The organism is Shewanella rhizosphaerae (assembly GCF_019457655.1).
Lineage (GTDB): Bacteria > Pseudomonadota > Gammaproteobacteria > Enterobacterales > Shewanellaceae > Shewanella > Shewanella loihica.
Map to the genome: position 1 here is coordinate 1,031,239 of NZ_CP080420.1, position 57,671 is coordinate 1,088,909.

The following is a 57,671-nucleotide window of genomic DNA, read 5'->3' on the forward strand; positions in this document are numbered from 1 at the left end:
ATGGGCTGGTACTTAAGCCTCTGGGGCCTATTTACTGCTTTTATGTTTGTCGGTTCTTTGCGTTACCCACGCGCCAAGCAGGTGGTGTTCGGCTCCTTGACGATACTCTTCTTCCTGCTGGCGGCTCGCGACTTCACAGGTAGCGAGTTGATCGGCGTGATCGCCGGGTTCGAAGGGATCTTCTGTGGCGCTAGCGCCATCTACTTTGCCATGGCTCAGGTGCTTAACCAGGAGTATGGCCGGGTGATCCTGCCCATTGGCGAGGTTAAGGCCTAGCCATATTCGATGGCGGTCTTGACCGCCTGAAGGATCTCGGTGCGATTGGAGGGCTTAAGAATATAGCCCTTCAGTCCCACCTGGGCCCAACGCTTGATCAGCTCTCGATTGTTGTTGCTGGTCAGCGCCACCACGGGAATATCCTTGCCGTCGTTATCTGCCTTGAGTTGCTTGGTGGTGTTGATGCCATCCAGGTGAGGCATGTAGAGATCCATCAGGATCAGGGCGTAATCGTTACCCTTGATCATCTTGAGGGCCGTAAGACCGTCGCAGGCCTGCTCGGTATCATACTCATCCTGCTCCAGCACCTTGACTATCATCTCACGGTAGATCTGATTATCCTCGACCACCAAGATCTTCTTCTTGGGTGGCTTGGCTTCCTGTTCATCCAGCAGCGAGCTGACCAGGGCCTGGGTGGGGATCTTGGCTTGCTGTTTGGCGATCACCTGCTGCTTAATGTCTTTGATCTCGCTATGGCGACTGGTGAGCTGCGCCAGAATGAGATCCAGCCCATCTTTGATCTCCAGCTCCAGCTGAGTCAGTAGGGGCTCGATATGCTGTTTGGCCAGCGACTTGACCAGCGCCTTGTCGTGACTCATGCCCTCACTGCCATGGGGGAGCTGCTCGGTCGACTGTTCGACTGACGCCTTGCAGGAGTCGACCGAATCCAGAAGCTGGCGCTTACACTGGCTGCTGAGTTCGATGAGCGAGGCGAGATTGGTATCGATACGTTCCAGCTGGTCGTCATCCAGACCTGCATAGTGATCATCCCCCTGGCTCTGTCTCAGTCCGTTGTGGACGATCATCTTGAGGCGAAACTTCTCATACAGGGGCAGGTAGACGAAGTAGTTGTCGAACACCCCCTTGATGCAGCTGCGAAAGGCGAGGGCGGACTCCTTGTTCTTGCACAGCACTATGGCGTAATGCCTGTAGGCGATCTGCTGGTTTTTCAGGAGTTTGGTATAGAGTTCTATGCTGAGCTTCACCGAGCTCATGGCAAAGAGGATCACCGAGGGCTTATGCTCTTTTATCTGCTCGCCCACTAGCCGGGTCACGGGCACAGTGCGGTATTCGTCGACCTGCTCGGCAATGATGTTGGCGGCGCCCGAGATATCCTCCTCCTTCTCATAGAGCATGATCACTTCGGGGTGGCGACAGGCAACGCTGGGTTTTCGAGTCATGAGTTGATCACCTCTATCAGGGACTGCAGGGCATTTTTGAGCTGGATGATGAGCTGCTTGCATTGGGGCATATCTTCCCCCAGGGCGGCATATTCCAGTTGTTGCAACTTGTCGGCAACCTCTTCGGCGCCGATCGCCTTGGCAGAGGTCTTGAGAAAATGCGCCCCCTGCTTGAGGCCGGCAAATTCACGGTTGTTGTAGTGGGTGGCCAACTCGCGCAGGCTGGTGCGGGCCTGGGCGACGAAGTCCTGCTTAAACTGGGCGATGAGCCCGGGATCATTGCCTATGAGATCACGCATGATCTTGGGGTTGAGGATCTGGGGACTATTCTTCATGGCGATACCATTTCTGGATGACCTTCTTCAGGTCTCTAAGCTGCACAGGTTTACTGACAAAGTCGTTCATGCCCGAGCGGTAGCAGTCATCTAGCTCGGTGGCCATGGCGGCTCCTGTGATGGCCACTATGGGCACAGATTTACGTTGGGTGCTGTTCTCTATCTGGCGGATCTGTTTGGACATGTCATAGCCGTCTAGGTTGGGCATGTGGCAGTCGGTAAGGATCAGCTTATAGTCTGCCGACTGCCAGAGGTGCACCCCGGCCAGACCATCTTCGGCGAGGTTGCAGCGATAGCCGAGCATGTCCAGCTGTTTAAGAATCAGCTTTTGATTTAACGGGTTATCTTCGACCACCAGTATGTCGGCGTCTCCCTTAAGCCCTGGCATTGGCTCCTGCGTCAGCGGGTCGCAGAGATCCAGCTCCATCTCATCGAGGTCGATGGCAAGGCCTGTGTCTAGGCGTTTGTGCACCGCCTTGAGCAGCAAGGCCTTGGATAACAGGTAGCTGTCCAGGCTGTCTATCTGGGGAATCGTCTGTGTCAGCGCCTTGCGTTGATGTTGGGGCAGAGCCACAAGCCAGTTGCTGTGGCCCTTTGGACTCGCCGCCTGGTTGGCGAGAAAGCGCAGCTCGTCAGCCTCGCCAGTGGCGAGAATGATCACCAGAGGCAGAGCCTGGGTATCGATACCCAGTTGCTCGGCCTGGTAGCATTTGACCCTGCCCCCCTTGTCGGTCAAACACTGTTTTATCCAGTCAAGTGTGGCCTGGGACTGGCCCAGGTTCACCACCCCTATGGTGTGTTCGCTAAGTTCTTGAGTTTGTTCGTGGTGATGGGCGCGCCAGAAGGGAAGCTCGACACAGAACTGGGCCCCCTGGCCGAGTTCGCTTTTAAGGCTGATGCTGCCGCCCATCAGGTTGGTGAGCTTGCCACAGATAGCCAGGCCCAGGCCCGTGCCGCCATAGTTGCGCGTGGTCGAGCGCTGGGCCTGCACGAAGGGGGTAAACAGACGTTTCTGGGTCGCCTTGTCTATGCCTATGCCATTGTCTGTCACGGTAAAGCGTACCCGGGTCACTATGTCATTCTGCTCACCTACCGTGATGCTCAGCGACACACAGCCGGTCTGCTCCTGTGTGCTGTGGGTGAACTTCATCGCGTTGCTGAGCAGGTTGCTGAGGATCTGCCGCACCTTGACGATATCTCCCTCGACCCAGTCGGGCAGCTCCAAGGCCTCCTGCACGGCAAAGCGTAACCCCTGACGGCTGGCCACCGGCGAGAAGCTCTTGATCAGATCGGCGATCACCCCAGCGAGGTGGAAGTCTTGCTGCTCCAGCTGCATCTTGCCCGACTCTATTTTGTTGATGTCTAGGATGTCGTTGAGGATATAGATGAGATTATTGGCCGAGGTCGACGCCGTCTCGATAAGATCTCTCTCCTCGCCCGACTTGTCGGCCAGGGAGAGCAGCTCCAGTGCGCCGATCACCGCGTTCATTGGGGTGCGCAGTTCGTGGCTGATCATAGAGAGAAATTCGCTCTTGGCTTGACTGGCGATTTCGGCCCGCTCCTTGGCGAGCTGCAATTCTGTGGTGCGCTGCTTTACCCGGCTCTCGAGTGAGCGGTAGCTTTCCTGCAGCGCCAGGCGCGCCTGGTAGATGGGAGTTTGATCGATGCAGATGCCATCGATGCGGCTGTTTTGCTGGTTCTGCCCCTGGCTCACCTTGCCCTTGGCCAGTATGTAGATAATCTCCTGATTAGGCAGAATGGCGCGATACTCCTGATGAAACGGATTGCCATTGGCCAGCGAGTCTTCCACCGCGGCCATCACGGCGGGGAAGTCTTCCGGGTGGATCCGCTCGGCCCACTTCTCCAATACGCCAATATCTTCGATGTTGAGGCAAAACATTTCGTTGGCCCTCTGATCCCACTGCCAGATCCACTGCCCCTGTTCATCTATCTGTGCCCGCCAGTTGCCTATGTTACCGGCCTCGAGCGCCAGCTTCTTCGACTCGTTGGCCTCGTTGAGGGCGTCGAGCATCGCCTTGGACTCTGTCTGATCTTTAATAAGGCCGAGCAGCTTGAAGTGGCCATTTTCCAGGTAGATATGCTCGGCGAACAGTTCGTACACCCTGGCGACATCGTTCGAATCGATACGAAAACGAAACGCTAGCTTATGTTTCCCCGAGGGCGAGGGGGCGAGGAAGGGGTCGAACTTATGGCGATCTTTCACCTTGACCATCTGCTGTAGACTCTGCCAGCTCAGGGGGCTGTGATGGTTAAGTTGCAGCAACTCCTTCACCCGGTTGGAGAAACGTGTCTCGCCGGTGGCGGAGTCGTAATGCCAGATGCCGATATCGGCGGAGCAGAGAAAGGCCTCGAAACGCTTGAGGTATGCCTGATTGATGTTGGGATCGTCACGCTGTGGGACAAACAGCAGTAGGAAGCGATTCTTGCTAAGCGCTTGGGGAAACAGCTGATACCAAGGCGTCTTGGATTGGCGATGAAGACGCACATTGAGCGATTGCCTATCTGTTTGGGCAAGCGCCAAGGCATGAGTGATGACATCAATTAACGAATCGTTTGAGTCGGCCTGATTTAGCGTGAGTAACTGCTGGAGTGGGCGCTTGATGATGGCTTTATGGTTGAGCTCAAATAGCTCATACAAGGCGTCGTTGGCCTCAATGATCACTCCTTGCTTGTCACAGATAAGCTGCGCAAACGGCGAGTCGTCTATGCTATTCCCTGCTGGCGCCATGGCATCCACATCCTTGTTATCCCTTGAGAATAAGTCTAGACCTATGGAGGCGATTTAGGGGAGGGGATTTGTGAATCTTTTTTGCGGGAGAGGGTTTAAAAGCGTGTCCCTCAAGCAACAGGGCGCGAGGGACACGATAGGATTAGGTGCTTAGCCTTGTGGCATTGGGCTTAGCACGATCTCGACACGGCGGTTTTGCGCGCGGCCTTGTTGTGTCGAGTTGTCGGCGATAGGACGAGACTCGCCCATGCCCACAGAGCTGATGCGTTGGCTCTTGATTTCACGAGACATCAGGTAGTTGGCGACTTCTGCCGCACGAACTTGAGATAGGCGCAGGTTGTATGACTCGCTGCCAGAGCTATCGGTGAAGCCCATGACATTCAGCATGGTTTCATCGTACTCTTTGGCGACTAGGGCAACGCTGTCCAGCACGTTCTTGGCACGGCTGCTCAGCACTGATTGATCGACGCCGAAGGTCACTTCGTTTGGCATGTTGAGGATGATGTTGTCGCCGTTACGGGTCACGCTCACGCCAGTCGATTGTAGCTGCTTACGTAGCTCGGCTTCTTGCACGTCCATGTAATAGCCGATACCACCACCGACGGCTGCGCCTGAGGCGGCACCGATAAGTGCGCCCTTACCCCGGTCGCTCTTGCTTGACGAGGCCACACCGATAGCAGCACCGGCGATGGCACCTATGATGGCGCCGTTAGTCGCCTTGGCGTTTTGGCTTTCGTTGGTATAAGGATTAGTTGTCTGACAAGCCGAAATAAATAGTGTCGAACCGGCCAAGATTGCCGCGACGAGTTTCTGGTTACTGATCATCGTTACTCCATTATCAGGTTTGCCTTAGGGCGGAGATCGTCCTTAGGGCTTGTTGTTATGTGCGCTATTGTCGCATTTTGTTTGCATAATAACAAAGCGAGGCACTTTTGCCTGAATCTATACAAAGTTTAATAAAACTGCGGCAAATTTAGCCCTGTTTGGCGTCCTTGCCGCGTATAAACTGGCAGCAGGCTTCATCGAGAAAACGTTTGGAAAGGTAGTGTTTCTGGCCGCCTGTCAGCAGCAGGAAGCCTACGCTGGTCTCCTGTATGTCGTCGATACTGTCCCAGCTTAGCTGCTGTTTAACATAGAGGGATTCGATGCTGATCCCTTGTTCGTTCAGGGTGAGGTTGGCCTCGTTGCCGGCGGCCTTACTCATCATCTGGCGGGTCAGGTACCAGGGGCGCTTAAACTTGATACTTAATCCCTCCAATACACCGAGGGCGATGATAAACCAGGAGGCGTAGGCGTTGACGCCGGTCAACAGCAGGGCCAGGCCGATCAGCAGAAAGCAGAGCGCTTTAGTGTATTCGGCGCGGGGAGCGGGCTGAGTCACAGAGGCATCGAAGCATTCAGCATAATAGGCTCTGTCCAAGGTAAAGTGGGTGCTGTAGCTAAACGAAGCGTTTGATGGAGAGTGAGATGAAGCTGTCATACAAGTAGAGATAGCTGAATTTGGGACACAGTGTAATCCCTTGTGAGTGAAGTGCAATCTTGCCGTGAGCTTGTCTTAGATCTTTAGCCAGAATTAGACTAAGTTTAGCTTTCTGAACGTCGGCAATCGGCCTTGAAAATGGGAGCCTCAAGATGTCATTTGTGCCTAAGGGATATGTGAAGTGCAAGAAGACACCTGTGTTTAGCGAGCAGGATATGCCCGCCATCTACCGTGAGCGGCATTTTACCCGGCCCGGGGTGTATGAGCAGATCCATGTGATACAGGGGGAGCTGATGTTTTTCGGCTACCTAGATAAGTTGGGCGAGGTCAATCGCGAGGTACGCCTAGGGGCCAATGAGACGGCGATTTCTCATCCCGGCTACTGGCACAGCATCAAGCCGCTTACACCAGATACCCGTTTCGAAATTCACTTCTTCATCAAACCTGAGGGGCCGGTAGAGCAGGCCTAGCCAAATCATTTTTTGTCTTAAACTATCGAAAAACCTTAGTGACGAACTAGCTAAAGTGACGTGCAAGCTAGAGTGGTAAGCTAGCTAAAGTGTTGATTTGGCTTAATATTTCGCTAACACCAATAAGAAGTGAATAAGTGAAGTGAATAAAAGTTAACCTGACTTTCCTTCGGCCAGGCTTTAGAGTCCAATAAAGCCTTTAGCTAAGGAAAGCTGATGATGACCTCCCCAGACTCTACCCGCAAGTCTCAGGCGTCTATGGAAAACTTGGCAAAGACTAAGCCAGGTAAGCTAGTGCATACAAGTGCCGAGACATCCAAGACAGCGAAGACAGCCAAAACGCCTGCTAGCTCCTCCTTGTTGCAAGAGCTGGCCGAGATGGACACGGGTTTCGCCCTGCTGCAATCCATGGCACGCTCCAAGACGCTCACCATTATGGTGATCATCTTTCTGCTCGCAGGCGCGGGTTTTGCGTTGTTTCTTAGCAAGATGGCGGGGTAATACTCATGTTAGTGGCAAGTCTCACCGAACTCTTTATCTGGTTTATCTGGGAGATCTTACTCTCGTTTGTTCTCTATACCACGGGCGCCGTGGTGATTGGGCTGGTGACCTTTGGCCGGGTGCAGAAGCCCTTGTATTGGCCTGCCTTGTTTCATCAAGAGAAACGTCTGGCGAAAAATGATTTTTACGCCGTCTATATGGCAGGCTTTTTCTTCTATCTCTTGCTGTTTACCCTGCTGGTCTACCTGGGATAGGCCCGGATATCAAAGACAGATAGATCTATCCCCTCGTATTTTTGCTAATGCTTGGCTGCCGCTATCAAGTGTCGTAGCGGTTACGCTGCTCTGGCAGGTCACTGAGATACTGCACAAACTCCACCTCATAGCCGTTAGGGTCGATAAAGTAGACGTTGCGGCGGAAGGGATCTTCTTGTCCGGCTTTGTCCACCTCGAAGCCCGCCTTACCGAGTCTGGCGATCACGCCATCGAGATCTTGGGTCACGAAAGCAAAGTGAGCCAGGCCGACCTGGTGTCCGCTTAAGTCGCGGTTTTCGCCTTCGCCATCATCGTTGAAGGCCAGGTATTGATAGTCATCGCCGAAGTGAACCCAGTTGCGTGGCTTGCCATACCAGGTTCCCTGACCGCCGCCACGCACCGACCAATGGGGGAAGGCGGCACGGTAGAAATTAAGGGCCGTTTCTATGTCGGTGACGACGAGATTTATGTGTTCTAAATGGATCATGATGCAATTCCTTCTCTGCTGGCTTGGTGTTATTCCGTTAATACGCTCAATCTAGTGCCTATCTGGGGCTAGCGCATGACTTGGGGCTGGCGCATGACTTGGAGTGAGCACTTAGGCGGCACTACATGCCGTATACATATTCCTGCTGTTTGGGGTAAGGCTGATCCCTATGGCGCTGGCGTATGGCGCCGAGGGCATCTGCATACTGGCCGAGCATATGCAGGCTGTAGCCGATGCGCGCTCTTAACCCTTGCTCTCTGGCATCTATCTCACCCTCTCCCAGTACCTGCTCCACGTTACGAATGATCAGATGATCGGGAATGGGCACCAGCTTGTTGTTCTTCAAGGCATTCATCTTTAATTCGGCGATAGGGTAGGCGCCGCTAATGCCGCTGGTAACCGCGACCAAGAGGGCTGGCTTGTGGGCCGTATCCTGGTTGTCACACAGCAGCAGGAAGTTTTTCAACATGGGTGAGGCCATCCCGCCCCATTCTGGGGTGATTAGAACCAGAGCATCGGCTTGCTTTACCAGCGGGCTTATCTTGTGCCAGTCGCTCGCCTGAAGCGCAGCGCCATTTCTGTCGCCATCCCAGAAGGGCAGGTCGTAGCGGCACAGCTCAATATGTTGTATCTCACTGAATTGGCTGGCATGTTCGCTAAGGTAACCGGCGACTCTGGCGCTCTGAGAACCTGGACGTTGACTGGCACTGACGATAAGAAGCTTCATTATGTAAACCTTTTTATTTATTTAATGTTTTATACACTAATTGCTTTATTTAATTTTGTAAAGACTAAAGTAAATATAAAAGTTTACTTAATCTCTGGATCGGTAATAATGGTCCCATAGAAGTCCAGAGGAGACGGCGGGTGAGTATGAAGACCAGCGACAAGATCATCGACCATATCAAGATCCACGGCCCCAGTACCGCCAAGGTATTGGCCGAGCTGTTTGCGTTGACCACCATGGGGGTCAGGCAACATCTGCAGGCCTTGGAAGAGGAGGGGATCTTGAGTTTCGAAGACAGAAAGGCGAGTCGCGGTCGTCCCACCCGTTACTGGGGGCTTACCGAGAAGAGCTACAAGCTGTTCCCAGACCGACACGACGATCTCACCAGTCAACTGATCGACTCGGTGCGCGTAGTCTTTGGTGACCAGGGGCTGGATCAGTTGATCGATCACCGAGAGCAGGCGAGTCGGCGTCTGTATCAGGAGGCGCTGTCGCAAGCGACGGGTCTGGCGGATAAGTTAGCCGCGCTGGCCAGGCTCAGGACCCAGGAGGGCTATGTCGCCTCTGTCGAGGAGCAAGATGGCGTCTTTTGGCTGCTGGAAAATCACTGCCCCATCTGCGCCGCCGCGAGTCGCTGCGCCAACTTCTGCCGCTCAGAGCTGCAGCTGTTTCAAGAACTGTTTAGCGAGCTGGCGAGCGTCAGCCGCGAGGAGCATATCATTGCCGGCGCCAGACGCTGCGCCTACAAGCTGGTGCCGCTCGCCTCTCACGCACCGACACAACAAGATGTCCGCTAAACGCGCCAGGCTGGATCGTTTTATCAGTCAGCATTGTCAGATCCCCCGCAAGCAGGTGCGCCTCATCCTGGCAAAGGGCCGGGTGAGTGTCGACGGTCAGGTGGTACGGGATGCAGACTGTCAGATAGATCAATTCTCTCAAGTGATGCTCGATGGCCAGGCGTTGAGGCATGAGCAGCCCATATATCTCATGCTGCATAAGCCGGTTGGTGTGGTGAGTGCGACCAAGGACGATGAGCACAGGACGGTGATGGATCTCTTGCCCGACTATAAGGACAAGGGGCTACATATCGTCGGACGGCTGGATCTCAACACCTCGGGTTTGCTGCTACTTACCAACGACAGTCGCTGGTCGAAGCGTATCATGTCGCCGGAGCATAAGGTGGCCAAGCAGTATCTGGTCACCCTCAAGGCTCCTCTCACTCAGGCCTATGTGAAGGCCTTTGCCGAGGGCTTTTACTTTGCTTTTGAGAATATTACCACTCAGCCGGCCTTGCTTGAGATCCTCGAACCCCATCTGGCCAGGGTCACCCTGCATGAGGGACGCTACCATCAAATTAAGCGCATGTTTGGCCGCTTACGCAATCAGGTGATGGCGCTGCACAGGCTCTCCGTGGGTAACCTAATCCTGGATGAAACCTTGGCTGTAGGGGAGTATCGTCCGCTGACGCCACTGGAGCTGGCTAGCATATTCGGCTAAAAGCCAGCCATGCTCAGTACAAGATTTTGGGTTTGCCGCTTCACCTAGCACTAATTTCTGAGTTCAACAAGCCAAGTGCAAATGTGTGACTAATGGCTATATCGTTTGATGCAAATCATGTGTTATAAATATTAGATTACTAATATAAACAATAGTATCGATGAGCAATCAAACACTTAAGAAAATCAGCGAACTCGATGTGTTTTGTTTGATGGTGTTTAAAGTCATTTTTCAAACCGGACATGCCAACATAGCGGCTAAGCAACTTAATGTGTCAGCCCCTAAAATTAGCCGCTGTTTGAATATGTTACGTGCCACCTTCGACGACGAACTCTTCTACCGTCGTCAGCTCGGGCTCAAGCCGACGCCTATGGCGGAGTTTCTCTACGAGCCCGTGTGTCAGTTCTGTGAAGCCGTCCTGAAAATAGAACAGTCTATCAGCGAAAAGAGCAGCGAGCTGGCCAGTGAACGCCTGAGAATTGCTGTTACCCCGAGTATCATGGCCAGCCTCTCCCTGGCTTTTTCCCGCAGCAATGCCAGAGACGCCTTTAGTCAGTTACAGTTTGTGATCTGGGGCGACGATTCTGCCGATCATATCCATAACGGTGAACTGGATATGGGAGTGACGTTCGACGCCTGCAATGAGCATCCGTTATCGGTCGAGGCCTTGGGGTGTTTAAGCGGTGTCTGTCTGGCCGCCAATGAGGAGCATGCCATCTGGTCCCAGAGCGAGCCTTTGACCCTGGAAACCGTCTGTCGTCACCACTTTCTCTGCCTGGATGGCAAGGGCTTTAACGATAAGATTGACCCTTTGGAGGTGTTCGCTCGTCAAAACGGTGCCGACATCGACAGCATAGAAAGAGTCAGTTCGCGAGACGAGTGGTACAGCCATCTGCTGACCATGAACTCTGTGGCTTTCCTGCCTTGCTCTGAGGCCGAGATCTGCGGCGCCCTGCCGGGGATCCGCGTGGTGCGCCTGTCTGACGAGGAGGTGGGGCGCCTTCACGGTGAAAGCATGTCGCCTCAATACCTGTTGTTGGAGAATCCGGCCGAGTATCGACGCTACTCGCTGGAACAGAGAGAATTAATTATCCAGCTTATCAAACAGCTACTCGTTAAATGTTAATTTCAAAATTTGAAATTTACGCTTTCAAATTTTGAAATTTCTGTTAATGAATCTTTAAATTGCAGTCACAACTTAGACTCAATTATCTAACAATTTATCGTCACTCCCTTATATTTGAGGTACTGCAATAGCAGAAATACCTATAAAGGGATATGGCGATGAAAAAAAATAAAATTACCTTATTAGCCATGGCACTTATGTGTGCCATTGGTGTGAGCGCGTGTAGTGATGGTAAAGATGGTAAAGATGGAGCGCCAGGTGAGCCTGGCGTTCCTGGTACTCCAGGTACACCTGGTGCACCAGCGGGATCTACCGTTGATACAGTAGCCACTGCCGCAGACTTCAAACTAACTCTACAACCTGCCGACATCGTAGTAGTAGGAGCTGATGACTTCTCTATTAAGTTCACCGCGACGGGTAAAAATAGTAAAGGAGATGATGTTCCGTTTACTGGCCTAGAGAAAGTTGCCCTATATGTGACTAACCAAGTGGCTAACACCACTAGTAGTGGCGCTCCTATGCTCTGGTCGAACAATGCCCTGGCTAACGAATTCGGTTCTAGCATGTACTGTACGCCTACTGGTAAGGCCGCAGCGCGTGGCGGCGCCGAAGTCGATGCATGTACCTTGGTAGAAGATGCTGAAAATCCTGGTACTTACACAGGTACTTGGGAACATGATGGTAACGCGCCTGTCGTGGTAGCCGATGGCGATCCTAACAGCATGTTCCGTGTCATGATCCGTACCTATGATGTGACCGACGCAACTGGCGTATCGATTTCCGACAAACTACTCTCTACTCCGCTCGATTTCATTCCTGCGACTGGTGAGATGGCCGTATCGGCTAAAGATTCGGTATCAAGTGCTGCCTGTATTCAATGTCACAGCGAGTTGATGGGCTATGATGATGGCGACAAGCGTATTGCTAACATCGGTGCTCACCATAACTATCAGAAAGTTGAAAACTGTATCGCGTGTCATAACCCTGCTTATGCCGCCGATCAGAACGATCCAGAAAAAGGCTTTAACCCTAACTTCAACGCAATGATCCACACCATCCACGCCGGTGGTCATCTTGCCGAGTGGGGCGTGTTAAAAGGTGATGCAGAAGAGTTTGCTGGCGTTCACTTCCCAGCTGAGCTAAACGAATGTACTACCTGTCATGACAATGGCAACCAGTGGAAAGAAAACGTTTACCGTGAAGCTTGTGTAGGTTGTCACGTAACCGTTAACTTCGAAACCGGTGAAGGTCACTCTGACTTCCAGCTACCACAGGCTGATGATTCTCAATGTATGAACTGTCACATTGGTAATCTGAGCCCAGAAGTGGTGCATAAGGTAGGTAACAGAGCGGTTGAGCAGGAACAAGTCGTCCTTGATTTCCAAGGTGTGACAGTGACTGACAACGGCGACGGTACCAGCGCATTGACAGTAACCACTAAGGTGACAGTCAATGGTGCAGCACCAGCCGATGGCTCTATGCTGGATCCTTACATGCCACGTCTATCTACCGGTCTGCTGATTGGTAATGTTGAACAAGGTGGTGCGCCAATCCGCGGATTAGGTATGCCAGTTAACGGTGTGGCTATCACAGGTGGCATTCTGACCACGACTAAGAACTTTGATTCAGCGCGTCTGACTGGTTCTATCTACGTGACTGCAGAAGTGATGATCTGTGGCGCGGGTGGTAAGGCTGCAATGTGTGCAGATGGCGATTACACAGAAGTATCTGCCAGCGCACCTGTTAAGTACTACAACCTGGACGACCCAGCCGTTGCACCTATGCAAGCCCGCATGAGCGATGCAGATCGCGTCACTGTGAGCGAAGCTAAGTGTAATAGCTGTCACGGCAACCTGACTCATATCAAGGCGCCACGCCATGGTGTGAGCGAGTTTACTCAGTGTATGGATTGTCACAACAACAGATACCCAGGTTCTTACCATGGTGCTGTTGAATATGACACAGGTGAAGTCGATGCAGACGGCAACCCAATCATGGCGCCAGTTGAAGGCCTAACCTTCGCTAACCGTGACCTGATGACTGTTGCTCACCGTTTCCATACTGGTACTTTCGGTGGTGGTATCTACCTAGATAAGAACCTGGAAACAGTTGGTTACCCAGCCCTTGCGACAGACTGTCAAGCTTGTCACAAAGATGGTGCAACCTTCTTCGCGGCCGACGGTGGTTTAACTTCTGGTAAGCGTTCAATTCAAGTGACTGCGACAGAGTACATCTCTCCAGTGGCTGAAACTTGCCGTACATGTCACATCAGTGCCTCTGCACTCGCTCACTTCGAGAGCAATGGTGCGACTGTACATGGTAAGCCAGATACAACTGCTGACCTGCCAGTTGAGTCTTGTGCAACCTGTCACGCCGAAGGTAAGACATACGGTGTTGATAAAGTTCACGCCGGTGGTGCTCACTAGACGCCAACAATAATAATTCTCGCTAATTGGGCATACCCCTGCTAAATGCCCAATGAGATAGCAGTAATCTTGGGGAACCTGATTTAGGTTCCCCTTTTTTATGCCCGGCTTTTGCTGTCATGTTTTGTATCCGTTTTGTATTGGTTTTGTGTTGGCTTTCTCAGTCGCCCGCTTGCTGGATTGTCTAATGTCAGCATCTTGGTCTATTCAGCATCTTGGACTAACTTAAATAGAGTCCATCAGCAGATCTCGGGGGCCGTAATTTGGCGGTCAAAGATACCTCTTCCAGCCTGTTTCTCATTGCGATAAAAGAGTCTTTTATTGCCCTCTTGCCCTTTATCTTCGTCAACTCGCTGCTGGCACTGATTGTCGCCTTGGTGGATGTGTGGCAGCCCAGCTGGCAGGGCAGTGCCGCCTACGCCTGGCTGAGTCAGTTTGGCCGTCTCCTGTTTAGCTTCTTTCCCTTGATGGCGCTGCTCTCCTTGTCATTTCATTTTGCCAAGTATCTCCATGTCTCGGCTGTGGTGGTGGCGTCACTCTCCATCGGCAGTCAGATCGCCCTGCATATCCACGGCAGCGAGGCTATCGACCTCAGCAATGGCTTCGACTTTCTGTTTGGCGATGCCAGGGCGATTATTACGCCGATTCTGGTTGCCTACTTGCTGCAACGCCTCATGGCGATTAAGGCGCTGAACTTGCTGCAAAGTACCAGCCTGAGCAGCTACCTTAAGCTGCACCTTAACCTGTTTATTCCCTTGATCCTCTGTTTCGTGCTGGTGACCACCGGCATCTACTGGGTGGGGGAGCTGTTGGGCATGGTATTGAGCCCGCTGGTGGATTCCCTTGCCGCCAGCAGCACCCTGTTTCAGTTGTTTGTTAGAGTGCTAGCCACCCATGTGCTTTGGTGCTTCGGTGTCCATGGGGATATCGCCTATATGTTGGTGCTTGGGGTCGACAATGGATTGCAACAGGTCGCGCCGAATCTGACGCTGTCCCAGTTTACCGATCTCTTCGTGTTGCTCGGCGGTAGCGGCGCCACTCACTCACTGCTGATCGCCCTGTTTATCGCCTCCAAGGATAAGAACGCCGTCAATGTGGCCAAGTTGGCGTTGCCCTTCGCCCTGTTTAACATCAACGAGATCCTCATCTACGGCCTGCCAATCATCTTTAACCCCAGGTTGATGCTACCCTTCGTGTTGGTGCCCCTGTTTAATACCCTGATAGGCTCCCTGTTGATCGTCAGCGGCTGGGTGAGCTTTGCCGGTAACGACTTTGCCTGGATCACCCCCATCTTTCTCAATGGCTATGTGGCGGGCGGCACCCTAGCGCTGCCCCTGGTACAGCTCTTGTTGGTGTGCGCCGGGGTCTTTATCTATCTGCCTTTCGTGCGCCGCTATAGCCTGCTGGTGGGCAATAAGGGATTCGAGCGGGACCTTATCAAGCGGGTGCAGCTGCAGCAGGATATCGAGAAGATCAGCGAGCGAAACTATGCCCGTCAACAGTCCGAGGATCTCGCTGCCAACCTAAACCTGGAGAAGACCATTAAGGCGGTGCTCAACGGTGAGTTGCTGCTCTATTACCAACCTAAGATCAGCCTGAGTGACAGGCGAGTGGTCGGCTATGAGGCGCTGCTGAGGCTGAGAAACGAGCGTGGTCAGGTAGAGGGCCCCTATTTTATTCCCGCCTTCGATCAGGCCGGCTACTCTAACCTGATCGACAGCTTCGTCATCCGGCGCCTACGGGATGACCTGCAGGCCTGGGCCAAGCAGGGCTTCTACCCCAGAGTCAGCATCAACCTCAATCCCAACAGTGTCCTGAGTCAGGATGTGCAGTCTATGCTGATCGAGCTGCTTGGCGACATGGCGGACAGAGTCGATATCGAGGTGCTCGAGTCTATGTTTGTGGCGGACCTCAATGCCGTCGAGGCCAGCATGGCCCACCTGCGCCAATATGGATTCTCCTTCGTGCTCGATGATTTCGGCACGGGGTTTTCCAGCATCAGCCTGCTGAGCAAGATCACCATAGATGGAGTCAAGCTAGACAGGTCGATATTGGAAAATACCGGGAATCACAAGGGGCAGGTGCTCTATCGCCATACCTGCATGTTGTGTCGCAGCCTGGGTTTTAATCTGGTGGCCGAGGGGGTGGAGACCAAGGCCGAGGAGGCCTTCGTCGCCTCAGCCGGGGTCTCGACGGTACAGGGTTGGCTGTATGCCAAGGCGATGCCGGCCGCCGAGGCCAAGCGCTACGCCCTGCTGCAGGAGAGTTTCAGCGAGCAGACAGTTGATTCAAGGGGAGAGTCGAAGGCTGAGTTAAAGACAGAGGTAAAGACAGATGTAAAGGCAGGGTTAAAGCCTGAGCCAAAGATTGAATAAAAGATTGAGCCAAAGGCTGAATAAAAGATTGAACAAAAGACTGAGCCTGACGCCGAGCAGCCAATAAAAAGGGAGCCTTAGGCTCCCTCTCTTTATTAGGCGCGGGCGCGCTGCAACGTCAGCAACCACTTGCCGTAGATGAAGATCCCCACGGCCGAGATGGTGCCGATAGCGGCGATGATATACCAGGCCATGCCTATGTTGTGGCTGTTGTAGAGCAGGGTCGTCAAGGACTGCGCCGACTCACCCGTGTAGCTCACCAGAGTAGTAAAGGCTTCACCCTGAGGAATGGCGGCGATATCGCTGGCGCTCATGCCACGATCGAGCAGCAGCTCGCGAGAGAAGATCTCTTTCGAGGCGTACATCTCATACAGCTTAGGACCGAAGTAGCCTTCCAATCCCCAGCCTATCCCTTGTGGCAGCATCACGAAGCCCAGGTACATGGCCTTCTTACCCTTAGGGGCGATGTTACCCATAAACTCGTTCTTCTTGGGGCTGATCATCATCTCGCCGAAGGAGAACATGGCAATCGCCAGCACTATCATCCAGGCGGCGTTGGTGGCGCCGATAAGCACGAAGGCGATGATACTCAGCAGACAGCCCGCCAGCATGGCGGTGGTGATGCGGTATTTGGCGGTGAGCGCGGCAACTAGGAAGCAGCTGGTCATGATCATGCCGGCGTTGAGGTTTAGCATCCCCTCTGGCATCACCTTAGTGCCCGAGTTATCCAGGCCGAGCCAGAACTGCAAGATACCGTTTGAGGTGCCCTCACTGCCAAACAGGCTGGTGACGATCACGCTGGTATCGACCCACTCGGCGATATGAATCGGCAAGACGTCGAACAGAGAATTAAACAGGAACCAGAAACCGGCAAACACCAGCATGTAGTAGATCACCACAGGCTTCTTCAGCTCGTGTAGGGCATCTTTCCATAGGGCTTCTTGGGTGATCTCACCGCTCTTGATCTTACGGATGCGCTCGATGCGCTCCTCCTTTCCCGGCTCTTTATAGGCGAGCAGGAAGAGGAAGTTGAGCGAGATGATGGCGGCGCAGGCGTAGAAGACATTGTCCCAGGAGAGCTGGCGCATATGCACGGCCACCAGAGGACCGAGGAAGCCGCCTATGTTGACCACCTGATAGAAGATCCCCCAGGCCATAGAGGTGTTTTGTCGGCCGGTAGAGAGCACCAAGGTGCCCTGAATGCCAGGCTTGAAGATACCCGTGCCGCCTGCCAGCAGTATGGCGCCGAAGAGGAAGCCCCAGAAGTTAGGGAAGAAGGCCATCACCAGGTAGCCAGAGATCTTGATCAGTGTCGAGGCGAAGATGGTTTCCTTGTAACCGACACGATCAGAGATGCCGCCGGTAAACACAGGAATAAAGGTCTGCATCAGGGCCCACACCGAGATGATGACACCATAGTCGTGCAGGCTGATCCCCAGGCCGCCCTGAGAGACGGGCGCCTTGGCGTAGAGGCCGGCACTGGCTTTCACACCGTAGTAGGCGATACGTTCGACCAGCTCCATGCCGCCGACGATCCAGAAAATATAACTTAGGCTAGCAATGGAGGCCCACATTCCCAGCTGCTTAACTTCACGCAGATCATTATCAGCGTAAGCATCATTGGCGTCGCTCATACCCTTCCTTAATTTATCTTTTTTGTTGTGCTGCTTGGCTGCAACATCTCGTGTTGGTTTGTGACAAGCACTCGCTATTGGGGTGATAGCTCGTCATTTGACAGCACACTTTACCTAAAAATGACCTTAAAGACCAAAATCATTCACAGCGGGTCACACTGGTGTGAGCAGCAGGTAAAAAAAAGGCGAGCACTCCGGCTCGCCAAAAAGGGTGTGACAACTATGGATTTAGTTCTGGGTTAGGCTTTAGTGGTGTTGTTTTTATCGTTAGCTTCTGTGGTTATATTTCGTTTAACAAGGCTAGAGTGGCCAGGCCTGCTCGCCATCGACGGCAACCGCTTGCAGATCCAGACCATAACAGTAATCTCCAGGGGCGTAGACATAGATGCTCTTTGGCACCGCTGGGTAGGCGAAGCTGGCGACCTGGGCCTTGGCGGCATCCGAGGTGGCCAGTCCCCACATCTGATAGAAGTCGCGATAGTCGAGCCCGGTAGAGAAGCTCATGGCGATCATCAGAAAGTCGTTGTTGCTTAGCGCCTTGGCCGATGCAAGGTCGAAACTGCCAAAGCCCAGTTGGTCGCGCTTGGCCAGCCAGCTGGCCTCGTCGGCCTGGGCGCGCTCGAATTCGCGCAGCAATATGTGCAGCCTGGCCAGAAGATGCCAGCCGTTTTGCAGCGCGCCTTGTTTCTGGGCGGCAATCATGGTCTGTAGCATGGTGGCCATGCCGCTCGACCAGCTGGTGAGGTTAGCCGCCTGCACATAGGCGAAGGGATCGGCCTGGCGCTGACTGGCCTGCAGTACATCGAACTCATCCTGAATCGACAGCCCCTGGCACTCGGGCAGCTTGCCGGTTTCCAGATAGGCGCGGGACTTAGTGTAATAGGAGTAAGGGTTGGTGGAGGCGTGGCCCTCGTGACCGTCGAATCTCAGGCGTCCCCGCTCCAGGCCGTGGCCCAGTTCGTGGATGTCGCCATGGCCGGTTGGGCTGAATGACCAGGAGGCATCGTAGGGGTTGCCCGAGCAGCCGGACCCACAGGTGGGTTGGTCGGCGTTCATATGTTTGACCATGTCGAGTTGATCCAGCTGCCAGCCCTTGCTGGCGGCAAAGTTGGTTATCTCATCGACACTGTCGATCCCCGGCCCCTTAAAGCCTGCCAGCAGGTGCGGATAGTTGTGGACAAAGGTGCTGATGGCCTCGCTCATCTTCTGCGGCGTGTCCCATCTGGGCTCATGGCTCATGGTCTCTTGCATTTTATTGAGCCGCGAGTGGACCTCGAAGTGCTCGGTTGCTAGCTCGGCCCAGTCGTAGTCGCCCTTGGCGAGTCCCTGAATGAAGGCCTGATCGTCCTTGTCGCTGCGCCAGAAGGGGTGCAGCCCCACATGGCTAAAGGTAAATTCAACCGGCAGGTCGTTGGCGTTAAATCTTATCTGCACCGGGCCGCCATAGGGAGAGGTGAGGGTGATAGTTTCCCCCGGTTTTATCGCTATGGCTGGCGATTGCAGATACTTGGGGCGGTTATAGCCCTTGCTGGCATATTCCTGGGTAGAGCCTGAGCGTTGGGTATTGATAAACACCTTGGTCTCTACCTGGCTGTTGTCTGTGCGTGTCACGCTAAAGGTCTGTCCCGGCAGGGCGTAGACGCCTGCGGCGCGAAACGGCGCCTTGCTGCTTAGTGCGACTGTCTTATCCACCGGCGTCACATGGGAGAAGTCGGTGCGGCTGAAGTTACCCAGATCCGCAGGTACAGGATTGATGCGGCGGCTGTTGTATACGCTGCTGTCGGCAAAGAGCGCCTTAAGGTAGCTCATCGGCGCCGTGGTGCTGACATCCATGGGGTAGTCAATCTCGCTGCGATAACGATCGCCAAGCAAGATCAGGTACTTGTATAGCTGATACTCTGGGCTGTCGAAGATTGCCGTCTTCTCCGTGTCCAGGCGGTTGATGCTGCTGCGAATATGCGCCAGGGCGCTGCGGTACTCCTCGCTAAATTGGCTGTCGCAGGTGTCCGCGCAGTTGGCCAGATTAAAGCTTGGATTTTCGCTCTGCAGCAGTTCGAGCCAGAGGGCTTCTTGGTTCAGCGCCGGGTTAGCCGCCTGCATGGCGAGATAGTCGCTCCAATCCGCCTTGTCTGGGCTGAAGTAGTTGCCCGGGCCGCCAGGGCCCTGCATGGCAAAGCCCATGGCCCCCAGCACGGTTTGAGTCAGCGGCACGCTGTTCCAGGCGTGCATGTGCAGATAGAGCAGTGGGATCTTGGCCTGCTGTAGCGCCTCGAGTCTGGTCGACACCTCGGTTTCATCGAACGCCTCGATGGAGCCTGTGATCACCAGCTCGGCCTCGCCCAGGCAGCTTGCCAGCTCGCTGGCAACATCACAGCGGCTCACCTGCCAGTTGGGGTAGTGGCTGGTGAGCCAATTTGTCACCCGGCTCTTGCTCCAGTCGCTGATGAGGAACAGACGCACCTGCTTGGTCGCCGCCAGGTTTGCTTGGGCTTCACCCGTCAGCCAGGAAAGCAGACGCATCATGCTAGGCTCGAAGCCCAGGTTGTTGCCGCCCTGCATGCTAGAGATGATGTCTGTGCCGAAGGCGGCGTTGCGCTGACCACTTAGGTCGCTCGCCGCGGCAAACAGGCGTCCCTGATTGCCCCGTACCAGCTCGAAACTCTGCTTGAGGGGGAAGCCCTTGCTGGCTAGCGGCATCTGGATCATCTGCGAGTGTTGACCCGAATCGTAGCTGACTCTGTCCGCCTGATAGATGGTGTTTAAGAAGCTTTTCTGGGCGCCGCGATAGTCTTGAATGAGCTTGAGGCCGCGGGCGATCACCTTAGGCTCCAGCCCCTCGATGAGACTGGCATCGCCGCTCTGGCTGGCGGCGCTTATCTTGTCCTTGAGCTTGAGGGTGAGGCTGTCCTCACTGCTTAGGCCGGCAGCGTCCGTGACCTTGAGCGAGAGGACAATATCTTCATCCTGCAGCAGGTCACTGGCATCCAGGGTGAGGGTGTCGCTGCTTAGGCCGCTGAGTTTGACGCTCGGCCCACTGGTCTGCTGCCACTGGTAGCTGGCCGTGCCTGGATTAAACAGGGTAACGCTTGCCGTGAGGGAGAGGGTTTCATGATTCCAGGTTTGTTGATCCGGGCCGAGCTCGACACTCGGGGCCTGGGCCAAGGGGGGCGTGACTGCGCCGCCGTTACCCGCATCCGTGTTGCTATCCTCTGAACCGCCGCAGGCCGTCAGCCCCAGGGCTATTGCGACGGGGAGTATCCATGGTTTCATTGTTACACCTCATTTTCAATTTGCGACATTCTGATAGCAAACGTCGCCGAAATCAAATGGTAATGAAAAATTATTCAATAAAAACAATGGTTAAGTCGATATTTTGACGTCTGCGTTTTTTTGACGCCAAGACGATAAAAGCGCAAGCGAGGCGAACGTTATATCAAGCGAGCAGCTAAAGCTATACCCGTTTTCCGCCATCGTTTTCTGTTTATACCCTGCTGCATAAGTGAGGCATAAGTCGGGCGTTAGCGAGCAGATTGGCCAAAAAGATGGGGCAAATGTGATCTACCACTAATTAGGTAAAGGTATCTGCTGGCACTCTGCGACAATAAGGGTTATTAGTTTAAGTATTATTAAGTTAACTATCTTTGCCTGATTCATCCGGCGTAAGCCTGGGGCGCAATTTGGGGTGGCCTGAAATTAGGCCTGTGATTTTAGGGGCTGTGATTTTAGGTGCCATGGCTTTAGCAGTCGTGATGCCGCCTGGCCTAGGTGCAATGAATTGGCAATAAAAGGAAGCGATTATGTCTGAACACAAACGCCAGGAGGCACATGAGATGACGGCAGCGTCCACCCAGGGAGCAGGCTTGATGGAGCGGATCAAGTCGGTAAGATTTCAATTAAAACTCAATATCTTCTTAATCATCTTCGCCTTCATCTTCCTCGGCTATAAGGGGATCACCGGCATGTTGGACGCGGGTGATGCCATAGGGGACCTCTACGGTCAGGGAATGCAGCACAGCATCCGGGCGGGCAAGGTGCTCAACGAGCTGGAGAAGGCCCGCAGCGGATTGCTGCTCGGCTTTCAACATGATCCTGCCAACGCCTTTGCCGACATGCACAACCACCCCCTGAGCTTCCATATCGATGCCAGCCGCGCCTCGATTAAGACCCTGCACGACATCATAGATAATCAGATTTTGGCGTCGGATCTTGCCGATGATGAGCGCGCCGAGGTCAATCGCCTGGTGTCGCTATTGGACAAGGTGACTCAGGAGGGCTTTAACCCCGCCATCCAGGCCTTGAGTCAGGGGGAATACAAACACTCCAATCAGTTGCTGCTCGAGAAGATCAACCCCCTGTTTAAGGATATCACCGACCAGGCTCAGGCCTTCCTGGATATGCAGATCGCCGAGGCTAAGACTAGCTATCAGGCCTCACAGGAGACCGTTTCCCTCTACATCTGGCTGGTGGCCATCTTCTCTGGCGTCGCCATGCTTGCCATCAGCGTCAGCTCGGTATTTATCATTCGCCGAGTGAGCCTGTCTGTGGTGCAGCTGGAAGAGACGGCGGTGGATATTGCCGCCGGCGATCTCACTAAGCGTATTCGCCTCGGCGGCCACGATGAATTTGCCCATATCGCCGAGCATGTGAATCGCATCGCAAGCGATTTCCAGCAGGCGGTGACCAACACCCACGCCTCCACTTCACGCCTGGCCAGTGCGGCGGAAGAGAATGCCGTGGTATCGACTCAGACCCAGCGCAACGTGCTGGATCAACAGCAGCAGACCCAGCTGATCGCCACCGCCATCCATGAGTTTACCGCGACGGTACGTGAGGTTGCCCAGAGCGCCGCCTCGGCCGCTACCGCCTCCCAGGATGCCAACGGCGCCGCCCACGGTGCCCAGGGCGTGGTGGATGAGAGTATCGCCGTGATTGAGGCGCTGGCCCAGAAGCTGAGCCGAGCCAGCGAGGCGATGACACTACTAGCCCAGCATTCGGATGAGATAGGCACTGTGGTGGACGTCATTCAGGCGATCTCCGAGCAGACCAACCTGCTGGCGCTCAACGCGGCCATCGAGGCGGCGCGGGCGGGGGAACAGGGCAGGGGCTTTGCCGTGGTGGCCGACGAGGTGCGCTCTCTGGCGAAACGTACCCAGGACTCCACCGAGGAGATTCAGAAGATGATCCAGCGCCTGCAACAGGGGGCGCGGGACTCGATGCAGATGATGCAGAGCGGCACAGAGCAGGTGAAACTCAGCGTGGATAAATCCTTGATGGTGCGTGATGCCCTGCAGCAGATCTTAAACAGCATCGAAGAGATCAACGCCCTCAACGCCCAGATAGCCGCTGCCTCGGAGGAGCAAAGTTCGGTCACCGAGGAGATCAACATCAATATCACCAACATCAGCGAGATCTCGGATCAGACCGCCGAGGGTGCGAGACAGAGTAGCGATGCCACCGAGGACCTGGCCAGGCTGGCAGAATCCATGGAGGCGGATATCGCCCACTATAAGGTGTAGCTGAGGTAACTATTTGACTGAGGTAGGAGTTTGAGGCGTTAATCGCCCGGAAGAAAATCGCGGGTAAGAAAAAAGGCAGTCAATTGACTGCCTTTTTAGTGTCTTAAGCCGGGTTTGGCTTAAGCTGGTGTGACTAATTTTCGAGCTTAGCCTTCGAGCTTAGCCAGTTCGGCTTTCTGCTCGCCTAGCTTGTCCATATCGCGTTGGAACTCGGCCAGCTTGGCGCGCTCCTTCTCGATAACCGCTTCCGGCGCCTTGGCCACGAAGCCCTGGTTATTGAGCTTGCCTTCGATACGCTTGGCTTCACCAACCAGTTTCTCAAGCTGCTTGTCGATACGGGCCATCTCGGCGGCCACATCGATAAGGCCAGCCATAGGGATCAACAGCTCCATCTCGCCAACCAACTGAGTGGTCGACATAGGCGCGGTTTCACCGTCGGCCAGAATCGTCATCGATTCCAGCTTGGCCAGGGTGGCGAAGAAGGTCTGGTTAGCTTCGACGCGTGCCTTGTCTTGTGCGCTGACGCTGCGCAGCAGGGCATTGAGCGGCTTGCTTGGGGCGATATTCAGCTCGGCGCGGATGTTACGCACGGCAACGATCACCTGCTTAACCCACTCGAGATCCGCCATGGCGGCTTCATCTACCTTGCTTGCCTGATATACAGGGAACTCGGCCAGCATCAGGGTGTCACCCTCGACGCCTGCCAGCGGCTTAACGCGCTGCCAGATGGTCTCTGTCAGGTATGGCATCATAGGATGCAGCAGACGTTGCATGGCTTCCAGTACCGTCACTAGGGTGTGACGGGTACCGCGCTGCTCGGCCTCGGTGCCGTTTTGCAGTACCGGCTTGGTCAGCTCCAGATACCAGTCACAGAACTGGTTCCAGGTGAACTCGTATAGCGTGTTGGCCGCTAGGTCGAAACGGTAGTTTTCCATGTGCTCGTCAAACGCCTTAACCGTCTGGTTAAACAGGCCGACGATCCAGCGATCCGCCAGCGACAGCTGCATCTCGCCGTCAGCTTTTCCGTTTGGAGATTGCGGGCCACAATCTTGCTCTTCGGTGTTCATCAACACATAGCGCGACGCGTTCCAGATCTTGTTACAGAAGCTGCGGTAACCGTCTAGACGCTTCATGTCCCAGTTGATGTCACGGCCGGTAGAGGCCATGGCTGCCAGGGTGAAACGCAGGGCGTCGGTGCCGTGGGCCTCGATGCCATCGGCAAACTCTTTGCGGGTGCTCTTCTCGATCTTAGCGGCCAGCTGTGGCTGCATCATGTTGCCGGTGCGCTTCTCAACTAAGGCTTCGAGATCGATACCGTCGATCATATCCAGCGGATCCAGTACGTTACCCTTAGACTTGGACATCTTGTTGCCCTGCTCGTCACGGATAAGACCTGTCACATAGACAGTCTTGAACGGCACCTGCGGCTTGCCGTCTTCATCCTTGATGAAGTGCATGGTCATCATGATCATGCGCGCCACCCAGAAGAAGATGATGTCGAAACCTGTCACCAACACATCGGTTGGGTGGAAGGTCTTGAGCGCCTCGGTATCGTCTGGCCAGCCTAGGGTTGAGAAGGTCCACAGCGCAGAGCTGAACCAGGTATCCAGTACGTCTGGGTCTTGGCGCAGCACGACAGAATCATCCAGGTTGTGCTTGGCGCGTACTTCGGCTTCGTCGCGGCCCACATATACCTTACCGGCTTCGTCGTACCATGCCGGGATACGGTGACCCCACCACAGCTGACGCGAGATACACCAGTCTTGAATGTCACGCATCCAAGAGAAGTACATGTTCTCATACTGCTGCGGCACAAACTTGATGTCGCCGTTCTCAACCGCTTCGATGGCGGTCTTGGCCATAGGGGCCACGGCAACATACCACTGGTCAGTCAGTAGCGGCTCGATCACCACGCCAGAGCGGTCGCCATAAGGCACCTTGAGGGCGTGTGGGTCAATCTTGCCAAGCAGGCCGAGTGACTCGAACTCGTCGACGATAGCGGTACGGGCCTTGAAACGGTCCATGCCGGCAAAGCGCTCTGGCAGGTTACCATCTAGCTCGTCGTTGGCGGTGCCGTCTGAGTTAACCACCTCTGCCTGGCTGCGGATCGCCGCATCTATGGTCAGAATGTTGAACATAGGCAGGTTATGACGCTTACCCACCTCATAGTCGTTGAAGTCGTGGGCCGGGGTGATCTTCACACAGCCGGTACCGAACTCCATGTCCACATAGTCGTCGGCGACGATAGGGATACGACGGTTAACGATAGGCAGCAGGATGAACTTGCCGATCAGCGACTGGTAGCGCTCGTCGTCTGGGTGCACCGCAACCGCGCTGTCGCCCAGCATGGTTTCTGGACGCGTGGTAGCCACTTCTAGGTAGTCTTTACCGTCGGCGGTCAGTGCGCCGTCGGCGAGCGGGTAGCGGAAGTGCCACATGCTGCCCTGCTTCTCTTTGTTTTCGACTTCGAGGTCTGAGATAGCTGTGTGTAGCTTAGGATCCCAGTTGACCAGGCGCTTACCACGGTAGATGAGGTCGTCGTTGTACAGGCGCACAAACACCTCTTGTACCGCGGCCGACATGCCTTCATCCATGGTGAAACGCTCGCGATCCCAATCGACCGAGGCGCCCAGGCGGCGCAGCTGCTTGGTGATGGTGCCACCAGACTGGTTTTTCCAGTCCCAGATACGGTCGATAAAGGTCTCACGGCCCAGGTCGTGACGGCTCTTGCCCTCTTCGGCCTCTACCTTGCGCTCCACCAACATCTGGGTGGCGATACCCGCGTGGTCGGTACCTACCTGCCACAGGGTGTTCTTGCCCTTCATGCGTTGGTAACGGATCAGGGTATCCATGATGGTGTCTTGGAAGGCATGACCCATGTGCAGGCTACCGGTCACGTTTGGCGGCGGGATCATGATGCAGTAATTGCCGTTCGACTCATCGCCGTGGGGCTTAAAGTATCCTTTCTCTTCCCAGTTCTGGTACAGAGCCTGTTCGATTGACTGTGGGTTGTATGTCTTTTCCATAGGAGCGTGTGCTTCTCAAACTAATTAATTTGGTTGTTGGGTCGTCAGGGGGATCCCTAACTCGCGATACTGGCGATAACGATCGCGCGCGGTCGCTTTCATGGCAGCATCGTTGGCAACGAAGTCGATAATCTGGCCAAAGTTTACCGCAAATTGCGGCGCTTGGTCTGCAAGATTAATCAGAAGGTGACGATTTTTATTTGGGCCCAGTTTATCGAAGCCTATCTCCACCGGCGCGCCACCCGTCGGCCCTTCGCCCTTGAGGTTATGGGGCACAAATGCGCTGGGTTCAAATTGCCATAAAATTTCGTCAACTTCATAGGCCTGCTGCTGGTCATTGCAGTGGATATACACCAGCTGTTGACCACGATACGCCTGCTTGGCGAGTCGGCAGGCGAAAAGATAGACACTCTCTTGCTCCGCCTTGGCAACATTGGTTGCGGCAGAACTGGCTTGTGGCATCAAGTAAAACAAGGCGTTAGGCATTATTTGGCTCTATGTCGCTCGTGTCTGGCTAGGCGTTGACGAAAGAGAGGATTTTACACTAAAAGTGAGTTGTTAAACCAGAGGGGGAGGGGATTTGTCGAATAACAAATTGGGGAATATTTTTGTTGCTTGCAGCGTTTGGCTGCATTGGCATTTATTGGGTTTGTTTGAAGGTCTAACCTTCATGGCAACCTATCACCTGCGGTGGGCTCATGTGTAGGCAACTCTTTTGGCGCGGTTAGAGAATGAGTTACTTCATTTTGTTGGTTAAGCATCTACCCGATTCAGGTACTTGGATGGGCGGTTTTGAACCATAGCCTTATGGTTTATCAATCGCCTGTCCGGCGGGGAATGTGCATGCACTCTTTTGGCACGCTGTGGATATGTCCCTATACGCTCCACGGCGGCATCCATGCCGCCGAGGGCCAAAAGCGCGCATACACCTGGTTATCTGTCTCTTCGATTTGCCCGCGTTTGGTAAGCAATAGGTATTTGAGTTGGAATAGAGTCAAGCTTGCTGAAGACCAATGCTACATAGTTTTGAATTGCTTGGCGGCTGGTGCAGTGCATGGATGCACCAAATTTTTGGACATTTTCGTGTTAGAACTTTAGCTCTATACGTTAGTTAATGTTAATATTCATATATGCTAACGCCGCGCTCTGCGGCAAATTTGGAGCGCAGCGTAAAATTTGTCCGGCAGCAGCGCTTTGTTATGCATTAGTCACCTTTACGGGCTACCCATTGCGTATGCTCCCGAGAAAATGCAGTTTCACTATTTAAAACATATTCTGACAATTGTTTTTCATCGTGAACGGCATCTGACTCACCTTTAATTAAAACGATCTCATGTGCAGTGAGCGCATATGCAGAATTTAACTCATTGTGTTTTTTAGCTTGAAGCCAAGTAAGAGCTGCGCCTGCAGCTGTCGCTATAACTTCCACAGGAAGAGCTAATGTTGGATCTTTTATGCGATACAGCAGCATAGCAATTGCCGCAGCATGTAAAAATACAGATACCCAAAACCACTGTTTCGCCCGTCGCTTATTAAAGTTTGCCTTATGCCAATACCATTCAATTTGATTTTGGACTCGTTGATCAACGTAAACAGATAAACGTTCTTCTACCGAACAAGAACGAACTTGTTTCATTGTTTTTGATATTGGATCTTCTGCAGCACTAGTTGATTGAAGATATTGTGAAAGGCTTTTGTTCTGATCAAGTATCGCTTTAAGATCATTAATAAATTGCTTTGAAATAATTTCAACATTCTCACAATCTTCATATGGCTCAGCTCTCATCATCCAGCGCCAACTTCTGGTTTTGACTGACTCAGAAACTGCCCTACCGTTATACCAAGTATCATCAGGGCGTTGTACTCGGATAAAAATAAGAATTCCCAAAGTAACCAAGAATAAGCCAGCAGAGAGAAGTGCCCCAACTATGTCGCTTGGCCTTGCATATGATACAAACGCAGCACAGACTAATAGTATTAAGTACCACCGGAGCCCTCTAAAATAGCTTTCTTGAGCATTCAGCGAAGCTTGATTTGCAGATTGATACAAACCCGGAAGATCCTCAGAAGTAATTTCTAATTTACTCACTACTTGTAGAGCTCCCATATTCCATTAACAACTGATTTTTTGTTCCATCCAACCAACTTTGATGCTGAGTCGACAACAATACCTGATGCGCGTTGCTGTCCCCATGGGTTAACCGCCAATATTGGCTTACTGTAACCCGATGAACCATCAATTTCTTTTTGAATCCACTTGCTGTAGTTGGCATACATTCCAGTTGGGATCACTATCACGTGACTCATGGCAATTTGTTTTAAAATTGCTTCTTTGAGTTGCTTATCGTTATCAGCGTCATGGATAGGGTTATCTTTGGGTACGGAATAATTCCTAAAAACGAGAGATGCTTGTCCGACACTCCAATTCTCATTAAATATCCAATCCGCAAGAGTTTGATAATGTCCTGAATGCTTCCAAGCATGGCTTATAAAAACGTGAATTTGTTTTGTGCTCATTCGCATCTCCTTTGTTTAATCTTTGATTGCATAACAACTTATTAGTGAGAGCTTGCAAGGCACGCTACCTTGTAAGGTAGGAGACCAAGCATGTAAATAAACGGGGTCAGAGTTTACTTTTATGGGAGGTGATCGGCGCATGGTGGTTGGCTTCTTCATTCCCTGAAAGGCGTAGTCGATGTTTGATTCGAATTGGCCTAGCTCTGTCCTTGATTGGTTACACATCAAGCTATTGGTCAGGTAGTAATCAACATCTTCGGTCACATTTTTGTTCGTTTTTTTCTTAAAAATAATAACTTGTCTCAATGCCACCCAATGAAGCTAAATCGAAGGGACGTTAGATACTGAGTGTAAGCACACTTTTGGCTCTCGGCGGCATGGACGCCGCCGTGAAGCCTCCAGGGACGGAACCTCGGCGTGCCAAAAGAGTGCTTGCACATCCCCCGCCGGGCAGGCGTTAGGTTACAGTGAAGGTGCGACCTTCAAATCCCCAGCAAATACAAATTTGGCCAAATGTTTCTCACCAATGGGCACCCCATGACGCTAAATCGAAGAGACGTTGGATACCGGGTGTAGATACGCCGGTGAGCTTCCGAAACAGGGATGTTTCGGCAGAGCCTAAAGGGATTTATTCACGGCGTCTCACAGGTGTATCTGCACAACCCCCGCCGGGCAGGCGATAGATTGCCATGAAGGTACGACCTTCAATTTCATCTAGCAAACGGCCACAACGCTATGTACTAACCTTCAGTTTTTCTGACATTAACCACAATGTCCTCCATCCCCGCCGGGCAGGCTAAATCCTTATTTAATGACTCTTTTTGCTACTTGCTTCCCTACTTGGTTACGCCAAGGTGGTCATAGGTCACCTTGCCGTTCATGATGGTGAACAGGACCTTCGTTTTGTCGATTTCGTGCGGATCGATATCGAACAGATTTTGATCCAGCACGACCATGTCGGCCATCTTGCCAACCTCCAGAGATCCTATCTTGTCGTTCATGCCTCTGCCCGTAGCCGCGCCCAGAGTCTGCGCGTAGATCGCCATCTCTAAGGGAACTCGTGCATCATCACCGCCAAGGGGCGGAATATCGTCGCGTCCCGGCAACTGACGGGTGACCGCTGTGCGGATGGAAAGAAGAGGGCGATATTCGGAAAGATATCCGGATGCAGGCCAGTCTGAACCTAAGGATATGTTTCCACCTGCTTCTCTTATTTGCTTCATCGGAAACATGGTCTGAACACGATCTGCGCCAAAACGTTCAGTGGTAATACTCTGAAGCAGCGGATCTAAACTCATCCAAAAACCTGTGGTGTCGTAGGTCATACTAAGCGGGCCGAAGCGTGGAATGTCGTCTGGATGCACTAACACGGCATGTGAGACTGTGTGGTGGCGTTCTCTTGCCGGGTTGGCCTTAATTGCACCTTCGACCGCGTCGAGCAGCTTGCGTACGGCAAGATCGCCAAAGCAATGGCAGGTGATATTGAGCCCCTTGGCATCGGCCTCCTGTACCACCTTGTTGAGGATGTCGTAGGGGATAATAGGTTCGGCCTTGACGTCCGGCTTGTCGGCGTAAGGGGCTGTTAGGAGCGCGCTCCATTTCTCATCGCCGCCGTCGAGGTTGATCTTGAGCGTATCGACTTTAACCAGCTCTGAATTGTACTTCTGTTTTAGCTCGAGCAGTGGGGGGATAGGATCGCTCTTGGGATCGTTCCAGTAAAAGGAGCCTTGTAAGCGAATAGGAAGCGCCCCTTCTTTCTCGCGCTGCTGTAACCAGTCGAAGGCTTCCTCGTTGCTTACGCCTTGCACGCCATAGTCAAAAACCGTGGTGATGCCTGCGGCCGAGAACCTTGGCAGCCACTCATTAACACCTTCCAGGACTGTGTCTGCGTCGAATGTTCTGAGCTTGGAGAGTACCTGCAACTGCGCGGGGACTTCGATGATGAAGCCCGTTGGATCACCATTCGAATCCCTATCGAAGGAGGAATAGCCGGGAACCGTGTCGGGCGTATCCTTGTCTACGCCAGCAATCTCGAGTGCCTTGGAATTCACAAAGGCACTGTGGCCGTCGACTGTCCAAAGATAGATAGGACGCTTGGAATCTATCTTGTCGAACATAGCCTTGGTTGGCAAACCATCTGCGAACGTGCTTAGGCGCACCCCATATCCCTCAATAACCTTGAGATCCGGATTGGCCTTCACATGCTGGCGGAGTTTTTCAAACACCTCATCCTTGTTGTCGGTTTGCAGGTCGACCCCCTGGGCGACAATTCCACCGGCAACCACGTGAAAATGCCCTTCGACGAAGCCGGGGACCACCATCTTACCCTCCAGGTCCACGACTTCGGTTGTGATACCGATATGATTCTTGAGGCCTGCCGCATCGCCGACATAGGTGATCTTGTTGTCCTCGACCACAATCGCCGAGGCCCAGGGTTGGTCTGGGTTCACCGTGTAGATCTTGCCATTAATCAACGCCCAGTCCGAATGCGGGTAGTTTCGGTTCGATATACCCGAATCGTATGCCAATCCGTTTTCTGGTGCGGGGGGCGTCTGAGCGACTGCGCCGCCGACGTATACCAGCACAGAAGTCATTAATAGAATAAGCGAGCGGATAGGATTCATAGTGCAATTCTCCAGCGTGTCGTTATGCCAAGCGCCCGGGAATGAATAGGGAAGGCGCGATGCGGTCTATATATAATAGGTTATTTTCATTTTAGCGTTGGAAATCATCACTTAACTGTGGCTACTCAATCTCTGTTTCGTGCAAAACCTGCTTGCTAGGAGGCGGCAGAGTAGGACAAGCCCCTCTGCGTAAAAGATGGTTGGATCTGCATTAGTGTGTTATTGGATTGCGACTTACTGACTGGTAACTAACCCATTAGTGATATAAGTCGGTTAGTGTTTCATGTCCATATTCACACTAATGCCGTCAAATCGAAGAGACGTTAGATACCGAGTGTCGATACCCAGTGTAGATAGGCTGGTTAGCCTGTGAATCAGGGCCGCTCTTTGACATTTGACCCATAGGGATAGGAGAAATGTAGGCGTGATGTAGGGAAGATCACAGACTCCAGCGATCACGATATCGATATCGATACCTCCCTATAGTGCACCGGCAGGCAGGCGATAGTGTACGGCCGAGGTTTAAGTTGGGTCCTCGGCCGTGAAAGTAAGAAGTTTCAATGATGTTCCTTAGCGCTATTTCTGGTGTTTCAGTGCATCGAACACTGTCTTACCATCCATCATGGTAAACAACACCTTAGCATCGTGAATCGAGTGTGGCTCAATGTCGAACAAGTTTTTATCAAGCACTATGAGGTCTGCATATTTGCCGACCTCCAGAGAACCAATTTTGTCGTTCAGGCCCATGCCATAGGCAGACCCCAGTGTCTGGGCATAAATCGCCAATTCAAGTGGCAGTCTTGCCTCTTCTCCACCTAGTGGCGGCACATCATCGCGACCCGGTAACTGGCGGGTGACCGCTGTGCGTATAGCATATAGGGGGCGATATTCGGAAATATAGCCCGCAGCAGGCCAGTCTGCGCCGAGTGAAATATTGCCACCCGTTTCGGCGATTTTTCGCATCGGAAACATGGCTTGTACTCGTTTTGAGCCAACGCGATCTGTAGTGATTGACTGTAACAGGGGATCAAAGCTCATCCAGGCGCCTGTAGAGTCATATGTCACGCCCAGTTTGCCAAAGCGTGGAATATCTGCCTCATCGACGAGAACGGCATGGCTGGCCACATGGTGGCGCTCCCGATTTGGGTTTACCTTGATTGCCCCCTCAATCGCATCGAGCAATTTGCGCACGGCGAGGTCGCCAAAACAGTGGCAAGTAACATTAATGCCCAATTTATCGGCCCTAATGACCACTTGGTTTAACACTTCGTATGGGATAATCGGCTCTACTACTATTTCAGGTTTGTCTTCCCAAGGTTTAGTGAAGAGGGCGTTCCATTTTTCGTCACCACCATCCATGTTAATCTTGAGTGCCTTGACGCTAACATGATCCGTATTGAACTGTTTGCTTAGCTTCTGCACGATTGGAATAGGATCGATCTTAGGATCGTTCCAGAAATAGGAACCCTGCACGCGTATTGGCAGCTTACCTTCGCCAGCGAGGTCGCTTAGCAGCTGGAAGCCTTCTTCGGTTGTTAAACCCAGTACTCCGTAATCGAATACGCTAGTAATTCCAGCCGCAGAAAAGCGTGGGAGCCACTCTTCAACGCCACTTCGACTGTAATCGATGTTGAAATCGACCAGTGCTGAAAGCACTTTCAACTGTGCCGGAAATTCAAACGCCCAACCGGAAGGATTGCCGTCATCATCTCGGACAAAATAAGAATAACCGGGGGCAGGCTCTGGCGTCGTTTTGTCGACCTTTGCCAATTCTAATGCCTTAGAATTTACCCAGGCCGCATGGACATCGATTGCCCAGAAATACATTGGCCGGTCAGATTCGATCTCATCAAGCATGGCAGCCGTGGGGAGCTCTTTACCAAAGGTACTGTAGCGCACGCCATAGCCTACAATAACGTCAAGATCTGGATTGTCTTTAACATACTTACGGATACGGTCAAAAATCTCCTGTTTGTCGTCGGACTGTAGATCTAGCCCCCTGGCCATCATTGCCCCGGCAACCGTGTGAAAGTGGCCTTCGACAAAACCGGGAAGTACCATCTTACCCTTAAGGTCTAGCACTTCTGTGGTCGTTCCGAGCCGATCTTTGAGCCCTTCTGCGTTACCAACATAAGTAATTTTGTTACCTTGAACGGCTATCGCGTCGGCCCATGGCTGTGCCTTGTTAACCGTGTAAACCTTAGCATTAATAAGTGCGTAATCTGCTTGGCCATTAAGCTTTGTGGCATTTTCTGCCAGTGCTAACCCTGGCAATAGTAAGATGAGTGTGATGAGAAGTCGTGGCGTTAAAATCATGCGTGTCGTGCTCCCTTGTGCAGTAACCTTAGAGAGGGGAAATCTTCTGCGTCTAAACCTTGATATGGTGTGCCCCCTATTAAGTGGAATAAGAGGGCACTGGCGAAGTATAGGAAGCGATTGAAACTATGACAAAGTTTCACAAGCCAGTGGCAGTTGACGATAACAAATGACGTCTACCCATTAGATAGCTAACTCCAGGCAGGCGTTAATTTACAGTGAAGCAGCGACCTTCAAATCTCCTGCAAATACAGATGTGGCGAAATGCTCCTTATCAATCGACAACAATGAAGCCAAATCGAAGAGGTGTTGGATACCGAGTGTAAGCACACTTTTGGCTCTCGGCGGCAGGGCCAAAAATTTTATCTATATTTTTGACATTCCCTACAACCATGGAGATCAGTACCGCCGTGCCAGCAGTGTGTTTGGTTTCTTTTATCGATAACTAATGAAGCAAAATCGAAGAGACGTTAGATACCGAGTGTAGATACGCCGGTGAGCTTCGAAAGCTGGGCCGAAAATGTTCCCGACATTCTTCGGCATTCCCTCCATCCATGGGGTCAGATGATTTCGCAGAGCCTAAAGGGACTTATTCAAGGCGCGTCACAGGAGTATCTGCACATCCCCCGGCGGGCAGGCGATAAGTCACAAATGAAGGTGCGACCTTCAAATCTCCCGCCAATATCAATGCAGCCAAATGCTGCTTCCCAATCGACAACAATGAAGCCAAATCGAAGAGACGTTGGATACCGAGTGTAGATACGCCGGTGAGCTTCGAAAGCGGGGCCGAAAATGTTCCCTACATTTTTCGGCATTCCCTCCATCCATGGAGGTCAGATGCCATCGACGAGCCTACAGGGAAGACTCTCGATATAAAGAGTTGGCGTGTAGCAGATGTATCTGCACATAAGCGAGCCGCAGGCTATAAATTGCAGCGAAGGTGCGACCTTCAAACTCACTTAATTAACGGCTGCGAAGCTATGCGCCCGCATTCAATTATTCGGACACTAATTACAGCGTGTCTCCATATTCCCCCGCCGGGCAGGCGTTAGGTAACAATGAAGGTACGACCTTCAAATCCACTTAGCCAACGACCGCGACGTTAACTGCCAACACTCAGTTTTTCGCACATTAATTACAATGTGCCTCCCTTCCCGAATAGGCAATTCACCAGAAGCTAACCTCCCGCCGACGCCAACTGCTACTTGGCCAAAGCAGCGCCGCTAGGTGCAAATCCCCTGCCGTGTGTTGCAGCAAAAAAATCCCCCAAGGTGAGGGGGATTTGAGTGCCATTCAATCTAGGCAAAGGGAGCGCCTCTAACCTGATGAGCGTCTTGCCATCGAGCTAAAGGCCAAGGTTAACCATTAATGGAATTTTCTGCGGATAGCCAATGGGAGGAGCAGCAAGACCAGGTATCCCAAGCTACCGCCACCTGAACTCTCTTCTTTGATATCGACAGAGAGGTTTGCGCTAGTGCTCAGTCCCATGGTGTCGGTAGCCGTGACCACTACGCTTGATTTACCCGTGACCTTGCTGCTACCGCTAAGTTGGCCTTGTGCACTCAGACTGATACCCGATGGTAGGCCAACGGCTGAGAAGCTAAGGGCATGACCATCTGCATCGGTAAATGCGCTGGCTAAATCGCGAGTGACTGCTTCGCCAGCTTTGAGTGACACCGCACCAAGGCCAGAAGCTGCTGGGGCTGAATTCACCTGGACGGTAGCAGACACAGAGGCTTTGGCACCTAAGGTGTCTGTAACTGTGGCGAGTACCTGATGTTCACCTGCTTGGGTGAGTTGCCCGTAAGCCATGCCGAGGGCATTCACCTCAAGCGCCGAGCCTTCATCCTTTGTAAAGCTGAAGTCTTGGCCCTCTGAATCGCTTACCGCATCGGCGAGGTTAAAGGTGATGTTCTCTCCTGGATTGATCCAATAGGTGTCTATGGCTTCAACGACTGGTGCCCTGTTAGCCAAGAAAGGCAAGCTTATGCTGAGTGTCATGTCATTACTGTCGGTCACCAGGATATCGAGTTCACCCGAGTCATGGCTTGTCGTGTCATAGGTGAGCACGCCCGACTCAGTTAGCTCGGCATCAGAAGGCAGGTTGGCAGAACTAAAGATGAGTTGATCATCATTGTCGGCGTCAAATACAAACTCGCTGATATTACGTTCGACTTTCTCACCTTCATTCGCTAGTAGGGGCAAGAGCGCAGAGGTCAAAACGGGGCTGGTCGCGAGATCGGCACGCATTAGTATGTTGGTGGAGTAATTAATGTTCGCGTTAAAGATCAGGTTTTGTTTTACCGAGTCGCCATAGGCTATCTTGCTGGTATTTAAGCCTGACACACCTAAATCCTCAGCCATGATGCTCTCTAGCTTTTTCCAGGCGCCGCTCTGTCTGTCGATAGCATAGCTGTTCAGACTATTATAATTGGCGTTTACGACGTAATCTTCAGATATGAAGGTTAAGTCATTGGAATAAAGCCCTGAAACAAAAGAGGTCGACATAAATGACAGGCTGAGATCGTCATTGATCTTATAACTCGATACTGCGGAGTCGTTTATAAAATAGATGTTCTTGCCATTTGTGATGCTTACTGCGTCATTGGGGACCGAACCCGAAAGATCTATGCCATCTCCAAGATCGACGTCCTTGTTAGCAACATCGACATCGACGAAATAGAATTTAGCGTTTTCTCTGTCCCAGACATAGGGTTTTCCGTCGACGAAGCCTAAGCTCCTATAGTAGTAATAAGTGTTAAAGAGGGCTGAGTCTAAGGTGTCGATAAAAGTTGGATTATTGTCCGCATCCAGGCTAAAGAATGCATAGCCGCCATCTTGTGACAGAAATGCCGCGACTCCGCTGCTCGGGTCAAACTGGGCAGAATTGTTGTTACTTTGGTAGTAAAATGGATTTCCCGATACGGTCAGTGGTTTCACCTCTGTCGAAATGACCCCTTTATCATCGACCTTAAGGGCCATAAAGCGGTCATTTTGCGAACTCGGTGTAAAGTTAAAATATCTCCCCGCGAGGAGTATGTTATTCCCTTTAACGACGACCCTATCTATGAACGGCGATGCATTAATATCGAAACCCAATTGTTCCCATGTCGTAGAATAGAGTGGGGTTTGAGCGCTTGCGTCGGCGAGCATTGAATAGATGCCTTGTCTATCAATAGCAACAATGATATCGAGTGACTCGATAAAGGCGATTTGGGTTCTTGAATTACCAAATATTGGCATATTTTGTTGACCATCGGCGAGGGTATCTTTTTTGACAAAGTCATAAGCCGTGGAGCTGTTGGCAAAGAGTTCGGCCTTTTCATTCATCATTCTCCAGCCGAGTCCATCTGCGATTGCCAGTTGATTCAAATAGACACTGGTGGTGACTGTGTCTTCCAGTGAAAAAGAAGGTGAAGTACCGTCATTAAAGCGATAAATTTTGGCAAGATTATTACTTTGCTGAACAAATAACTTGCCGTCAATTAACCTGACTGACTTACTGCTTACATAGGTATTGAAAGTATTGTAGGTAGAATCACTGTAGCTGGTCGTTAACGTGTTATTGGTTTCATCTAAGTGGTAGACGTTAATATTACCACTCTCAATGATAAATATATTCTTGGTATTAGGATCGAATTGGATGTAATCAATATTTTGGTAGGTGCCGCTCAGTGGGAGTCGGGCAATTTCGGTTGCCGATCCATTTATTGAGTCGATTTTGAGTGCAATTAATGCCGAGGTCGAGTCATAGGGACTGCCTTGGCCAAAAATGAGCAAAGTCTGGTTGGCTTCATCATATTCAACTCCTTCCACTCTTGAGGGGAGTTTATCGCTTTTGACCAGTATTAAAGGGCTAAGCTCGCCAGTAACTTTATCTCTCTTCGCAATAGATAGATTTCTTTGATAACTACTCCACATAAAGAGATAGTTTCCATCGTCAGAGATCTGGCTCTGGGTGCCATAATCGATAGACTGAGTCCCTATGCTGGTATAGGTAAACTTGGTTTCCCACTCTTTATTTTCAGAATCTAAGGTCATCACCTCGATCTGATAGATATTGTCTTTGCTTTTCTTTAAATACATGAACTTAGCATCAGGACTCAAAGAGATATTGTCGCGGTTGCTATAGTAGTCCTCTTCACCGATGCTTTGCTTACCCATATAGCTTATGGTGTTGTCATCCTTTGCAAAAAAAGTATGCAAGTAATGATCGTCTATGCCTACTGCTAGCTTATTCGATGCATAGAATTGATAAATGTCATGAATATGACCTTCATTAACTATGCCTGTATTTTCAACGGCCAATGCATGCTGCATATTTTCGGTGATAGCCGCCGTTTGAGCTTCGCTATAGACAACGCCGTAAGATTGAAATGAAGACAGTAGGCCGAGAGCAGCCAACCAACAGAGAGGTTTAGTGGTGATCATATGGGGCAACATCCATTTAAAGTAAAAATTCCTAAAGCACACCCAAAGTCAGTGTGCTATTTATTCGCCGCTTATATTAGCGTTAGCGATTATTTTGAGCATTTCGCTTTATTGAATTAGTTGAGGAAATGAACAGAATAATTGAGCGAGAAAAATACAGGCTTATAAACAAAAGTGCAACATTTTTAAATAAACTTGTTAACTTTAGTATTGGCTTAATTGTATTCGAAGGTGAGTTCGATATGTGCCAAATGCCCTTGTTGCTGCATCTGCAATCGAACTTATTAAATTATCATCGCTCTGATTGGTTGAATTTTGTACATGCCAAAGAGGGGTAGAAATTTATAAGTAATAAGGAAAGTCGAGAAAGTCTGAAAGGTGTGAAAACTAAACATTGGAGAGCATTCAATCCTTCACTACCTGAGTGGTAAACCTCTGCAGCGTGATGGTGTCACGCCAATAATCTTGGGGCCAGCCGCCTTTCTGTTTGAGGGCGGAAACGAAGTCTTTGGGATCTGGCAGGCTCTGCCATACCGAGGGCAGAAACAGGGCGCGGCGGTGGCCGTCATCCATGAGTAGGCCGTCGATGTTGGGACGCAGGCTGGAGCACAAGGCCGCTTCCCCCTGGTTTTCCATAGGAGTGAGCGGCGAGAGGATAGAGATATCTAAGGTGAGCGACTCGCGCTCTTCACTTCGCAGCCGGGCGAAGCGGCGATCCTTAAAGGCGGCGCCATAGGCGTTTTCGCAGGCGCATAGCCACAGGGGCTCGCAGGCATCTACCCGGCCGATACAGCCCCTGAGTTCACCGCCCTGGTGCAGAGTGACGAAACAGGCGGCCGGGGTGAGTAGGGCCTCACTCTCGGGAGCCTCTGGTAGCGTCAATCCTCCCTGTGTTAACCCGGCATCTATCACCTGCCACACCAGATCCAGCAGGCAGGCCTTGTCGCTGGTGGTCAGTTCAATAGAGGGCGAAGCTGGCATAGCCGACCACCTCCTCATCATCCCGCGGGCGGCGGGCCTGGGCGCGCGCGGTCACGTCACCCGAGTTGGTGTGAGTGACGCATTTTATCTGCCAATTCATTAGCCTGGCATAGGCCAGCAGGCCGTTGAGGGCATGACAGCCGCAGGCCTGTTCCGGCGCCAGGTGTGGGTCGAGCGCCAGTATGTGGCTGCGGGTGTCAGTGTCTATCCGGTTGGCATCCAGATAGGGGTGATAGTGGCTGAGATCGCTGCTGACCACGATCAGGGTATTGCTATCGGCGACCGCCTGGATCAGCTGGCACACCGACTCTGGGCTGGCGCCGCCCACCACCACGGGCAGCAGGATGAAGTCGTCCAGGCAGAATTGCAGTAGCGGCAGTTCCACCTCCAGGGCGTGTTCTCTCTGATGGGCCATGTCGGAGGCGATAGCGAGTCGGCGGTTGAGCAGCAGCTCTATGCCTACTCTGTCGATGGGGATCTCACCCATGGGGGTGATGAAGCTGTCGCTGCGGGGCAGGGCGCAGCCGTTGAGGCCCACATAGTGGCTGGGGCCTAACAGGACGACGCGCCGATAGCCGTCTGGGCGGTTGCGCAGCAGGTTTACCGCCTTGGCGGCCACCTCGCCGGAATAGAGATAACCGGCGTGGGGCAGAATGAGGGCCTTAGGGATAATGTGAACGCTGGGAGCCTGGCCGAAATAGTGGGTAAGTTGCTGTGTGAGTAGTCCTGGTTCGGCCGGATAGAATCGCCCGGCGACGGCGGCTTGTCGGTACTTCATCTCTCTCCCCTAGCAGGGCGTCAACTATACTTTCAGTGTAGGTCAACGACAGGCAAACTCCCATGTTAACTGCACCACCGGCATACTTTCCGACCCAATATTGGCATGCCCTGGATGACGGGCGGGTGTGCTGCGACGTCTGCCCGCGCAAGTGTACATTGCGCGAGGGTAAACGCGGTGCCTGCTTCGTGCGCATGCACCATCAAGGCGAGATAGTGCTGACCAGCTATGGTCGCTCCTCGGGTTTCTGTATCGACCCTATCGAGAAGAAGCCGCTGAACCATTTCTACCCCGGCTCAAGCGTGCTGAGTTTCGGCACCGCCGGATGCAACCTGAGCTGTCTCTTCTGTCAAAACTGGGACATGAGTAAGTCGCGGCAGATGGATACCCTGTGCGACAGTGCCATGCCAGACGAGCTGGCGGCCACCGCCCGTCGTCACGGCTGCAAGAGCATCGCCTTTACCTATAACGACCCTGTGGTGTTTATGGAGTACGCCATAGATGCCGCCCAGGCGGCCCATGAACTTGGGCTTAAGAGCGTGGCGGTGAGCGCGGGCTATATCTGTGAGGCACCGAGGATTGAGTTTTATCGCTATATGGACGCGGCCAATATCGATCTCAAGGCCTTTAGTGAGTCGTTTTATCACAAGATCTGCCACGGCCAGCTGCAACCTGTGCTTGAGACCCTGCTCTATCTCAAGCATGAGACCCAGGTATGGTTTGAGATAACTACATTGTTGATCCCCGGCGAGAACGATAGCGATGAGGAGCTCAATGCCATGTGTCAGTGGCTAGTGGAAAACCTGGGGCCAGATGTACCGCTGCATTTCAGCGCCTTTCATCCCGACTTTAAGCTGCTGGACAGGCCGCCGACACCGCTCAGTACGCTACAAAGGGCGCGGCGTATCGCCCTCAACCACGGCCTGCATTATGTCTATTGCGGCAATGTGCATGACCCAGATTCCGACGCCACCTACTGCGCCAGCTGTCACAAACGCCTGATCGAGCGTGACTGGTATCAGCTCGGGCAATATGCGCTGGATGAGCAGGGTGCCTGCCGATACTGCGGCGCGCCGCTGCCGGGACGCTTCGCCAAGGTGCGGGAAGACTTTGGCGCACGGCGGATCGCGGTGCGGATCCATCGCGACTGAGGTGAATGGTTGAGACGATGCTTGCGGCTTAGCTGGGGCTTAGAGCTCAGATGGGGCTAGGGGCTTTCGCGCCACACCGCGAATCGTCGGCCTGGCCAGGGGCATCGCCTTGCGCATGCTCTCTCGGGTGATCGACTCTATCTCGAAGCCCGCGCGGCGGATCTGCGCCTCCGTCTCGCGGTTGAGGTGGCAATTGCCGGCGATACGGCGCCAGATGAAGTTGAGTCTGTCTTGCCAGCGGCGCCTGCGAGTCCCAGGTTCGGCCGCGACATGCTCGAGAAACAGCAGGCGACCACCGGGTTTGAGTACCCGCCAGATCTCCGCCAGAGTCCCGGGCAGGTCCTGGACCGTGCAGCACACCAGGGAGACAAACACCCAGTCGAAGCTCGAATCCTCACTGTCGATGGACTCTGCCGGGCAGTCCAGCAGGGTGATATGGCTACCCGGGCGCTCGGCGACGGCTTTCTCCAAGAGGCGCATCATGTCGATGTCGGGCTCGGTCAGCACCAGCTCCAGATCTGCGCCTTTCGGATAGAGGGGTAGGCTGGCACCGGTACCGGCGCCAATTTCCAGCACCCGGCCGCTGACCTGGCTAAGTAAGTTACGGCGCCAGTCGATGAGACAGGCCTGCTCGGGCCCGCGCATGAAGCTGTCGTAACAATAGGCGATGATACGTGACATATCGGCCTCCCGTTCACACGCCGCGCCCACAGGCTCACGGCGGCATATGATGAATGGCTTATTTAAGTATGGGCGTTAGCGGCGAAAAGGGACACCCGCGCCGCTTAGCTTAGGGAGAGGTTTGTTGCCTAGTAGCGTCTAATTGTTAGCTCTCGCTGGAGGAGATCAGTATGTCGAACCTGGGGTTGCTTCTCAGGTTGCTGAAGTCATCCTCGTTGGCGGCCACCTCCTTGAAGGAGACGCTGTTCTCTATAGCCTGCTCCAAATCCGACAGGGCGCGCTCCTCCTGGCCCAGACAGGCGAAGGCGCAGGCGCGCTGGTAGAGGGCGTGGGCGTTGCTGCCGTCGACCTCGAGCACCCGGTTACACAGGCTTAGCGCCCAGTTAAACTCGCGCATCTCCATGGCGGCATCGGCCTTGTAGGTCATCGCCTCGAGGTCACCCGGGCGTATGGTGAGGATCTCGTTATAGACGGCGATCTTCTGCTCTGGGGTCTGGGCACTTTGGGCGTGTAGCCAGAGGGTGTGGATCTCGTTGATGATCTCGATCTCGCGGTTGTTCTTGGTGATGATGCGGCTCTTACGCTTAAGGTCTTGCTCCAGCACCTTAAACTTCTCTTCGTATTGCTCTGTGATGGATTGCAGCTGCTCGGCCGCCAGCTTGGCGGTGTTGGTCTTGATCTCTCTAAGCGACTGCCAGCCGATGAAGGCGATCAAGGATGCGACACCCGCGATGATGTAGAAGAAGTAGGTTACCGTCACGTTGGCATAGTTCAGCGACTTGTCAGCCACCGCCAGCTCACGGTCGGTGATCTCCACCGTCAGGCGGCGCTCGAGATCTTGCTGCTCCATCCTCAATGCCTTGAGCTCATCCAGTATGTAACGCTCCACCAGGGGACGGTCGAGGATAGGCGTCTGGGAGTGGGGCATGGCCTCTTGTTGGGTTAAGGGCGCTTGTTGCTTGGCCGCAGGCTCTTGTTGAGCCGCAGTCGCTTGAGCGGCGGCGAGATGGAAGGCGGGGGCGAGGAGTAACAGCAGGCAAACGGTCAACGAACGTAACATAACAGAGTCCTTTGGCAGTAATCATATCTAATCCGGCACTTAGGCCGCGCTACCACACTAACAAGATATCGATGGCTATGCGAATCTGTAGCCGAATTAGTTGCCGAACTTGGTGGAGAATTAGTTGGTGAATTAGTTGGTGAATTAGCTGGTGAATTAGCTGGTGAATTTGCTGGTGATTTAGTCGCTGAGCGACTGGATGAATTAGCCACCGAATTTGCCGATGACTGTCGATGTTGAACGCCGAGAGGATGGGAGAGGAGATTCGGTGTTGGGGAAATAGGATGAGCTAAAAAAACCGGCAAACGTCCCTGTTGCCGGTGGTTGGTTAAACGATTGCGTTAGTCACCACTCGCCATTAGCACTGGCGGCGTCTAAGGCCTGAGAGACCAAGTAGTAGCAGGGCGAAGTAACCCAGGCTGCCGCCACCACTCGATTCACTCGGTGGCTCGACAGGTACTATCGGCGCCGCTGTCACAGTGACGGTAAATTGCGTCTCTGTAACCAATTCTCCATCGCTGGCAGAGATGACTATTAGGTACTCGCCGCTGGCGGTAAAGCTCATCTCAAGCTGAGTGCCATCTAAGGTTATACCTTCGACACCCGTCGCCGATAGCGTGAGGGTATCGCCCTCGGCGTCGCTAAAGACCTGGCTGAGATCTAGGCTGACCACTGCGCTTCCCTGTTCGCTTAGCTGGGTCTGAAGGTCGGCAATCGGATTGGCCAGCACGGGCGCGGTGTTTTGCGGCACCTCAACCGGCTCTAGGCCTTTTACCTTGATCAGGGTGGTGCCTATGTTGCGCTTAAGCTCGCTTGTGGTGCCCATCTCGAGCAGGCCATAGTAGGTCTCGCCGGCTTCAAGCGGCTGCAGACTCAGGCTGTCATCCAGATAGCCGTTGACCGACAGGCTCACGTCGAAGCGCTCATCCTGCGCCACCTGGCTTGGGGCCGTGATGTCGAAACTTGCCTGGTTGCTGTAGTTCACATGGGTGATCTCCAGGGTCACCTCGTCGGCCTCATCTTCGACCCTGCCCTCATAGTTGTGGGCAAATATCCAATAGTTGCCGGTTGGCGGATTTTCCAGGACGCAGCGCTCCTTAGAGTCTATCTCGCCGCTCAGACAGAGCAGTGAATAGTACATCTCATAGGCATCTGGCATGCCGTCACCGTTTTCATCTATGCCGACATAGAGATCCATGTCGGGTGAGGTGGTGTCGGTTATCTCTACCACCAGGCGTTTGGTGTAGGGCTTGACCACGGTGGGCACGCTGAAGATCACCTCAGGATTCGAGTGCGGGCTGCCACGCTCGGCATCGTTAGAGGAACCAATCGCGCTGCCGGTGAAGGACTGCGCCTTATACAGGCCGAAGCCCTTGACCTGGAGTGCGTTACTGCCCGAGGTGAAGATATCTTCGATCACCAGCTGGTTATCGACATTGTTCATCTCGGCAGAGACCTCCTCGGCCACCTGGCCGGCCTTGAAGCCTATGGTGGCCTGCAGGTGGGTGTCGCTCATGCTGGTGTCGGCATTGTTAAGCTTGATGTAGCCGTGCACCCACTCATCCACTAGGTTGATGTTGGCGGTCGCCTTGATGGTGAGCACCTGAGATTCCCCCGCGTTGAGGGAGAAGCTCGATGGGATCACCTCCAGGGTGAAGCCTGGATTGAGATACTCATACTCGGCGCTCCAGCTGCTGGCCTGGGGCGCGGTGACGGTGCGGGTCCAGCTGCAGTTGGAGATACACTGGTTTTGCACCATGGAGCTGGTGTTGAGCGCACTGGGATCGCCGCCCATCTCAGGGTTGGCCGCCAGGTATCCAGCCTTGTCGATATCCAGCAGCAGGCCTGCCTTCAGCGCCTGGTTGATACGGAGGCTGCCCGCGCCCTGGTCGAAGAAGTCGGAGCGTTCTAAGGTGCCATCATAGTCATCGTCCTTGTAGGTGGTCTGATGGGCGGTGCTCATGAAGGCCGATTGTGCCTGAGCCGGTGTCCAGTCTGGATGCGCGGCCTTGAGCAGGGCATAGGCGCCGGTCACATGGGGCGTGGCCATAGAGGTGCCGGACAAGCTGGCGAATGGAATATGGCCAATCTGCCCCTCGAACAGCCTGTCTTCGGCGTTGGCGGCGTAGATATCGACCCCGGGCGCGGCGATATCCGGCGAGAAGATGTTGGGATAGGGCAGGTTAGGCCCGCGAGAGGTGAAGACCCCAGCGATATCCCCCAGGCTGGCGTTTCTCGTGGTTTCTGTGGCTCCAATTGTCGCCTGGTGACCTTCACCGCTGGCCAGCCACTGGGTCAGACGCTCGCCATCGGCGGCATTAAGCTGAATGGCAGGCAGAACATGGTTGTCATTGTGCAGCGAATCTACGCCATCAGACATGTTTATCAAGATCATGCCGCCGGCGCCGCCTTCTTTTACATTGATCCCCTTGCGCACCCGCGCGTTGGTTCCGCGTTCACAGACGACGATCTCACCATCGAAGCTGCCGGCCTCGAAAGGGTCGGTGCACTGGGCGTTGTCAGAATCGACGCTAGCCGCCAGAACCACCTTGCCGCTCACCCCTTTGGTCACGCCAAAACCCATCAAGTCGCCTGGCGGCGTCTCGCCGCCGCTCATGTTGGTGAGGGATTTCTGTTTAAACTCGAGATCGTGGGTATAGGCGGCGACCGTCGTCACCCAGGGGGCGTTGCCCGGCGAGCCTATGGTGCTGGCGCTTGGGCCCGCATTACCCGCGGCCACCGCCACATGAATACCCGCCTCGCGGGCGTTGAGGAAGGCTTCGGCGTCGATGGAGGACCAAGGGTCTTTGGCCGAGCCGCCCACAGAGTAGTTAAGCACCTGTACCCCGTTCTCTATGGCATGTTCAATCGCCTTGAGGGTAAATTCTGGATAACAGGAGCCGGCATCGTCACACACCTGGTAGGACACTAGGTTGGCATGGGGGGCCACGCCGCTGATGGCGTCAAATTCGAAGGCGCTCTTTTCGGCGATGACTGTGCCATCTTCCTCCTGCACCTGCAGGTAGAAGTTGACGTCGTGCAGTATATTGCCCGACGCGGTAGAGGCCACATGGGAGCCATGGCCGTTGAAGTCATAGCCCACCTTGACCTTGTTGGCGAGATCGTCATAGGCGGGATCGTCCAGGCTATCGGCCGTGTCCTGACGATATTGGATAAGCTCGGGATAGCTGATGATGCCTATGAGTTTGCCGTTACAAAACTGGCTATACTGCTGGCAATCCCCCAGGTACTGGCCGTCGCCTAGCGGGTTCTTGTGCTGGTAGCCATCGGCGCCCACCTCAGCAAAGGAGGGGTGATTGGCGTTGATCCCTGTGTCCATCACGCCGACGATTACCCCTTCCCCTTTTGTAGCCTCGACGATTTCATCGCCCTGCCAGACCTGCTTGGCGCCGATGAACTCGGGCCCGGTGGAGGTTTGAATAAAGTGCAGGCCTATGGGCTCTACGCTCAAAACCTCAGGGTCTTTGGCTATGATGTCGGCCTCACCCGGCTTAAGCTTTACCGCCATGGCGTTGACGACCAGCTGGTATTCCTGGGTCGGGGTCAGAATACGTTTGAGTTTGCCGTTTAGTCTCTGCTTGACCTTGGCTTGTTGCTGCTTCAGGTAGCCTCTGTATTGCAGGCTGGCCTTGGATTGGCTGTTCAGCAGACCAGATGCCTGCTTGTTTGACTGGTTGACTTGAATATTGGTGGCGGCAAAGCCCGCCAGCGAGCCATCATAGCTGGCGACCGGGGCCTCTTTGAAGCGGACGAAGTACATGCCGTCGCTGCGTTGTTTATCGGCGCGTTCGAGTTTGAGTTTTTCTTGGCCGGGAATAATGGTCTGCAGTGGCTTGGTATCATCGCTAAAGCTTGCGGCGCCAGGGTTGGCATAGCAAGCGCTGGCGATGGCAACCGAGAGTGCACTCAGTAACAAATTTCTACGACTTGATTTCATTTGAATACCTTAATAGTGGCGAGAAGCGGGATAGCCAACATTGGCTATCCCAATCATGTGAAGACTCAGGAGCTGCCTAGCGGCGGCGACGAACCATGGCCGTCAGTCCCAGCAGTAGCGATAGCCAGCCCAGGGCGCCACCATCGTCGCTTTCCTGTGCCTGGCTCGCCTCAATCTGCAGCGTGTGGCTAACCTCATGCGCACCGTCGGAGGCGATGATGGTCAGAGGATGACTGCCTTCGCTGTCGACCTGGCCGGTTATCTGGGTGCCAGAGATGCTCAGGGCGGCGAAGCTGCTGCCTTCGACCTGGTAGCTGAGGCCGTTGCCTTCCATGTCGGTGAACAGGCCGCTCACATCCAGATTGAAGCTGGCTGATGAGCCAGAGTTGAAGCTCAGTGGTGCGACTTTCAGTGACGCTGCAACTGCTTCATTCAGCTCGGGTGCCATGTCATTGATGTCCTGTACCATGACGGTCAGGGTCTCGGTTTCGCCTATGCTGTTCCCGCGCTGAGAGGTGACCTTGACTTCGAACTCGCGGTTGTTCTCGAAATCCAAGGCCTCAGGATTGGCCACATAGAGCTCGAAGGTCTCCTGATTGATGGCAAACGGTGTACCGACAAGGGTATTGGTAATATGTAGTTCGAAGGCCGTATATGAACTCGAGCCCGAGGTAAAGAAACCCTGGGTATCGAGGGCTATCTCGCCGACGACTGTGCCAACCTCAGCATTTTCCTCTACGCTAAACACCTGTCCGGCTTTGGCTTTTGCAATTGCCGAACCGTCATCGTCCACCAGGGCGTTGTAGCCTATCTGCATGAAGTCGTCGTTAAGGCTCACCACCATGAAACCCTTAGGCTCGGGCAGCCTGCCAAAACCACCTAGCTCAGAGGTACCCACAGAGGCGATATAGACTTCCTCACCAGGCTGAGCCGTATAGGTCTGCTCGAAGGCCAGATCGCCGACCACCTGGTCGTCCGCCTTACCGGCGAAACCTATCTTGAGCGAGCGATCGAATACGGTTTCAGAGCACACCTCTTCGCCACTGAACCAGTCAAGGTAGCAAGATTCTTCCGTGGTGTAGCTGCCGCCCTTGATGGGGTTGAACTGAGTGATAGGCTCATATTGCGCCTTGCCTGTGTGACGGTCGGTTTCGATATGGAAGCCAAAGTTTTGGTCGAAATCTTCGACGCTATCCAGCTCGTGGTGGAACATATCTTCCAGACAGACCTGCGACACGATATTTCTCCCGTTGTTGGCAAAGAAGGTCGGCAGTGTCGATTCCTTATAGCGGCCCGTTGGGTTTGTATAGTCGTAAGGCAGGTTGAGATCGATCACATAGGTAGTGGGTTGTCCCTTGTCGTTGAGGGCGACAAAGGGTTGGTTCACCTTCTGTGCGTCATCATAGATGTAGGCGCCTTCGAAGCTCTTGTCCCAGCCGTTCTCCTTGACCGTGGCTTCATAGAAGAGGTCATAGGTAAACAGGCGCGGTCCACGCTCGAAGAAGTTGGGCAGAGCCACATCCGCTGGTTGAAACAGGCTGACGGCAATATTGAGTTTCTTACCGGTCACGCTGCACTGGGCGTCATCATAGACAGCGCCACCGACCGCCTTTATCATGTGCCCCTTCAGCCCCTGTAGCTTCTCGGGCAGGGTCGGGTTTTGCTGCAGCAATGGGTAGGCCTGGTAGGTGGTTGGCGTGTTCGACTCGTTAACGAACGACGCCACATAGCCCTGATAGTTCAGTGAGCCAGATTCGGTATCTGGATAGAGTTCGCGGCCCCAATTCAGGTGCTCCCATTCTGTCTGTCCCAGATCTGGGTTGTAGCCCAGGTAGTTGGGGTACTCGATGGCGTTGGGTTTCTTGGTGATGCTGGTGTTGCTGCGTGCCTTCACCATCCAGCCCAGGTTGATCTCGGGCTGATCATCGGCGCTCAGACTGATGTAGCCGTTAAGCTCGGTGGCCTTGAGGTTGGCATCCACATGGTCGCCTGTACCCATCAGTGGCCACTGGGGCAGCTTGTCGCCCGCTATGGTTAGGGTGAGCGGAAGGATCACGCTCGAGTGCGCCGGAATGTTCACGCTCTCGGGCAGGCTCAGGATCAGCGCCTGGTAGCCGGCCTTGTCCCCGGTCATCTTGTAGGAGAGTTGATAGGTTTGCGCCGTATCTGAGAGGTTTCTCAGGGTGATGCGCTTATGCAGCGTCTTGCTTTGGGCGACCTCATGCATGCCGAACTGCACATAGGGCTGGTTGCTGCTGGTTTCCCAGGCAACGATAGGCGAGGCGATGGCGTTGGTGAGGTTTTCGACACCATGGCCCATGGCATAAAGCTCTGCTGGGGTCGCACCGTCACTCTCCAGGATTGAAGAGATGTCGGCGGTATTGGCCAGCAGGGCCTTGATCTCGGCGGGGCCGAAGTCTGGGTGCTGGCTCTTGATCACGGCTGCCGCCGCCGCGATGCGCGCCGCACCTGTGAAGGCGCCGCTACGACTCCCCAGCTTGGCGGCGGTCTCATCTGGGTTAGAGATCTTGGCGACTGGCTGCTCATCGGTAAAGGTAACTATCTCAGGCTTAAGGGCCTGGGAGCCGCGCACCGGGCCCATAGGTGCCCAGTCGGGAATGACCTTGCTCACGCCATCTTCGCCATGGTTGACGGCGCCGACGGTAATGGCCGAGGTGGCGCTACCTTCGCTGGAGATCCAGTTGCGATGTTTCGCCTCTGCATCGCCAAATAGCGAGTAGAGGCCAAGGTTTCCTGCGTGGGTCACCACTGTCATGCCTTGAGCCGAGACGCGTTCGATCAGCATCTGCAGCAGGCTAGGGGAGGCGTTGCCGTCGATGTCGAAGAAGGCGCCCGCGCCCGCCGCGTCGATCAAGACGATATCCAGATGATCGCTGGTGTCACCATCCTGGTTAGGATCCATGGCGTGTTCAAAGGCCGAGACAATGGAGTTAAGGCTGGGGCCAGAGGCCGATACCCTGCCGTTCTTCTCCATCACGTTATACACCTTGTAGGCGTGTAGCTTGGCGCCCGGCGCGAGCTGATGCACTATGCTGGCGATCTCTGTGCCCGTGCCTGTGGGGTAGACCCAGCCATTATAGGCTTCATATTCTAGGTTTTGATCGATTGGGTTGGCATCGTTGCCATAGTTTTCGCTGACAAAGTCCCAGCCCCCGGCCACCACCTCAGTGGGGAAACCTGCGTATTCGATGGCCCCATTTTCAAGGGCTTCAAGGTAGCTGCCAGCCGGTGGCGGCGTTTCGGGGTCATTGTCTTCACCATAGACGCCAGAGCCGCCGAAGATTGGCAGGGTATAGTCGATACCGGTAGAGATGATGGCGATGCTGACGCCTGTGCCTGCGGTCTCTTTACCTGTGTAGGGGCTCATCAGCTCGATATCTTGTTCGCTGAGACTGCTGGCGTCTTGGCTGGCGGTGCGTGTGCGAGCCTGGGCTGTCGAGGCCTGCTCGCTAAAGAGCTGCTCGCCGTGGAAGGTTTGGGCGATGGCATCCAGCGCACGGATCTTGGCCAGTGCATCTTGCTGCACCTCGACGGTGACCGTATTGGCCAGCAGATGGCTGCTGCCCACCAGGCGTGCCTGTGGGTCTATGGCCTGGATCTGCTTAAGCAGCTGCGCCTGTTGGCCGAGTACTTCCTTGGCGCTAAGTTGGCCAGCGGCTTTTTCTGTCTGCGCCAGTGAGAAAGTGTAGGTCGCTCTGGTCTGTGCCTGATCCACGCCAAAGGCTGAGATCGATTCAGTCTTGGCCTGTAGGGCGCTGGAGAGAATGGCGGTCGAGACGCACAATGCTAGGGTGCATTTGGTAAATTTCATGTCCTTTCCTTCTTGTTATTGTGTGCTGTCGAGTCAATGGATTTTGACTGTCACAATTTAATAACGTGAAGGTAATAAGCGCACAACGAAGGGCGTCTCGATTATTCGCCGTTTTTTGCTCTATGAGGGCATTTTTTATCTCTTTAAAATATCTAATTCAAATTAGATCAATTAGTTAAAGCTATTCTGTCACTAGCTTATAACCGAAGACATCGGCCTCGTTGGCCAGTTTTAGGGTGACCAGGAAGGAGTGGCCATCCGCCGGCGAGAGGCCGAAAAACTTGCGCACCGCATCTGGGGCAAAACTTTGCACTAACTCAGGCTTGTGCTCCTTGTCGGCAAGTGAGATACGCATGATGGCGTCGCGCTCGGCATCGCGACTCAAGAAATAGAGATAGCCCTGCTCATAATAGAAGGCGCCATAGTCATACTTGGCTAACTTGTCGGTGATCAGCGTCATCTGGTTCGTGGTGCGATCCAGATGCCAGATGCCGTTCTGATCGAACTTGGACAGGTAGAGATGGTCGGCGTCTTGTCCCTCGATGGCGTAGACACCTTGCTGCTGGGTGATCTTTACAAGTTCGCCAGATTTGACATTCAGCTTATAGATGCCGTTTTTTTCCTTGGCGAAGCCCTTGAAGTAGAGGGCTTCGCCATCCGCCGACCAGCTCAAGTTATCGGCCTCGATCCCCTGGATATCGATGGCGCGAAAGCTCTCAGATTCTATGTTGCCTATGTAGAGGGTGCGGCCCGTGTCGGAGATGATATTGACCGCAAAGTCGCTGCTCACGGGGGAGATGGCCGGCACGCCGACATTACCGAGAGAGTGAGTGATGTTCTTGCTGCTCACCTTGTTATTGCGCCAAATCGACCAGAGGGCGGAGCGGTTGGAGAGGAACAGGATATCGCCAGTGGCATTGGCATACTTGCCATACATGTCACGGGAGGAGGAGGAGATGCGCCTGAGCTGCTTGCCATCATTATAGGCCTGCTGGGTGATGTACTCCTTGGAGATATGTTCGGTCACATAGAGCATGGCTTGTGTGTCAGACAGGCTGATGCTGCTGGGTAAGCCAGATTGCGCCAGCGGTGCCAGTTGGCTGCCGTCCTGACGAATACGGGAGATGATGGCCGCCGCGCCGTCGAGATTGTTGACGTAAAACAGCTGCTCGCGGGCCGAGTAGTCGAAATCGACTATGCTGGGACTGTTTTGGATAAGCTCTCGTTCACTGCCGTCCCCCGTCTGTAGGATCAGGCTGAGCAAGTTGGAGGCCGCCCGCTCGCGAATAAAGGCCAGCTGGGTGTCCTGGTCCAGCCATTTGGGGGCGTAGTCTATCTCGTTCTTGTCGGGAAAACTCACCTGCTGATGCTCGGCCGTATCGAAGTTGTAGGCCATCAGGGCCACGCGGTCCTGCATCTTCTTGGCGTAGAGCAGGCGTTTGTCATCGACCCCAGACCAGGAGACGATGCGCTTATAGGGGATATAGAAACAGTCGGAGGCGATGAGCTGGTCTGTGTTATCCAAAAGGTTTCGTACCCTGACCTGACAGCCTCCGGCCGGGTCGAGACGCACATAGGCCAGCTTCTCATCGGAGCGTGACCAGGCGGGGGAGGCCTCTTCGTTGTTCTCGAAGGAGATCAGGGTCAGCGGCGCATCGACCTGACTCAGCTCCTTGATATAGATCTTGCCGCTCAGGGAGTTGTCGCGCCACTGCATGGCCAGTCGCTGGCCGTCATGGGACACGGCGATATGCTCCTCGACCCCGCCATAGTTGGTCACCTTTAGCTTGGTGGGAGTAGTGACAGGCCGTAGCTGGCTGATCTGCACGGGTTGCTCGTCGGAAATGTCGCTCCAGGTTAGCCAAAGGAGCAGAGCAGCAACGATCGAGATCGCGACAAGGGCGGCATAACGGGTGTAGGAGCGAGTCGGGCCTGAGGTCGTTTGGCTGTCGATAGGCTGCACCGTCAGGGTGAGTTGATAGCCGAGTTTAGGCAGGGTATTAAACACCTCCTCCTCGACCCCCAGATCCTTAAAGGTTTTTCTCAGTACCCAGATGCCGTTGGTGAAGCCCTTCTTGCCGACCCCTTCGTTGCCTAGCCAGATGGTGTCGATCGCCTGTTGGCGTGAGACGACATTGTCTGGACTGTCGATGAAGAGCATCAAGAGTTCGAAGACTTTGGAGGAGAGTTTTATGCTGCTGTCTGCGTGTTTTAATGACATTAACTTGCAGTCTAATTCGCATCCGCCTATCTGGTAGTTGAGCTTGGTCATTAAATGAGGGTCCGTACATTATTGTTATTCTTATGTGAACATCATAGGGGGAGAGTCGAGTTTGGCTCAAGAGTCCTTGAATAGTTATTATTACAGCATCTTCTAACATACTGTTTCTCAAATAGTTTAAAAGGTTACAATTTGCTACAAAGCGCTAAAGCGGCCGCCAGTCGCCATCTCAGAGCCAGGCTGACCTACACTGAGTAGATAGGTTTGCTGGGCATTTGGGCCCCAACGGAGTGACAGAGATGGATAGACGATATCTTTTAACGGCCTTTAGCTACGCCCTGCTCGGGCTAGCCTTGGGCCTCTACATGGCGGCCTCCCATGACCATGGGCAGCTGGTGACCCATGCCCACATCATGATGATAGGCTTTCTGATCTCCTTCAGTTATGCCCTCTGTTATCGCCTCTGGCTAGAGGCTTCTACGGGGGCGCACTCGGGTAAGCTGGTCACGGCGCAGTTCTGGTTGCATCAGCTGGGCACCATAGGGGTCGCCATTGGCCTGTTCCTGCTCTACGGCGAGTTTGTGGCGCTGGAAGTGGTTGACCCTTTCCTGGCGATCGCCTCCTTTAGCGTGTTCGGCGGCGTTTTGCTGATGATGGTGCAGCTGCTCAAGGCCAAGCATTCGGGTTAATCAGCGGGCTATGCAGGCAGGTTAAGTCGGCGGACTAGGCAGGCAGGCTAAGCAGGGGGCTAGGTTTCTAAATAAACCGATTTAGGAAGAGTCAATCCCATAAAAAAAGGTGAAGCAATTGCTTCACCTTTTTTGTGTTAAACACGCCATGAGGCAGTGTTTAAGGGGAGTGGATTACTCGCCCTGTTCAACGCCTGCACGGTTGATCAGGAACTGAGTCAGTAGCGGCACGGGACGACCGGTTGAGCCCTTGTTGGCGCCACTGTTCCATGCGGTACCGGCTACATCAAGATGTGCCCAGTTGTACTTCTTGGCGAAGCGCGACAGGAAGCAGGCAGCTGTGATGGCACCGGCAGGACGACCACCCAGGTTGGTCATGTCGGCAAATGGACTTTCCAGATGCTCCTGGTACTCGTCCCACAGCGGCATGCGCCATGCGCGGTCGCCACTCTGCTCTCCGGCGTTCAGTAGCTCGTGGGCCAGCGGGTTGTGTGAAGAGAATAGACCCGAGGCGTGTTTACCCAAGGCGATCACACAGGCACCGGTAAGGGTTGCCGTGTCAACGACCAGCTCAGGGTCGAAACGCTCTACATAGGTGAGTACGTCACACAGTACCAGACGGCCTTCGGCGTCGGTGTTGAGTACCTCGACTGTCTGGCCCGACATAGTGGTCAGGATATCCCCTGGACGGTAGGCGTTGCTCGACGGCATGTTTTCACAGCCCGCCAGGATGCCCACTACGTTGATTGGCAGCTTCAGCTCACACAGGGCCAGCATGGTACCGATAACGCCTGCGGCGCCGCCCATGTCATATTTCATCTCATCCATGGCTTCGCCAGGCTTGAGTGAGATACCGCCTGAGTCGAAGGTAAGACCCTTACCCACGAGCACGATTGGCTTCTCTGTGCTGTCTACCGCGCCCTTGTATTCCATGACGGTCATGACTGACTCGTTATGGCTGCCGCGGCCGACGGCCAGGTAAGAGTTCATGCCCAGCTTAGCCATCTGCTCTTCGCCTACCGTGGTGACGGTGAGGTTTTCATGGTTCTCGGCAATCTGACGCGCCTGAGAGGCAAGGTAAGCAGGGTTACAGATGTTTGGTGGCATGTTGGCCACGTCACGACATAGCTGGGTACCGGTCGATACGGCCATGCCGTGCTCGATGGCGCGCTCACCCACAGTGAGTTCGCGGCGGGTCGGTACATTGAAGACCAGCTTGCGCAGTGGACGACGGGTCTCGCCCTTACGGGTCTTGAGTGCGTCGAAGCTGTACAGACTATTTTGAGTCGATTCAACGGCTTCGCGTACTTTCCAATAGGTGTCACGGCCCTTAACGTGCAGTTCGGTCAGGAAGCAAACGGCCTCCATTGAACCTGTATCGTTTAGGGTGTTGATGGTTTTAGTGATGATCTGCTTGTACTGGCGTTCGTCTAGTTCTCGTTCTTTGCCACAACCTACAAGAAGGACGCGTTCACTCAACACGTTGGGCACATGATGCAAAAGTAGCATCTGACCCGGCTTACCCTCTAAGTCGCCGCGGCGAAGTAAGTTGCTAATGTAGCCTTCACTGATTTTATCCAGTTGCTCAGCAATACCAGAGAGGCGTCTAGGTTCATAGACACCAACGACAATACAGGCCGAACGTTGTTTTTCCGGGCTGCCGCTCTTAACGCTAAACTCCATGAGCTCTCCTAGATTCTTAAAGACAAATATTATTATTTATTAGATAATGTCTGCTTGTGTCCAAAACGGACCTAAAATTGGTACACCAATGTTAATTTTTCAGGTGTTTTTCTGCCATTTTTAGTTAAAGGCTGGTCACAAAACTACCAAAAGTAGACAGTCTACATGAAAAGTGGGCTGATACCAGCATAAATATAAGTTTAGGGACTGGATCCTGCCTGTGATTGTATTTAGATACTTGATTCGTGAAGTTTTAAAAGCGCAGATGGCAGTGCTTTTAGTACTGTTAGCTATTTTTATTAGCCAACATTTTGTTCGTGTACTCGCTGATGCATCCGATGGCGAGTTTCCCGCCTCTCTGGTGATGACCCTCCTAGGCCTTAATCTTCCCTATCTTGCCGTGCTTGTGGTGCCTCTGAGTCTGTTTTTGGGGATCCTGGTGGCCCATGGCCGTATGTACGCCGAAAGCGAGATGGTGGTCTTCCACAGCGTCGGCGTGAGTGAATGGTATGTCACTCGGGTGACCCTGCTACTCGCCGTCGCCAACATGCTGTTTACCGGCTTTTTAGCCATCTATGTCACCCCCTGGGCCGAAGAGACCCAAAACCGTGTGCTGGAAAATGCCCAGTCTGAGGCAGGCCTGGCGGCATTGACCCAGGGGCGTTTCCAGACCAGTCCTAACGGCCGCGCGGTACTCTTCGTCGAGCGGATCGGCCGTGACAATCAACTGGATAAGGTGTTCGTGGCCCAGCTGCCAGACCCGGAAGATGGCGCCAGCCAGTCCAATATCGTGGTGGCCCAAGGGGGCAGCGTGATAGAGGATGAAAGCGGCGAGCAGCGCCTCAAGCTCAACGATGGTATCCAGTACCAGAGCAAGCAGAACCAGCTCGATTATCAGGTGGTGCAGTTTGCCGGCTACGAGATGCAGATCAAGGAGCAGGAGGTGGATCAGCGTCGCCGCAAACTGTCGGCCTTGCCAATCGACCAGCTGCTGGATACCGAGGGACCCGAGGCCGTGGCCGAGTTCCACTGGCGTCTGGCCATCCCGCTGGCGATCCCTTTCATGACGCTGATCGCCGTGCCCATGGCGCGGGTGAATGTGCGCCAGGGTAAGTTTGCCAAGATGTTCCCGGCGATCTTGCTCTATCTGGGGTATTTCGGCTTGATGATCGCCGGACGTAAGGCGCTCGAAGATGAGGTGATCCCTGCCTATCTCGGTATGTGGTGGATTCATGCCTCCGCGCTGTTTTTAGGGATGTTGCTGCTGAGCAAGGAGCGCCCCGCTGGGGCTAAGCTTTCTGGCTTGCTAAAGCGTAAGAAGGTGGCGGTATGAGAATTCTAGATTTATATATCGCCCGTGTTCTGCTGAGCACTTCGGCCCTGTGTCTGCTGGTGTTAACTGGCCTGTCAGGCATCATCAAGTGGGTGGATCAGATTCGTTTGGTGGGACGCGGTACCTACACCATGGTGGATGCCGGCATCTATGTGCTGTTTCTGATCCCGCGGGATATCGAGATGTTTTTCCCCATGGCGGTGCTCCTCGGGGCGCTGATCGGCATGGGCATGCTGGCGTCGAACTCAGAGCTGGTGGTGATGCAGTCGGCGGGCTTATCTCGCTTTCAGATCACCCTGTCGGCGATGAAGACGGCGGTGCCGCTGATGCTCTTGGTGATGGCCCTGGGGGAATGGGGCGCGCCGGTGGCCGAACGTCACGGCAAGGAGCTGCAGGCGGTCAAACTCTCCGGCGGTAGCCTGTTTAAGTCGAGCCGGGGGATCTGGGCCAAAGATGGCGACCTGTTCGTCAACATTGGCGAGATAGAGGATATCAACAGCCTGCACAATATCGTGCTCTATGAGTTCGACGATAAGCTGAATCTGGTGGGCACCATAGAGGCGCGCCGTGGCGTTTACTCTAAGGACCATTGGCGCCTGTTAGATGTGCGCCAGACCAAGATCACCCCAGAGCAGGTGAGCCTTACGGATCTTACTCTGTATCGCTGGGAGTCGACCCTGACCCCGGATAAGCTGAGTGTAGTGTCGGTAAAACCCGAGGCCCTGTCGATTCAGGGGCTGGTGGATTACCTCGAGTACCTGAGGGTCAATAACCAGGATTCGGGCCGTTATGAGCTGGCGCTGTGGCGTAAGATCATGCAGCCGATCACTGTGGCCGTGATGATGCTGGTGGCCCTGTCATTCGTGTTTGGTCCGCTGCGTACCGTGACCATGGGGGCGCGGGTGCTGCTGGGTGTCGTCGCTGGTTTCAGCTTCTACATCTGTAACGAGATCTTCGGCCCCATGACCCTGGTTTATGGTCTGCCGGCCGTGCTGGGCGCCGTGATGCCGCCGCTCATCTTCAGTAGCGCGGCCATCTACTATATTCGCCGCTAGGCTATTTCTACTAAAGATGAGCTCATTAAAAAAAGGACCCCTAGGGTCCTTTTTTCTTGTCTGAGTTTAGCTTACACGCCGTGCCAGTTACGCATCTGGTTGGCTTCTTTGGAGAGCACCACCACTTCCGAGCGGGTCATCATATCCTGCAGCGCCAGCTTGTCGCCGTTGATCAAGATCCACAGGTTACCTATGCCAAGTAGCGACCAGACGAGACGTGCGGTGGCGGTGATCATGCTCAGGCTTTGCCCGTTGGGATGTTGGATCTTCAAACGCCAGGCGCGCATGCCCAGGGTCTGGC

39 protein-coding genes (2 of these 39 only partly in view) are annotated in these 57,671 nt (G+C 53.7%); 14 read left to right on the plus strand and 25 right to left on the minus strand.

Annotation, left to right across the window (positions count from 1 at the left end; all coding sequences use genetic code 11):
• Positions 1 to 276, plus strand: partial view of an acetate uptake transporter gene (locus K0I63_RS04660; protein ID WP_144200884.1) — the end only. It extends 291 nt beyond the left edge of the window; 276 of the gene's 567 nt are visible here — the last part of the coding sequence; its start codon lies off the left edge, out of view; its stop codon occupies positions 274 to 276.
• Here K0I63_RS04660 and K0I63_RS04665 read toward each other — a convergent pair.
• The 5 genes from K0I63_RS04665 to K0I63_RS04685 form a co-directional block, all read right to left on the minus strand.
• Complete coding sequence (locus K0I63_RS04665; RefSeq protein WP_011864710.1) at positions 273 to 1,457, minus strand: response regulator; 1,185 nt, start codon at positions 1,455 to 1,457, stop codon at positions 273 to 275. The two genes, K0I63_RS04660 and K0I63_RS04665, sit on opposite strands and share 4 nt — an antisense overlap.
• On the minus strand, positions 1,454 to 1,792 hold the full coding sequence (locus K0I63_RS04670; protein WP_220044448.1) for an Hpt domain-containing protein: 339 nt from the start codon (positions 1,790 to 1,792) through the stop codon (positions 1,454 to 1,456). The genes K0I63_RS04665 and K0I63_RS04670 overlap by 4 nt, the downstream gene beginning before the upstream one ends.
• Positions 1,782 to 4,541, minus strand: a complete 2,760-nt coding sequence (locus tag K0I63_RS04675) for an ATP-binding protein (RefSeq protein ID WP_220082705.1) — start codon at positions 4,539 to 4,541, stop codon at positions 1,782 to 1,784. The genes K0I63_RS04670 and K0I63_RS04675 overlap by 11 nt, the downstream gene beginning before the upstream one ends.
• 150 nt (positions 4,542 to 4,691) lie before the next feature.
• A complete protein-coding gene (locus K0I63_RS04680; protein ID WP_144200892.1) occupies positions 4,692 to 5,366 on the minus strand; it encodes a YiaD family glycine zipper/OmpA-like lipoprotein in 675 nt (224 codons plus the stop codon).
• Between the two features lie 148 nt (positions 5,367 to 5,514).
• Entirely contained in the window at positions 5,515 to 6,021 is a 507-nt protein-coding gene (locus tag K0I63_RS04685; RefSeq protein WP_220082706.1) for a YcxB family protein, read from the minus strand.
• Positions 6,022 to 6,173: 152 nt separating this feature from the next.
• Here K0I63_RS04685 and K0I63_RS04690 point away from each other — a divergent pair, with 152 nt between their 5' ends.
• The 3 genes from K0I63_RS04690 (at position 6,174) to K0I63_RS04700 (ending at position 7,246) form a co-directional block, all read left to right on the plus strand.
• On the plus strand, positions 6,174 to 6,491 hold the full coding sequence (locus K0I63_RS04690; protein WP_011864715.1) for a TehB-like domain-containing protein: 318 nt from the start codon (positions 6,174 to 6,176) through the stop codon (positions 6,489 to 6,491).
• 216 nt (positions 6,492 to 6,707) lie between these two features.
• Positions 6,708 to 6,992 (plus strand): hypothetical protein, encoded by a 285-nt coding sequence (locus K0I63_RS04695; protein WP_258406941.1) that lies wholly within the window; start codon positions 6,708 to 6,710, stop codon positions 6,990 to 6,992.
• 5 nt (positions 6,993 to 6,997) lie between these two features.
• Positions 6,998 to 7,246 carry a hypothetical protein gene (locus K0I63_RS04700; protein ID WP_220082707.1) on the plus strand — a complete coding sequence of 83 codons (249 nt, stop codon included), beginning with the start codon at positions 6,998 to 7,000 and terminating at the stop codon, positions 7,244 to 7,246.
• Between the two features lie 64 nt (positions 7,247 to 7,310).
• Here the strand turns inward: K0I63_RS04700 and K0I63_RS04705 are convergent, their stop codons facing one another.
• Both K0I63_RS04705 and K0I63_RS04710 read right to left on the minus strand, forming a co-directional pair.
• Entirely contained in the window at positions 7,311 to 7,733 is a 423-nt protein-coding gene (locus K0I63_RS04705; RefSeq protein ID WP_220080062.1) for a VOC family protein, read from the minus strand.
• Between the two features lie 121 nt (positions 7,734 to 7,854).
• Positions 7,855 to 8,460, minus strand: a complete 606-nt coding sequence (locus K0I63_RS04710; protein ID WP_220082708.1) for an NAD(P)H-dependent oxidoreductase — start codon at positions 8,458 to 8,460, stop codon at positions 7,855 to 7,857.
• 146 nt (positions 8,461 to 8,606) lie between these two features.
• Between K0I63_RS04710 and K0I63_RS04715 the strand changes: the two genes are divergently transcribed.
• The 5 genes from K0I63_RS04715 (at position 8,607) to K0I63_RS04735 (ending at position 15,884) form a co-directional block, all read left to right on the plus strand.
• On the plus strand, positions 8,607 to 9,257 hold the full coding sequence (locus tag K0I63_RS04715) for a helix-turn-helix transcriptional regulator (protein ID WP_220083374.1): 651 nt from the start codon (positions 8,607 to 8,609) through the stop codon (positions 9,255 to 9,257).
• Positions 9,247 to 9,957: a pseudouridine synthase gene (locus K0I63_RS04720; RefSeq protein ID WP_220082709.1), complete on the plus strand. Its 711-nt coding sequence runs from the start codon at positions 9,247 to 9,249 to the stop codon at positions 9,955 to 9,957. Before K0I63_RS04715 ends, K0I63_RS04720 begins: the two co-directional genes overlap by 11 nt.
• 211 nt (positions 9,958 to 10,168) lie before the next feature.
• Positions 10,169 to 11,083: a LysR family transcriptional regulator gene (locus K0I63_RS04725; RefSeq protein WP_258406998.1), complete on the plus strand. Its 915-nt coding sequence runs from the start codon at positions 10,169 to 10,171 to the stop codon at positions 11,081 to 11,083.
• 158 nt (positions 11,084 to 11,241) lie between these two features.
• Positions 11,242 to 13,509: an OmcA/MtrC family decaheme c-type cytochrome gene (locus K0I63_RS04730; protein WP_220082711.1), complete on the plus strand. Its 2,268-nt coding sequence runs from the start codon at positions 11,242 to 11,244 to the stop codon at positions 13,507 to 13,509.
• A gap of 263 nt (positions 13,510 to 13,772) precedes the next feature.
• Positions 13,773 to 15,884: an EAL domain-containing protein gene (locus K0I63_RS04735; protein ID WP_220082712.1), complete on the plus strand. Its 2,112-nt coding sequence runs from the start codon at positions 13,773 to 13,775 to the stop codon at positions 15,882 to 15,884.
• Between the two features lie 95 nt (positions 15,885 to 15,979).
• Here K0I63_RS04735 and K0I63_RS04740 read toward each other — a convergent pair whose 3' ends face one another.
• Entirely contained in the window at positions 15,980 to 17,518 is a 1,539-nt protein-coding gene (locus K0I63_RS04740) for an MFS transporter (RefSeq protein WP_220082713.1), read from the minus strand.
• Positions 17,519 to 17,818: 300 nt separating this feature from the next.
• A complete protein-coding gene (locus tag K0I63_RS04745; RefSeq protein ID WP_220082714.1) occupies positions 17,819 to 20,788 on the minus strand; it encodes an ImpA family metalloprotease in 2,970 nt (989 codons plus the stop codon).
• 527 nt (positions 20,789 to 21,315) lie between these two features.
• Here K0I63_RS04745 and K0I63_RS04750 point away from each other — a divergent pair.
• Positions 21,316 to 23,034: a methyl-accepting chemotaxis protein gene (locus K0I63_RS04750; RefSeq protein WP_220082715.1), complete on the plus strand. Its 1,719-nt coding sequence runs from the start codon at positions 21,316 to 21,318 to the stop codon at positions 23,032 to 23,034.
• Between the two features lie 146 nt (positions 23,035 to 23,180).
• Here K0I63_RS04750 and K0I63_RS04755 read toward each other — a convergent pair whose 3' ends face one another.
• The 9 genes from K0I63_RS04755 to amrB form a co-directional block, all read right to left on the minus strand.
• Positions 23,181 to 26,060 carry a valine--tRNA ligase gene (locus tag K0I63_RS04755; protein ID WP_220082716.1) on the minus strand — a complete coding sequence of 960 codons (2,880 nt, stop codon included), beginning with the start codon at positions 26,058 to 26,060 and terminating at the stop codon, positions 23,181 to 23,183.
• A 24-nt stretch (positions 26,061 to 26,084) separates the two neighbouring features.
• Positions 26,085 to 26,546, minus strand: coding sequence for a DNA polymerase III subunit chi (locus K0I63_RS04760; protein WP_220082717.1), 462 nt, complete (start codon positions 26,544 to 26,546; stop codon positions 26,085 to 26,087).
• A gap of 718 nt (positions 26,547 to 27,264) precedes the next feature.
• Positions 27,265 to 28,149 (minus strand): DUF4231 domain-containing protein, encoded by an 885-nt coding sequence (locus tag K0I63_RS04765; protein ID WP_220082718.1) that lies wholly within the window; start codon positions 28,147 to 28,149, stop codon positions 27,265 to 27,267.
• Positions 28,149 to 28,577 (minus strand): TIR domain-containing protein, encoded by a 429-nt coding sequence (locus K0I63_RS04770; protein ID WP_220082719.1) that lies wholly within the window; start codon positions 28,575 to 28,577, stop codon positions 28,149 to 28,151. Before K0I63_RS04770 ends, K0I63_RS04765 begins: the two co-directional genes overlap by 1 nt.
• An 836-nt stretch (positions 28,578 to 29,413) precedes the next feature.
• Positions 29,414 to 31,201: an amidohydrolase gene (locus K0I63_RS04775; RefSeq protein ID WP_220082720.1), complete on the minus strand. Its 1,788-nt coding sequence runs from the start codon at positions 31,199 to 31,201 to the stop codon at positions 29,414 to 29,416.
• 576 nt (positions 31,202 to 31,777) lie between these two features.
• Positions 31,778 to 33,517 carry an amidohydrolase gene (locus K0I63_RS04780; RefSeq protein ID WP_220082721.1) on the minus strand — a complete coding sequence of 580 codons (1,740 nt, stop codon included), beginning with the start codon at positions 33,515 to 33,517 and terminating at the stop codon, positions 31,778 to 31,780.
• Positions 33,518 to 34,882: 1,365 nt separating this feature from the next.
• Positions 34,883 to 37,948 (minus strand): putative Ig domain-containing protein, encoded by a 3,066-nt coding sequence (locus tag K0I63_RS04785; protein WP_220082722.1) that lies wholly within the window; start codon positions 37,946 to 37,948, stop codon positions 34,883 to 34,885.
• Positions 37,949 to 38,353: 405 nt separating this feature from the next.
• A complete protein-coding gene (gene amrA, locus K0I63_RS04790) occupies positions 38,354 to 38,929 on the minus strand; it encodes an AmmeMemoRadiSam system protein A (protein WP_220082723.1) in 576 nt (191 codons plus the stop codon).
• On the minus strand, positions 38,907 to 39,707 hold the full coding sequence (gene amrB, locus K0I63_RS04795) for an AmmeMemoRadiSam system protein B (RefSeq protein ID WP_220082724.1): 801 nt from the start codon (positions 39,705 to 39,707) through the stop codon (positions 38,907 to 38,909). The genes amrA and amrB overlap by 23 nt, the downstream gene beginning before the upstream one ends.
• A gap of 62 nt (positions 39,708 to 39,769) precedes the next feature.
• Here amrB and amrS point away from each other — a divergent pair, with 62 nt between their 5' ends.
• Positions 39,770 to 40,858: an AmmeMemoRadiSam system radical SAM enzyme gene (amrS, locus tag K0I63_RS04800; RefSeq protein WP_220082725.1), complete on the plus strand. Its 1,089-nt coding sequence runs from the start codon at positions 39,770 to 39,772 to the stop codon at positions 40,856 to 40,858.
• 39 nt (positions 40,859 to 40,897) lie between these two features.
• Here amrS and K0I63_RS04805 read toward each other — a convergent pair whose 3' ends face one another.
• The 5 genes from K0I63_RS04805 to K0I63_RS04825 all read right to left on the minus strand — a co-directional run bounded on the left by K0I63_RS04805 (position 40,898) and on the right by K0I63_RS04825 (position 52,610).
• Positions 40,898 to 41,539: a class I SAM-dependent methyltransferase gene (locus K0I63_RS04805; RefSeq protein ID WP_258406942.1), complete on the minus strand. Its 642-nt coding sequence runs from the start codon at positions 41,537 to 41,539 to the stop codon at positions 40,898 to 40,900.
• A gap of 145 nt (positions 41,540 to 41,684) precedes the next feature.
• Positions 41,685 to 42,599: a tetratricopeptide repeat protein gene (locus K0I63_RS04810; protein ID WP_220082727.1), complete on the minus strand. Its 915-nt coding sequence runs from the start codon at positions 42,597 to 42,599 to the stop codon at positions 41,685 to 41,687.
• Between the two features lie 358 nt (positions 42,600 to 42,957).
• Positions 42,958 to 46,557, minus strand: coding sequence for a S8 family serine peptidase (locus tag K0I63_RS20040; protein ID WP_220082728.1), 3,600 nt, complete (start codon positions 46,555 to 46,557; stop codon positions 42,958 to 42,960).
• A gap of 76 nt (positions 46,558 to 46,633) precedes the next feature.
• Positions 46,634 to 50,389 carry a S8 family serine peptidase gene (locus tag K0I63_RS04820; RefSeq protein ID WP_220082729.1) on the minus strand — a complete coding sequence of 1,252 codons (3,756 nt, stop codon included), beginning with the start codon at positions 50,387 to 50,389 and terminating at the stop codon, positions 46,634 to 46,636.
• A gap of 181 nt (positions 50,390 to 50,570) precedes the next feature.
• Positions 50,571 to 52,610: a winged helix-turn-helix domain-containing protein gene (locus tag K0I63_RS04825; protein WP_220082730.1), complete on the minus strand. Its 2,040-nt coding sequence runs from the start codon at positions 52,608 to 52,610 to the stop codon at positions 50,571 to 50,573.
• Positions 52,611 to 52,909: 299 nt separating this feature from the next.
• Here K0I63_RS04825 and K0I63_RS04830 point away from each other — a divergent pair, with 299 nt between their 5' ends.
• A complete protein-coding gene (locus K0I63_RS04830; RefSeq protein ID WP_220082731.1) occupies positions 52,910 to 53,299 on the plus strand; it encodes a TonB-dependent receptor in 390 nt (129 codons plus the stop codon).
• A 174-nt stretch (positions 53,300 to 53,473) separates the two neighbouring features.
• On the opposite strand, the gene pepA is transcribed toward K0I63_RS04830, so the two are convergent.
• A complete protein-coding gene (gene pepA, locus K0I63_RS04835) occupies positions 53,474 to 54,982 on the minus strand; it encodes a leucyl aminopeptidase (protein WP_011864744.1) in 1,509 nt (502 codons plus the stop codon).
• Positions 54,983 to 55,202: 220 nt separating this feature from the next.
• Here pepA and lptF point away from each other — a divergent pair, with 220 nt between their 5' ends.
• Positions 55,203 to 56,315, plus strand: a complete 1,113-nt coding sequence (lptF, locus tag K0I63_RS04840) for an LPS export ABC transporter permease LptF (RefSeq protein ID WP_220082732.1) — start codon at positions 55,203 to 55,205, stop codon at positions 56,313 to 56,315.
• A complete protein-coding gene (lptG, locus tag K0I63_RS04845) occupies positions 56,312 to 57,370 on the plus strand; it encodes an LPS export ABC transporter permease LptG (RefSeq protein ID WP_011864746.1) in 1,059 nt (352 codons plus the stop codon). Before lptF ends, lptG begins: the two co-directional genes overlap by 4 nt.
• 71 nt (positions 57,371 to 57,441) lie before the next feature.
• Here the strand turns inward: lptG and K0I63_RS04850 are convergent, their stop codons facing one another.
• Positions 57,442 to 57,671: the 3' end of an RDD family protein gene (locus K0I63_RS04850; RefSeq protein WP_011864747.1), read on the minus strand. 280 nt of this gene lie beyond the right edge of the window; the window shows 230 of its 510 coding nt (coding positions 281–510); its start codon lies off the right edge, out of view — the gene reads right to left on this strand; the stop codon is at positions 57,442 to 57,444.

What these genes read in the sequence shown, in the direction of transcription:
- amrA (WP_220082723.1), bottom strand. Translation starts at nt 38,929, where the DNA reads ATGCCAGCTTCGCCCTCTATTGAACTGACCACCAGCGACAAGGCCTGC.
- K0I63_RS04675 (WP_220082705.1), bottom strand. Translation starts at nt 4,541, where the DNA reads ATGGCGCCAGCAGGGAATAGCATAGACGACTCGCCGTTTGCGCAGCTT.
- K0I63_RS04685 (WP_220082706.1), bottom strand. Translation starts at nt 6,021, where the DNA reads ATGACAGCTTCATCTCACTCTCCATCAAACGCTTCGTTTAGCTACAGC.
- K0I63_RS04785 (WP_220082722.1), bottom strand. Translation starts at nt 37,948, where the DNA reads ATGATCACCACTAAACCTCTCTGTTGGTTGGCTGCTCTCGGCCTACTG.
- K0I63_RS04820 (WP_220082729.1), bottom strand. Translation starts at nt 50,389, where the DNA reads ATGAAATTTACCAAATGCACCCTAGCATTGTGCGTCTCGACCGCCATT.
- amrS (WP_220082725.1), top strand. Translation starts at nt 39,770, where the DNA reads ATGTTAACTGCACCACCGGCATACTTTCCGACCCAATATTGGCATGCC.
- K0I63_RS04780 (WP_220082721.1), bottom strand. Translation starts at nt 33,517, where the DNA reads ATGATTTTAACGCCACGACTTCTCATCACACTCATCTTACTATTGCCA.
- K0I63_RS04725 (WP_258406998.1), top strand. Translation starts at nt 10,169, where the DNA reads ATGGTGTTTAAAGTCATTTTTCAAACCGGACATGCCAACATAGCGGCT.
- K0I63_RS04665 (WP_011864710.1), bottom strand. Translation starts at nt 1,457, where the DNA reads ATGACTCGAAAACCCAGCGTTGCCTGTCGCCACCCCGAAGTGATCATG.
- K0I63_RS04760 (WP_220082717.1), bottom strand. Translation starts at nt 26,546, where the DNA reads ATGCCTAACGCCTTGTTTTACTTGATGCCACAAGCCAGTTCTGCCGCA.
- K0I63_RS04680 (WP_144200892.1), bottom strand. Translation starts at nt 5,366, where the DNA reads ATGATCAGTAACCAGAAACTCGTCGCGGCAATCTTGGCCGGTTCGACA.
- K0I63_RS04750 (WP_220082715.1), top strand. Translation starts at nt 21,316, where the DNA reads ATGTCTGAACACAAACGCCAGGAGGCACATGAGATGACGGCAGCGTCC.
- K0I63_RS04745 (WP_220082714.1), bottom strand. Translation starts at nt 20,788, where the DNA reads ATGAAACCATGGATACTCCCCGTCGCAATAGCCCTGGGGCTGACGGCC.
- amrB (WP_220082724.1), bottom strand. Translation starts at nt 39,707, where the DNA reads ATGAAGTACCGACAAGCCGCCGTCGCCGGGCGATTCTATCCGGCCGAA.
- K0I63_RS04810 (WP_220082727.1), bottom strand. Translation starts at nt 42,599, where the DNA reads ATGTTACGTTCGTTGACCGTTTGCCTGCTGTTACTCCTCGCCCCCGCC.
- K0I63_RS04755 (WP_220082716.1), bottom strand. Translation starts at nt 26,060, where the DNA reads ATGGAAAAGACATACAACCCACAGTCAATCGAACAGGCTCTGTACCAG.
- K0I63_RS04690 (WP_011864715.1), top strand. Translation starts at nt 6,174, where the DNA reads ATGTCATTTGTGCCTAAGGGATATGTGAAGTGCAAGAAGACACCTGTG.
- K0I63_RS04770 (WP_220082719.1), bottom strand. Translation starts at nt 28,577, where the DNA reads ATGAGCACAAAACAAATTCACGTTTTTATAAGCCATGCTTGGAAGCAT.
- pepA (WP_011864744.1), bottom strand. Translation starts at nt 54,982, where the DNA reads ATGGAGTTTAGCGTTAAGAGCGGCAGCCCGGAAAAACAACGTTCGGCC.
- K0I63_RS04710 (WP_220082708.1), bottom strand. Translation starts at nt 8,460, where the DNA reads ATGAAGCTTCTTATCGTCAGTGCCAGTCAACGTCCAGGTTCTCAGAGC.
- K0I63_RS04700 (WP_220082707.1), top strand. Translation starts at nt 6,998, where the DNA reads ATGTTAGTGGCAAGTCTCACCGAACTCTTTATCTGGTTTATCTGGGAG.
- K0I63_RS04695 (WP_258406941.1), top strand. Translation starts at nt 6,708, where the DNA reads ATGATGACCTCCCCAGACTCTACCCGCAAGTCTCAGGCGTCTATGGAA.
- K0I63_RS04715 (WP_220083374.1), top strand. Translation starts at nt 8,607, where the DNA reads ATGAAGACCAGCGACAAGATCATCGACCATATCAAGATCCACGGCCCC.
- K0I63_RS04825 (WP_220082730.1), bottom strand. Translation starts at nt 52,610, where the DNA reads ATGTCATTAAAACACGCAGACAGCAGCATAAAACTCTCCTCCAAAGTC.
- lptG (WP_011864746.1), top strand. Translation starts at nt 56,312, where the DNA reads ATGAGAATTCTAGATTTATATATCGCCCGTGTTCTGCTGAGCACTTCG.
- K0I63_RS20040 (WP_220082728.1), bottom strand. Translation starts at nt 46,557, where the DNA reads ATGAAATCAAGTCGTAGAAATTTGTTACTGAGTGCACTCTCGGTTGCC.
- K0I63_RS04730 (WP_220082711.1), top strand. Translation starts at nt 11,242, where the DNA reads ATGAAAAAAAATAAAATTACCTTATTAGCCATGGCACTTATGTGTGCC.
- K0I63_RS04670 (WP_220044448.1), bottom strand. Translation starts at nt 1,792, where the DNA reads ATGAAGAATAGTCCCCAGATCCTCAACCCCAAGATCATGCGTGATCTC.
- K0I63_RS04775 (WP_220082720.1), bottom strand. Translation starts at nt 31,201, where the DNA reads ATGAATCCTATCCGCTCGCTTATTCTATTAATGACTTCTGTGCTGGTA.
- K0I63_RS04830 (WP_220082731.1), top strand. Translation starts at nt 52,910, where the DNA reads ATGGATAGACGATATCTTTTAACGGCCTTTAGCTACGCCCTGCTCGGG.
- K0I63_RS04705 (WP_220080062.1), bottom strand. Translation starts at nt 7,733, where the DNA reads ATGATCCATTTAGAACACATAAATCTCGTCGTCACCGACATAGAAACG.
- K0I63_RS04720 (WP_220082709.1), top strand. Translation starts at nt 9,247, where the DNA reads ATGTCCGCTAAACGCGCCAGGCTGGATCGTTTTATCAGTCAGCATTGT.
- K0I63_RS04805 (WP_258406942.1), bottom strand. Translation starts at nt 41,539, where the DNA reads ATGTCACGTATCATCGCCTATTGTTACGACAGCTTCATGCGCGGGCCC.
- K0I63_RS04740 (WP_220082713.1), bottom strand. Translation starts at nt 17,518, where the DNA reads ATGAGCGACGCCAATGATGCTTACGCTGATAATGATCTGCGTGAAGTT.